This is a genomic window from Kitasatospora sp. NPDC028961, assembly GCF_055564815.1.
Map to the genome: position 1 here is coordinate 186,525 of NZ_JBVHVO010000008.1, position 57,284 is coordinate 243,808.

Sequence of the window (57,284 nt, forward strand, 5' to 3'; positions counted from 1 at the left end):
TTCCCTCCTGCAGGCGGGGCGAGCGGAGGTACGCATCGTGTCGGACGAGGGTCAGCTGGTCGGCGGGCGGTACCGGCTGGTCGAACACATCGGGGCCGGCGGCATGGGCACGGTCTGGCGGGCCGAGGACGAGGTGCTCGGCCGGGACGTGGCGCTGAAGAAGCTGCACCCGCGCCACCACCTCGCCGACGACGAGCTGGCCACCCTGCTGGAACGGACCCGTCGCGAGGCGCGCAGCGCCGCCCGGATCAGCCAGCCCAACGTGGTCGTCGTGCACGATGTCGTCGACGACGACGGACTGCCCTGCGTGATCATGGAGTACGTCCCGTCCAGGACGCTGGGCGAGGTGGTGAAGGAGAGCGGACCGGTCCCGGTGCACGAGGCCGTGCGGATCGGCCGCGGCGTGGTCGCGGCGCTGCTGGCGGCGCACGCGGTCGGCGTGCTGCACCGCGACGTCAAACCCGGCAACGTGCTGCTCGGCTTCGACGGCCGCGTCGTCCTGTCGGACTTCGGCATCGCCACCACCTCCGGCAGCTCCACGCTGACCAGGACGGGCGAGCTGGTCGGCTCGATCGACTACCTCGCGCCGGAGCTGGTCAGGGGCGGCAGCCCGAGCCCCGCCTCCGACCTGTGGGCGCTGGGCGCCACGCTCTACCAGGCCGCCGAGGGCCGGCCGCCGTTCCGCCGGGAGACGGCCATCGAGACGGCGTACGCGGTCGTCACCGACCCGCTCGCACCGCCGGTCCGCGCCGGGGCGCTGACCCCGGTGATCGAAGGGCTGCTGCGCAAGGACCCGGCCGACCGGCCCTCCGCACGGGAGACGGAGCGGCTGCTCCGGGCGCTGTCGGCGGACACCGGGACGGTGCCCGCGGAGCTCGCCGGGCCCGCTCCGGCGGCGCCCGAGCGGCGGACCGGCACCACGGTGGAGTCCGTCGTCCACGAGGATGCCCCGAACGGCCGCCCCGGGGCCGCGGCGGACACCGCCCCCCGACGCGGCCGGCGTCGCACCGCCGGCTGGCTCGCCGCCGGTGTGCTGGTGGTCGCCGCGGGCGCGGTGGCCGTCCCGGCCCTGGACACCTGGAGCGCCGGGAGGACCCGCGCCGCGGCCGACGGCACGGCCGGGTCGAGCCCCTCGGCCGCACCGTCGGCCGCGCCCGCCCCCGAGGGCTACGTCCTGGTCCGGGAGAAGGGGATCGGCGTCTCCTTCCCCGTCCCCGACGGCTGGACCCGCAAGTCCCTCCCGGACGACGACGAGGCCGCGGGGATCAACTACGTCGACCCGGCCGGGCTGGTCAGCCTGCGGATCAACATGATCACCAGCGGGAACGCCGACCCCGTCCGACACCTCCAGGACGACGAGGCCGCCTCCGTGGCCGCGGGGAGGCTGCCCGGCTACCAGCAGCTGCAGCTGCGGAGCACCACGTACCAGGGCCTGCCCGCGGCGCTGTGGGACTTCACCTTCAAGGGCAGGGCCCGCGACTTCCGCGCCTGCTCGCTGGCCTTCGACGACCACGGGGTCGGGCGCATGGTCTACCTCTCCGCCCCGAGCGCCGACTGGGCCCGCAACAAGTCGGTCTTCGAGCAGGTGACCGCGGGGCTGCGCTTGCTCGACGGGTGACCCGCGGGTCGGTCCGGCCTAACCCTCCGCGATCGAGATGCCCTCCTCCGAGCTGGTGATCGTGTACGTGGCGCCGTCGAACACCAGACCGGAGAGTGTCCCGCAGAACCCGCGCGCGACCGAGGCGTCACGGATCAGCGGGACGCCGTTGTCCGGGGCGAAGCCGAACAGGTCGGTGATGACGACCTCGGCGAACTTCCCGGCGCCGACGAGGTTGAAGGTCATCACGTCACCGGCGTTCACGGCGGTCAGCACGGACCCGCCGGGCCGGCCGTCCACCACCGCGTCGAGCTCCACCAGCTGGCCGGCCTGACCGATCGGCCCCTGGTCGGTGATGCCGGCGTACCGGACGAGCTGGCCGAGGAACCCGGCGTACTCGCCGAAGCGGGCGAAGGTCTGCGCGGTCAGCGCGGGCCAGGACGCGAAGGCGCCGTCGCTACCGTGGTCGGGGCGTGCGACGGGCGCCTGCCGGTCGTCCGGGGACAGTGCCCGCAGCCAGGAGGCCGCCAGCAGTTCGTCGTTGACGAAGTCCATCATCTCGGCCATCTGCGGTGCGGTGAGGTGGTCGGCCAGCAGGTTCCCGGCGATCGCGAAGTCGACGACCGTCCGCACCGGGACGGTGGTGCCGTCGGCGTGACGGCAGTTCCACACGCCCTCGCCCGGCCGGTAGAGCGCCAGGACGTGCGGCAGCAGGGTGTCGGCCCAGGACCGCAGCCGCGAGGCGCAGCCGCTGTTCCCGGCGTACTCCTGCAAGGTGGCGGCCTCGTGCATCAACCAGACGTTCGCCGCGTTGAAGGAGGCGACCTGTCCGACGTAGTCGGGCAGGACTTCGAGCAGGTTGTCGTTGAGGCCGTAGTCGGCCAGGTGCTGGCCGGCGGGCACCAGCGTCTGCCAGTGGATGGCTGAGTCGGTGAGGTGCCGGAGCACGGTCTTCGAACCGACCGTGGTCCGGAGGTGGCCCAGGTCGCCGCTGTACCGGAGGTAGGTGGCGACGGTGCTGAAGACGGTCAGGTCGTTGGCGGAGTACCAGGGCCCGACCGTGCCGCCCCCGACCAGCTCCACCGCGTAGCAGGCGTGGATGTCGCGGCCGAGCCAGTCCGTGGTCTGGGCGCGCATCACCGCCGGGTCGAGCAGGGTGAGCAGCACCGCCGCGTAGGAGGTGTCCCAGAAGTACGTGACGGTGTTCGAGTACTCGGGCGCGCCGGTGACGTACACCCGGTGGTAGCCGCCGAACCCGCCGGTGCGGCCCAGCCGGGCGCTGAACTCCGGTCCGAGGTTGGTGCGTTCGCAGGCCAGGGTCGACAGCACGCTCATGTAGTACAGCCGGGCGACGGCGCGGCCGGTGTCCGTGGGCTCGGGCGTCAGCACCGGGAGCGAGCCGGAGAAGTGCCGGTTGCCCGGTGTGAACGCCTGGCTCCACCGCTTCGTCCAGCCGGTCGCGGCGGCCGTGAAGACCGTGGGGAAGTTCCGCAGGACGGCGCGTGCGGCCTCGACGACCCGCCGGCCCTCGGACGCGACGACCAGCGGCCGGCCCGTCGAGGTCTCGCCGACCGCCATCACCACCTGGACGGTCCTGGTGGCGCCGGGGTCGAGCGTGAGGATCCAGGTGGCGGCGCCGGCCGCGCCGGAGGCGGTGAACGCGGCGCCGGAGTCGGCGGCGAAGGCGGTGACGGCCGCGCTGCGGCGGTCCCGGACCAGGACGACGGTGCCGTGGTTCCCCGGGATCCGCGCGGCGAAGTCGGTGTCGGCGGGCCGGGGCGCGTCCCAGACCCAGCCGGCGGTCGCCTTGCGGATCCGCGGGTCCAGGCTCAGCGACAGCGTGGTGGTCAGCGGCTCCGGGGTCGGGTTGGCCACCGTGATCCGCAGCAGCAGCTGGTTGGCCTCGAAGGCCAGCCGGGTGGTGCTCCGGATCGCCAGGCCGGAGGCGGTGGTGGCCTTGCGGCGGACCTGGTAGGCCGACCAGCGCGAGGCCTCCGTGGTCACGGCCGTGCCGTCCGCGGTCAGGGTGAGGCAGCTGCCGGCCTGCACGTAGGGGGCCAGCGTGAAGTTGGTGACGGCGGTGACGTTCCCGTCGACGTTGACGCCGCCCCAGAAGTTGCTGAGCGCCGGGAGGTGCCGGAGGTCCGACAGCGGGATCCAGTCGCTGGAGAGCGAGTCGAGGGAAGGGATCGTGGCGGGAGCGGCGGCCGCGGCCGACGGGAGGTTGCCGAGTCGGGACACGGATTGCTCCTTTCCTTGGCCTTCACCGCGACGAGGGAGAGGCTCCGACCGACGAAGGGGAGGGCGGATGTTCGGGTGGGCCGGGCCCCGCGGCTCGCTGGACGCGAACGCGCGGGGCCCGGGGCGGTCTCGTGGTGGGCGTCGGATCCCGTGGTGGACGTCAGGTGCCGGGGGTGACCGCCAGACGCAGGGTGACGATCTGGAAGGGGCGCAGGGTCACGCCGATCCCGTACCGGCCCGACGGGGCGACGGGCGAGGGGTCGGACTCGGGGAGCGGGCGCTCCAGCAGGTCGGTGACGGTGACCCGGTCGAAGGGGAGGTCGGTGGCCAGCACGGCCCGGGCGCGGGCGCCGTGGGCCTCGTAGACGCGGACGACGAGGTCGCCGGAGCGGTCGTCGGCCAGCTTGACCGCCTCGATGACGACGGCCGGGTTGTCGGTGGTGAGCAGGGGTGCGACCGGGCCGGCGCCGGTGACGGTGCGTTCGGGCAGGTTGAGCGCGTAGCCCTCGCGGACGGCGTCGGCGATGTCCGCGCCGAGGGCGAGGCCGTAGTGGAACCGGTGGCTCCCCTGGTCGGAGTCCGGGTCGGGGAAGCGGGGGGCGCGGACCAGGGTGAGGCGGACGGTGGTGGTGGTCCCGCCGTCGGCGCGGACGTCACGGGTGACCTCGTGGCCGTAGGTCGAGTCGTTGACCAGCGCCGCGCCCCAGTCGCGTTCGCCGACGTGCAGGTAGCGGTGGGCGCAGACCTCGAACTTGGCCGCGTCCCAGCCGGTGTTGGTGTGGGTGGGCCGCTGGACGTGGCCGAAGGGGATCTCGGCGCTGGAGTGGTCGGCCCGCAGGTCCAGCGGGAAGGCGGCCTTGAGGAGCTTCTCCTTCTCGTGCCAGTCGATCACCGTCCCCACGTCGAGCCGCCGGGAGCCCTCCGCCAGCGAGAGCAACTGCTCGATCCTCGAGGCGCCGAAGGTCCGCACCACCCGGACGCCGCCGGGCTCGGCGGTCACCGACTCGGCGTCGGTGAGGTCGAGGACGGTGTTGCGGTAGAACTCGTCGATGTCCCAGGCGTCGTACTCGTTGGGGAAGTCCTGGTGCAGCTGGAGCAGGTTGGCCACCGTGCCGGGCGCGAGGGCCTCGCGGCCGGCCGTGAGGTCGACCGCCGAGGTGACCAGGCCGCGCCGGTCGATCCCGATCCGGACCAGGCCGTTGTCGAGGACGAAGCCGTCGTCGGAGCCGACCGGACGGACCGGGCCGGCGGCCGCGGGGCGGACGACCGCGCCCAGGGCGGGGACGCCGCCGCGGGTGTGCGGGGCGGCGTTGAAGACGACGCGCTGCTCGCCGGCGCCGGCCAGGGCCCGCTGGGCGGCGGCCACGATCCCGCCCAGCTCGGCGGTGACGGCGGCGTAGGTCTGCTCCGCCTCCCGGTGCACCCAGCCGATCGAGGACCCGGGCAGGATGTCGTGGAACTGGTGCAGCAGCACGGTCTTCCACAGCCGGTCGAGCGCCTCGTACGGATAGGCGTGACCGGTGCGGACGGCGGCGGCGGCCGACCACAGCTCGGCCTCGCGCAGCAGGTGCTCGCTGCGCCGGTTGCCCTGCTTGGTGCGCAACTGGCTGGTGAGCGTGCCGCGGTGGAACTCCAGGTACAGCTCCCCCAGCCAGACCGGCGCGTCCGGGTACTCCGCGTGCGCCCGCTCGAAGAAGGCCGCGGGGCTCTCCATGACCACCTGCGCCGAGCCCTCCAGGTCGGCGAGGCGCTCGGCCCGGGCCAGCATCTCCCGGGTGGGGCCGCCGCCCCCGTCGCCGTAGCCGAACGGCAGCAGGGAGCTGTTGGCCGGACCCTTGTCCTGGAAGTTGGCCACGGCGTGGCCGAGTTCGGCGCCGGTCAGCTCGGCGTTGTAGGTGTCCACCGGGGGGAAGTGGCTGAAGATCCGGCTGCCGTCGATGCCCTCCCACCAGAAGGTGTGGTGCGGGAACCTGTTGGTGGTGTTCCAGGAGATCTTCTGGGTGAGGAACCAGCGCACGCCCGCGAGCTTCATCAGCTGCGGCATGGCCGCGTTGTAGCCGAAGGTGTCGGGCAGCCACATCTCCTCGGTCTCGATGCCGAACTCGTCCAGGTAGAAGCGCTTGGCGTGCACCAGCTGCCGGGCGAGGGCCTCACCGCCGGTGATGTTGGTGTCCGGCTCCACCCAGAGGCTGCCCATCGGGATGAACTGCCCGGTGGCGACCTTCTCCCGGACGCGCTCGTAGATCTCCGGCCGGTGCTCCTTCAGCCAGGCCAGCTGCTGGGCCTGGGACATCCCGAACCGGAAGCCGGGGTGGTCGTCCATCAGCTGGACGACGTTGGAGACGGTCCTGGACACCTTGCGCACGGTCTCGCGCAGCGGCCAGAGCCAGGCGGTGTCGATGTGGGCGTGCCCGATGGCGGACATCCGGTGGGCGCTGGGCGCCGCGGGGGCGGCGAGTGCGGGGCGGAGCAGGGCGCGGGCGGCGGCGGCGCTGCCCGCGACGTCCTGGAGGTCGACGACGTCCAGGGCCCGCTCGATGACGCCGAGCAGCTGCCAGCGGCGCGGGTCCTCCTCGGGCAGCGCGCGCATCAGGCCGCCGAGGACGTCGAGGTCCTGGACGAGCTCCCACACCTGCCGGTCGAAGACCGCGAGGTCCGCCCGGAACACCCGGTACAGCGGGTCGGGGGACGAGGCGCCGTCCAGCCAGCCGGGGCGGCCGCCGTCCTCGGTCGGGAGGTGGTCGTCGCACAGGACGGGGTTGGCCGCGGCCTCGATGTAGTAGGTGAACTCCTCGCCGCCAGAGGCGGATTCGGCGACCGGCACCCAGGCGTTGCGGGGGTTGAGCGCCTTCACCACGGTGCCGTCGGCCCGGTGGACCAGGCCCTCGGCCGAGAAGCCGGGCCCGGTCTTGTTGAAGCCGATGTCGAGGACGGCCTCGATCCGCTGCCCGGCCCACTCCGCGGGGACCCGGCCGGTGATCCTGAACCAGCTGGTCGTCCAGACCGGACCCCAGCGGTGGCCGGTCGTGATCGGCCGGTAGGGGGCGGCCAGGGCCTCGGCCAGGGGCACGGGTTCGCCGGGGGCGTCCCAGATCTCGACCTGGAGCGGGACGGAGCGGCCGTGGACGGCCGGCCGGATGCGCTCCTTCAGCACCCGGTCGAGCCGCTGCTCGGTGAGGCGTCGCTTGCTGTGCATGGTGGTGTTCTCTCTCGGGGCTAGGTGATGCCGGTGGCTTCAGTCCTCGGTCGGGCCGAGTCGGGGGCGGTCCCGCAGTTCCACGCTCCCGGTGGCCGAGGCGTGCAGTTCGAGGACGGTGATCTCGTTGCGGCCGGCCCGCAGCACCGGCGCCGGGACGTACAGGGCGCGCTGGGGCCCGCGGGACCAGTACCGCCCGAGGGGGAAGCCGTTGATCCAGGCGAGGCCCTTGGTCCAGCCGTCGAGAGCGAGGTAGGCGTCGGCGGGCCGCCCGATCTCGACCCAGCCCCGGTGGAAGGCCGGTCCGACCAGGGGCGCCGTGGCGTCGGTGGGGGTGAAGGCGATGCCCTCCAGGCCGTCGAGCGGCAGCGCGCGGCTGCTCCAGGCGGCCGGCTCCGTGCCGTTGAGGCTGACCTCCCCCAGCAGTCCCTTGCGGTCGTGGATGCCGGGCCCGTAGTTGACCCGGCCCTGGTTCTCCACCAGCACCGCCAGCCGGGCGCCGGGCCTCGGCGCGGTGAAGGCGAGGGCGTGCTCGTGGTGCTCGCGTTCGAGGACGCCGACCGGCTGGCCGTCCACGAAGACCTGGGCACGGTCGCGGACCAGGCCGACCCGCAGCACGGTCGGGCCCGCCGCCGGGAGGGCCGTCTCGTAGAGGACGAAGCCGAACGGCTCGCCGAGCTCCTCCATGCTCCGCGGCCGGTCGGCCGTGACGGCCTCGCCGAGCAGGTGGGCCTGGTCCAGCAGGGCCGCGCTCTCGATCAGGCCGACCCGTACCGGGGCGAGCTTCGTGCCCGGCGCCGGCACCGGCTCGTCCGGGACGGCCGCGTACTTGGCGATGACCGCGCGGAAGGCCTCGTACTTGGGGGTCGGGTCGCCCGCCTCGTCGAGCAGCGCGTCGTAGTCGTAGGAGGTGACGGTCGGCCGGTAGTGGCCCTTGTCGTTGGCGCCGTTGGTGAAGCCGAAGTTGGTGCCGCCTTGCAGCAGGTAGATGTTGACGGAGGCTCCGGTGGCGAGCAGCCGGTCCAGGTCGGCGGCCGCGTCGGCGGGTTCGCGGGTGACGTGCCGCGCGCCCCAGCGGTCGAACCAGCCGATCCAGAACTCGGAGCACATCAGCGGCCCGGTCGGCTGCCGCCGGCGCAGCTCCGCGAGAGCGGCCTCGACCCGGCTGCCGAAGTTGGCGGTGCGCAGGACGCCGTCCAGGCCGCCGCGTTCGAGGTCGCCGGGCTGGTCGCAGGTGAACAGCGGGACGTCCACGCCGTGCGTGCGCAGCAGGTGGGCCAGGTCGGCGAGGTAGCCCGGGTCACTGCCGTAGGCGCCGAACTCGTTCTCCAGCTGGACGGCGACGACCGGCCCGCCGGCGGTGGCCAGGTACGGCTTGACGGCGGCCATCAAGGCCGCGAGGTACCCGTCGACGGCCCCCAGGTAGCGGGGGTCGCGGCTGCGCAGTGCGATGCCGTCCTCGGCGAGGAGCCAGGAGGGCAGGCCGCCGCCCTCCCATTCGGCGCAGATGTACGGGCCGGGCCGCAGCAGGACGTACAGCCCCTCGGCGGCGGCGAGTTCGAGGAAGCGGGGCAGGTCGAGACCCGCGTCCCAGCGGAACTCGCCGGCCCGCGGGGCGTGCAGGTTCCACGGCACGTAGGTCTCGACCGTGTTGAGCCCCATCAGCCGTGCCTTGCGGAGCCGGTCGGCCCACTGCTCCGGGTGGACGCGGAAGTAGTGCAGTCCACCGGAGATGATCCGGAACGGTCGGTCGTCGAGACGGAAGCCGTCGTCGGCGATCTCCAGGTGCGGCATGGCTGGGGGGCTCCTAGCGGTCGGTGCGGGGTGGGGTGGTCAGCCCTTGAGGCCGCTGGTGGCGATGCCCTCGACGATGTACCGCTGGGCGATCAGGAACATGGCCACCAGGGGGGCGATGGTCACCACGGCGCCGGCGAACAGGCCGGGCAGGTTGACGGTCTGCGAGGTGAGGAAGGTCGACAGCGCGATCTGGGCCGTCCACGAGGACGGGTCCTGTCCGATGACCAGCGGCCAGAGGAAGGAGTTCCAGCTGTCGATGAAGGCCAGCGCGCCGAGCGAGGCGAGCATCGCGCCGGAGCTGGGCAGGGCGATCCGGCGGTAGAGGCCGAACCAGCCGAGCCCGTCCAGCCTCCCGGCCTCCTCGATCTCACCGGGGAACTGCAGGTAGAAGTTGCGGAACAACAGCACCGCGAAGGGGTTGAACAGTCCGGGTGCGATGACGCCCCAGAGCGTGTTGACGCCGCCCATCGAGCCGACCACGACGAAGGTCGGCACGAAGGTCACCGAGCCGGGAATCATCAGCGTCGCCACCACCAGGGCCAGCAGGACCCCGCGGCCGGGCACCGGGATCCGCGCGAAGGCGTAGCCCGCGGCCGAGGCCAGGACCGTCGAGAGCGGCGCGGTGATCCCGGCGATCAGCAGGGAGTTGGTGAGTGCCTGGCCCATGTGCACGCTCGGGTCGGCGAAGAGCGCGGTGAAGTTCTCCCAGTGCATCGACGCCGGCCACCACGTCCACTCCGGTGACGTCAGACCCCTGCTGTCCATCAGCGCGTTGCGCAGCATCAGGTAGAACGGGGCCAGGAAGGCCAGGGTCAGCAGGCCCACCAGCAGGCCGCGGGTGCCGGCGCGCAGGGCGCCGGTGAGGGTTCGGGTCTTCGTCATGCCACTCACTCCGCCTTGCCGAAGCCGGTGAACCGGCCCTGGATCAGGGTCACACCCACGATCAGCGCGGTGAGCACGAACGCTCCGGCCGATCCGAGCCCGTAGTTCTGCGAGCCCATCGCGGTGTTGTAGAGATAGACCAGCGGGGTCTGCACGGGGGCCGTCCCGAGCCCGCTGAGCCCGCTGCTGAACAGGTTGTAGAACTCGTCGAACGCCTGGAACGCGGCGATGAACTGCAGCATCAGGACGGCGACCGAGGTGTTGCGCAGCATCGGCAGGGTGATCCTGCGCAGCAGTCGCAGGCCGGTGGCGCCGTCGAGTTCGGCGGCCTCGTAGATCTCCCGGGGGATGCCCTGGAGGCCGGCCAGGAACAGCACCATGTAGAAGCCGACCTGGAGCCAGAGGCGGACGGTCACCAGGGCGACCCAGTACAGCGGGGGCGAGGTGGTCTGCAGCCAGGGGACGGTGTCCATCCCGAACCAGGCGCCGATCATGTTGGCGATGCCGGCCGGCAGCCCGTTGAACAGGCACATCTTCCAGAGCAGCGAGGCGGCGACGTAGGAGACCGCGGCCGGGATCAGGAACGCCGTCCGGACGAGCGCCCGGCCGCGCCGGATCCGGTGCACCAGCAGGGCCAGCCCGAGCGAGGCGGCGAAGGTGATCGGCACGATGAACGCGGTGAACAGCAGGATCTGGACCAGCGAGCCGCGGAACGTCTCGTCGGAGAGCAGCGCCCGGTAGTTGTCCAGCCCGACCCAGTGGCCGAGTCCGATGGTGCCGTGGGCGTCGCTGAGGCTGAGCAGGAAGCTCCAGCCGATCGCGACGTACTTGAACACTCCGAGGCCGATCAGCATCGGCGCGGTGAGCAGGGCGAACGCTCCCCAGGCCCGGCGGTCCGCGCGCGGACGGCGGTGGGCGGGGGCGGAGCCCCGCGGCTCGGCCGCGGGGCGCGCTGTCTGCTCGGAGCGAGCGACGGTGTGGGAGGGGGCGTTCATCAGGACCGCTGCTTGTCCACCGCGGCCTGGGCCTGCTTCGCCGCGTCGGCCAGGAGCTGGGCGGGGTCGCCCTCGCCGGAAGCGATCTTCGTGGCGGCCGCGGCGAACGGGGTGCTGACCGAGGCGTCCCAGGTGTTCGGGTTGTGCCGGCCGTACTTGGCGGCGAGCTCGACGGTCTCCTTGGCGGGGCCCTGGGAGAGCTTGTCCGCCGTCGCGGCCACCGAGTTGCGCGGCGGGACGTGGAAGCCGTAGCTCTCCGACCAGTCCTTCTGGAGGTCGGTCTGCTCGACCCAGAGCCACTGGACGAACTTCTTCGCCGCGTCCACGTTCCGGCCCTTGGCGTTGACGCAGCTGGTCCAGCCACCGACGCGGACCACCGGGGAGCCGCCCGGCTTGAACGCGGGCCAGGGCATGACGCCGAAGTCGTCGCCGAGCGCGGTCTTGACGGCGGGCATCGCCCAGAGGCCGCACCACTGCATCGGGACGACGCCCTGGGTGAGCGCGGACGGGTCCCACCAGTCGGTGGTGAAGCCGAGCAGCAGGGACTGGTCGTCGTGCAGCCGCTTCAGAGCGGTCACCGCCTCGACGGCCTGCGGCGAGGCGAAGGCGACCTTGCCGTCGGTGACCAGGTCACCGCCGTTGGAGAACACCGTCAGGGCCGGCATGTCGCCGACGCCGTCGTTGCCGACGAACAGGCCCTTGCCGCTCTTCGTGGTGAGCGCCTTGGCCGCGGCCACCAGCGCGTCGAAGCTGTTCGGCACCGCGATGCCGGCCTTGGCCAGCGCGCTCTTGCGGTAGAAGAGCATCATCACGTCGTCGACCATCTTGACGCCGTACAGCTTGCCGTCGACGGCCACCGTGTCGAGGTCGCCCTCGTTGAAGTCCGACTTGGCACTGCCGTACAGGTCGTCCAGGGCCGCGATCTGCCCGCGCCGGGCCAGGCCCTCGTTGAAGTCGCCGATCTCGAAGACGTCCGGGGCGCCGTCGGTGAGCAGCGTCGCGTTGAGCTTGCTGCCGTAGTCCCCCGGGACCCAGGTGACCTTGACCGCGATGTCGGGGTTGGCCTTGGTGAACTCCGTCGCGTAGCGGGTGAGGGCCTGCTGGGTGCCGGCCTCGCCGTAGGCGTGGGACCAGACGTTCAGCGTGGTCTTCGCGCCGCCGGAGCCGGACCCGCCGGTCGGGCTGGTGCTGCAGCCGACGGCCAGGCCGGCGACGAAGAGCAGCGAGCCGCCGAGAAATCCGCGTCGGCCGAGCTGTGGTCTGTGCTCGCTCATGTCGCATCCTCAAGGGTGGGGGTGGTCAGGTGTGGGTGGGTGCGCCCGGCCGGCGTCGGACGTCCGGTGCCGGCGGACCGTGCGGGGTGCCGGTCGGGGCCGGTGCTGTTCCGCGGGTGGTGCGAGGCGGTGCGGCCCGACCGTGGGACGGGACCGACGGGGTGGTGCGTGTCCGGGCGAGGAGCGCCTGAAGGCCGCCGACGACGGGCCGGATCCGGTTGCCGCGCCGACGGTGGCCGGTGCGGGGTTCTCGGTGCCGCTGCTCCGCCGAGCCGGTGCTCGGCTGGGGCAGGAGTGGTGGCAACGTTGTCGATGATGGCGCTCAGGCTGGTCGCCTTCGCCACATCCTCGGTCGGCGACACACCACGCCGACCTGGGACGACACCGTAGCGGACGTCGTAGCGGTGGTCGACGTTCGCCGAGGTCACGATTCGGGAGACCCGGGGGTGGTTGGTCCCCGAACTCGGACCTGGTGTCAAGCAGTTCATTGACCGGGCCAGCCGGTAGCGTGGCCTGGACAACGATGTCGGCAGACGTGGGAACCAGCGACTGCGAGCGAATCGGAAACACGAATGCAATGTAGCCGGAAATAAATAACTTCGTCCAGTATTGATTTCGAGGGCGGCGGACCCTACTGTCGGGACACTTCCGTGCCGGACCCCAGCCACGCGCGCCGCCCCGACCGCCGCCCGGCCCAGGCCTCCGACACCCCTACACTCGCTCCGGGAATCCATCCGTGCTGCTCCCCCCCGTGTCGTTCGACACCGCCCGCGGTCTCGCCACCCTCCGCACTCCCCGCACCGTCTACGCCCTGCGCATCGGCGCCGACGGCAGCCCCCGCCACCTCCACTGGGGACCGGCGCTCGACCCCGGCGCGCTCCCCGAGCGCACCTCCCCCGCCGACAGCAGCTTCGAGGCCGAGGCCGCCCCCGACGAACTGGCCGTGGAGACCGGCGCCCGGTTCGGACCGGCCGGCCTCCGGGTCCGCTTCGCGGACGGCACCCGCGGCGCCCAGTGGGACTTCCGGGGCCACCGCGCCGAGGGCGGCGAACTGCGGCTCCTGCTCGCCGACCGCCGCTACCCGCTGACCGCCGAACTCTGCTACCGGGTGCGCCCCGACACCGACGTCGTCGAACGCTGGACCGAACTCACCCACACCGGCAGCCCCGACGGCGAGGCCGGACCGATCACCGTCGACCGCCTCGACTCGGCCTCCTGGACGCTCCCGCCGCTGCCCGACTACCGGCTCAGCCACCTGGCCGGCGGCTGGAACAGCGAGTTCCAGCTGCACCGCGACCGCCTGCCGGTCGCCGAGACCGTCCTCACCAGCCGCCGCGGCATCACCAGCCACCACGCGAGCCCCTGGCTCGCTCTCGACGACGGCAGCGCCACCGAGGAGCACGGCGAGGTCTGGAGCACCGCCCTGGCCTGGAGCGGCAGTTGGCGCGTCACCGTGCACCGCGACCCGGTCGGCCGGACCACCTGGACCGGCGGCTTCGGCCACGAGGGCCTCAGCTGGACCCTCACCCCCGGTGAGACCCTGCGCAGCCCGGTCTTCGCCGGGCTCTACAGCCCCGACGGCTTCGGCGGCGCCAGCCGCGCCTGGCACGACTACGTCCGCGCGCACGTGCTCCCGGAGCCGGACCGCGACCGGCCGGTCGTCTACAACTCCTGGGAGGCCACCGCCTTCGCCGTCGACCTGCCGAGCCAGGCCCGGCTGGCCGGGCTCGCCGCCGGGCTCGGCGCCGAGCTGTTCGTCCTCGACGACGGCTGGTTCGGCGCGCGCGACAGCGAGCGGGCCGGCCTCGGCGACTGGACGCCCCGGCCCGCGGCCTTCCCCGACGGCCTGCGCCCGCTCGCCGACGAGGTCCACCGGCTCGGCATGGCCTTCGGCCTCTGGGTCGAACCGGAAATGGTCAACGCCGACAGCGACCTCTACCGCGCCCACCCGGACTGGGTGGTCCACACTCCCACCCGGGACGTCACCGAGCTGCGCAACCAGCTGATGCTGAACTTCGCCCGGCCCGAGGTCGAGGCCTGGGCCCACCGGACCCTGGACGGGCTGATCCGCGACCACGCCATCGACTGGCTGAAGTGGGACGCCAACCGGGTCGTCACCGAAGCGGGCTGGCCCGGCCATCCGGACCCGGACCGGCTCTGGATCGACCACACCCGCGCCGTCCACCGGATCATGGACCGGCTGCGCGCCGACCACCCCGGGCTGCGGATCGAGGCCTGCGCCGGCGGCGGCGGCCGGGTCGACCTCGGTGTCCTCGCCCGCACCGACCAGGCCTGGACCTCCGACAACACCGACCCGGTCGACCGGCTCCCGATCCAGCACGGCTTCAGCCAGCTCTTCCCCGCCCAGACCATGGCCGCCTGGGTCACCGACAGCCCCTACGGCACCACCGGCCGCGCCACCCCGCTGCGGTTCCGCTTCCACGTCGCCATGGCCGGCGCGCTCGGGCTCGGCGGCGACCTCATCGACTGGACGGCGGAGGAACTCCGGGAGGCCGCCGAGCTGGTCGCCCGCTACAAGGAGATCCGGCCGCTGGTCCAGCACGGCCGCCAGCACCGCCTCACCGCCGCCGGCGGTGTGACGGCCGTGCACTACGCCTCGGCGGACGGCGACGACCACGCCGTCCTCGTCTGGCGCCCCACCACCCGCTTCGGCCACGCACCCGCCCCGCTGCGGCTGCCCGCCCTCGACAGCGGCGCCGGGTACGTCGACCTCGACACCCGTCAGGTCCACCCCGGGGCGGTACTGGCGCACCGCGGCATCGACCTGCGGCTCCCCACCGGCGACTACGCCAGCCAGCTGATCCGGCTCCGCCGCGCCCTCCGCTGACCGCCTACCACCACCGAGGGAGTCCCCGGCCATGAACACCCGCCGCGTCCTGGTCGTCGGCATCGACGGCGTCCGCCTCGACCTGCTTCCGCTGCTGCGCACCCCCCACCTCGACCGCGTCGCCGAACAGGGCTTCCTCGCCCCGGTCGAGATCGACGACACCACCCCCACCATGTCCGGTCCCTGCTGGAGCACCATCCTGACCGGAGTCGGCGTCACCAAGCATGGCGTCTGGGGCAACAACTTCGACGGCAACCGCCTCCGGGTCTTCCCGGACTTCACCACCCGCCTCGCCACCGAGCGCGGCCGCCGCACCCTCGCCATCGGCGGCTGGACCCCGCTGTTCCTGGCCCAGGACGGCGGCCCGCTCTTCCTCTCCCCGAGCCGGCTGTCCTACATCGCCGCGCGCGAGGACACCCCGGCGGGGTGGGAGGAGTGCGACGAGCGGGTCGCCACCGAGGCTTCCCGGCTCCTCACCGACGAGGCCGACCTCGACGCCTGCTTCGTCTACCTCGGCTCCCCCGACGAGACGGCCCACTTCCTGGGCTGCGGCCCGGAGTACCGGCGCGCCGTCGAGGCCGCCGACGAGCGGCTCGGACGGCTGCTGACGGCCCTGCGCGACCGCCCCGGCCACGCCGGGGAGGAATGGACGGTCATCGTCGTCACCGACCACGGCCACCGCGACGAGGGCGGCCACGGCGGCCGGAGCACGAACGAGCGCACCGCCTGGATCGCCGCCCGCGGACCGGACATTCCCGCCGGCGCGGCGCCCGGCCCGCTCCGGCACGTGGACGTCGCCGCCCACGTCTACCACGCCCTGGAGATCCCGCTCGACGACCACTGGACCCTCGACGGGCAGCCGTTCACCGGCCGTGGGGAACCCGCGGTACAGCCGTCGGCGCGGAGCGCCTGATCAGGGCGGCCGGCTACGGATCGGGCGTTCGGGTGGGTCCGGGCCCGGAGCCGATCGCGCAGCGGCCTGCTGATGAACACTCTGCGGCCCGCCTCCGGTCGACCTGCCGTCTTTGGTCCGCGAGGTCCGCCATCGGTTCGCCGCGGTGACGCAGGTCAGCCCGTGAGGGCGCAGGTCCGCCCGTGAGGGCGCGGTGAATAATCGCTGTCGGATCATCGGAGCAGGGTGATAGAAACTCGGGGTGATCATGACACTCGAGTTCCCCGTTCTGCTGCGCCTGATCGACGACCGATCGACCGCCTTCCGCGCCGCGATCGCCTCCGCGCCCAGCCTCGACGCACAGGTACCGACCTGCCCCGAGTGGACGCTGTTCGATCTGGCCCAGCACATCGGCGAGGGGCGCCGCGACTGGGCCGCCACCGTCGCCGCGGGGCCCGCTCCGGCCAAGTCCGCGGCGCAGGGCGCCCCGGCCGCGCCCCGGGAGCGCGAGGCCCTGCTGGCCTGGCTGGCGGAGTCCACGGAGCAGCTGGTCGACGCGTTGCGGAAGGCCGGCCCGGATCGCGGTTGCTGGTCGTGGTGGGAGACGCTGCAGTCGCCGCACACCACCGGTGCCGTGGCCCGCCACCAGCTCCAGCAGATGGCGGTGCACACGTACGACGCCGAGATCACCGTCGGTGCCCCGCGGCCGCTGCCGGTCGAGGTGGCGCTCGACGGTGTCGAGGAGTTCCTGTCCACCTGCGTCGCCACGGCGAGTGCCTGGCCCCACAAGCCCGCCGCCATCGACTTCCACGCCTCCGAGGGTCGCTCCTGGCGCCTCTCGCTCTCCGCCGACGGCGCGCGGACCGTCCGCCTCGCCGAGCCCGGCACCCAGTCGGCCACCGCGGCCGGCCAGGACCCGGACGCGGCTCCCGCCTCCCTCTCGATCCGGGGCACGGCCAACGAGCTGGTCCTCATCCTGCACAACCGCATCCCGATCGACTCCCTGGAGCTCGACGGCGACCGAGGCGTCTTCGAGCAGCTCGCCGCCTGGGACCCGAGCGAGTAGGACGTGACGGCGCGCCACCTCGTACGCCCCGGGGCCTGCCTCCCGCCAACGGCTGCCACCACACCGTGGCGGCCTCGGGGTCACGAGGGGGGCAGACCGCGACGGCTGCGAAGCGCGTCGAATCCGCGACACCCGAGCGGCCCGGGACGTTCCCCGAACGTGCCGGGCCGCTCCGTGCTGCGCGGGTCCGGAGGCCCCGGACGAACACAGCGAAGGACCGGTCACCTGGCCATGCGGTGGGGCGCGGACCAGATGACCGGCGGCCGTACCGCGGCCTCACCCTCAGAAGTGCGGTACGGCGCCCGCCCAGCGGCATGCGGACGGTTGGGGCATCCGCCGGACGGAGTTCAGGGACCCTCGGGGGAACGGGGCCCGGGCGAGCAGGGGGCGACTCGCCCGGGCCCCGGGTGGGGCCACGGCCCATGGGGGAAAGCCGCGGCCCCGGCTCAGGAGCCGCGGTCCGCCGTGCGGAGGGACCGGGCCACCGCCGGGTCGGAGGGCTTGTGGGGGGTGGGGCAGGGCCCGGTCGGTCACGGGCCTGCCGACCGGCCCCTGCCCCACCCGAGTGCTCCACCGGCGGACCGGCCGTCCCACCGACTCCCGGTGTTCCCGACGCCTTCGACCCGCCGCCTATAGACAACGTTGTCTAGATAAGGGGAATCAACTCATGCCCCGAAGCCACTGTCAAGGCCCTCGCGCGGAGTGCAGGCCACCGCCGACCGGCCGGCGGCCGGGGGCGAGTGACGGATCAGCCCCGCACAGCCCCCACCGCGCAGCCATTCCTCCAGCTCAACACGGTCCTTCCGGCCCATGACACCATCCTCCCCGCATCGACCCGTGACCCGGCCGCGTCTCGCATCGTGGCGCCGGAGTTCCCGGACCGCGAGGCTCGCCGCGAGGCACGAAGCCCCGGCCATCCGCAGCCCCGACCCCGAAATCGAGGGCCGGTATCTGGAGTCCATTGCCAACGTTGTCTATCGTTGTCCGCAACCGGCGGCCCTCCCTCCCCCACCGGGCCGCCCGCGCCAGAAAAGGACGGTCACCCGCATGCCGACCACTCATCACCCGGCGGATTCCGCCTCGCGGCCGACGATGAAGGACGTCGCGGTCGGCGCAGGCGTCTCGCTCAAGACCGTCTCCCGGGTCGTCAACGGCGAGCCCGGCGTGGGCGATTCGACGGCCGCCCGGGTCCGCCGGGTCATCACGGAGCTGGGATTCAGACGCAACGACGGCGCCCGGCTGCTGCGCCAGGGGGCCCGGACCGGAAGCATCGGCCTCATCCTGGAGGACGTCTCGGACCCGTTCTACTCGCTGCTGAGCCGAGCGGTCGAGGAGGTCGCGCGCAACCACGGGTCACTGCTGCTCACCGGCTCCTCGGCGGCCGCTCCCCGCCGGGAGCGCGAACTCACCACCGACTTCTGCGCACGCCGGGTGGACGGGCTGCTGATCGTCCCCACGATCGCCGACCACGCCTACCTGAGGCCCGAGATCGCCGCCGGCACGGCCGTCGTGAGCGTCGACCGGCCGACCCCCGGGGTCGCCGTCGACACCGTCCTGGCGGACAACCTCGGCGGTGCGGCGGACGGCGCGGCCCACCTGATCCGGCACGGCCACCGCCGCATCGGCTACCTCGGCGACCTCCCCGGCATCTACACGGCGGCCGAACGCCTGGCAGGCTACCGGCGGGCGATGGCGGAGGCCCGCTGCGAGGTGCACCGCTCCTGGATCGCCATGGCCCATCCGGATCCGGTGGGCATCCGACACGCGCTGACCCGGATGCTGTCCGGGCCCGAGCCGGTCACCGCGCTGCTGTGCGGCAACAACCGGATCACCGTGGCGGCGGTCCGCGAGCTGGCCGCTCTGGCCGCCCGGCCGGCCCTGGTCGGCTTCGACGACTTCGAGCTCGCCGACCTGCTGCCCACGCCGGTCACGGTGGTCGCCCAGGACCCGGTGCTGATGGGCCGCACCGCGGCCGACCTGCTCTTCCAGCGCCTGCGCGGCCGGACCGGCGAGGCCCGGACGGTCCGGCTGCCCACCACCCTCCTCCCCCGTGGCTCCGGCGAGATCCCGCCGTCCACGGCTGGCGCCGCGCGGCCGTAGGCCGAAGGGCGGCCACGGTGCGGTGGCCCGCTCTGCGAGGCCCCCTGGCTGCGGGCCGCCGACCTGTGACATCGTTGTCCAGGCATCCGGCGGGCGTGGCCGCGCCCCGGACGCCCGGGCCCGTACACCGGCGCCCGGCCCGCTCCTCGACCTCGGCCGTGAGGCGCCCCCCGCCATGACCACTCGACGCCGCGGCGCCCCGCAGCGGCGCAGGACCGCCCGCCCCGCCCTGCTCGCCGTCGCCACGGCCCTGGGCACCGTCCTCGCCACCACCGACCCGGGACCGTTGGCCGTCGGCCGACCCGCGGCCCACCCCGCCACCGCCCCCGCCTCCCCGGTGAACCCGTACCTCCGCACCACCGGAGCGGTGCACGGCCTCCCCGGCCGCACCCATCGGCGCCATGCGGCGCAGCCCCGACACCGGCGCCCGCCCCAGCCCCACTGCACACCGCCGTCAGGACGTCACGCGCACCCGGAGCGGACGCCCCACCCGCTCGGCCGGCGCTGGTTCCGGCACCCCCGGTGACGCGACGGTCCCGCCCGTCGCGGGACCGGGCGGGGCCGGGTCCTGTCCGCCGCCTTCCCGCCGGCGGCCCGAGGGGCGGGCGGCGCGGCGGCGAAGGAGCGGGCGAAGGAGGGGCGCGGCGCCCCGCCTGCGGGCGGATCCAGGAGCGGCCGGTCCGATCAAGGACCCGTAGCATCGGTACCAGGCGTGCTGGGCGTCCCCGCGCGGGACAGCCGGCCGAGGGACGCACCGGGCCGGCCCGGCACGGCAGCGCAGGAGGCTGACCATCGTGGTGAAGGTCCCGGACCGCAGGTTCCCCGGCAAGGACGGGGACTTCCCGTTCGTCGGGCGCCGGCGTGAGTTCGACCTCCTGCTGGCCGCCCTCCGGCACCCCCCGGCGGTCGTCCTGGTCGAGGGCGAGGCCGGGATCGGCAAGTCCCGCCTGGTGCACGAGGCGGCGCTGGTACTGGCCGGGCAGGGCGGCCGGATCCTCACCGGCTCCTGCTACCCGCTGCGCGAACCGTTCCCCTACGGCCCGGTGGTGGACGCGCTGCGCAAGGCCGGCGGCCTGCTCCCCAGCACGGGCGCCCCGCCGACGGCCGGCGCCCTCGCCCCGCTGCTCCCGGACCTCGCCCACCGCCTGCCGCCCCCGCCCGACCCGGTCGAGGACCCGCACGCCGAGCGCCACCGGCTGGTCCAGGCCGTACGCTCCTTCCTCGGCGTGCTCGGCCCGGTCGTGCTGGTCGTGGAGGACGTCCACTGGGTCGACGAGGCCACCCGGGACCTGCTGCTGCTGCTCGCCCGCGACCTGCCGGAGAACCTCGCCATGGTGCTCACCTACCGGGGTGAGGACCTGCCGCCCGGACAAGCCGTCCTCGGCTCCGCCTACCGCCACCCGCCGGGCGTGACCGGCACCACCATCCACCTCGGCGCCCTCGCCGAGGACGACATCCAGGAACTGGCCACCGCGACCGTCGGCCACCACGCGACCCGGGCCCTCGGCCGGGCCCTCTACCAGCGCAGCGAGGGCCTGCCACTGGTCGCCGAGGAGGACCTGCTCACCCTGCTGGAGCAGGGCCGGCAGCAGGGCTACGACGACGCGGTGGAGCGGCTCCAGCGGGCGGACGCGCCGCACGGCCTGCGGGAGGCCGTCACCGAGCGCCTCGCCACGCTGTCCCCGGCCGGCGCGGCCGTCGTCGGCGCCGCCGCGGTGCTCGCCGTCCCGGCCACCGAGGCGCTGCTCACCGCGGTCGCCGGGCTCGATCCCGAGGAGGGGGCCGGGGGGATCACCGAGGCGCTGGCGGCCTCCGTCCTGCGCGAGACCGGATCCGGCCGCTACGCCTTCCGGCACGTGCTGGCCCAGCAGGTCGCCTACCGGCACGTGCCCGGACCTCGCCGCACCCGGCTGCACCGGCGGGCGATCGAGGAGCTCCAGACGCAGCGGCCGGTTCCGCTGGTCCAGGTCGCCCACCACACGCTCGCCCTCGGCGACCGGGAGGAGTGGCTGCGCCGGGCCGAGGAGGCCGCCGACCAGGCGATCGCGGTGGGCGACACCGGTACCGCGGCGACCCTCCTGCGGCAGATCCTCGAACAGCCGATCCTCGACGACCTGCGGTCCCGGGCCGCCCTGGCGCTGGCCCGCATCGCGGCGCTCGGCGTGGACTACACGGCGACCGCCGCGATGCTGCGCCGCATCCTGTCCGACCCCCGGCTGCCCGAGGACACCCGCGGCGAGGTCCGGCTCGGCCTCGGCCTGCTCCTGGTCACCCACGCCGGTGACCGGGCGGGTTTCCGCGAGATCGAGCGGGCCGCCGAAGAGCTGGCCGGCCGCCCGGAGCGGGCGGCCCGGGCGATGATCGCGCTCGCCATGAACGAATGGGACGGCGCGGTCGAGCAGTCCGAGCACTGGATGGACCGCGCCGAAGCCGCCGTCCGCGACAGCCCCAACGAGGGCATGCGGGCGGCCGTCCAGGCCTCCCGGATCACCCTGATGGCCCGGGAGGGGGACCCGGCGGTCTGGCAGCTGCTGGAGCGGCTGCCCTGGGACTCGGAGAACCAGGACGTGGTGCGGCAGACCGCCCGGGCCGTGCACAACGCCGGCACCTTCACCTCCGAGCTCGGCCACGACGCCCGGGCCCGGCAGCTCCTGGCCGGGAACCTGGACCGCGCCGACCGGTCGGGCATCGCGTACCTGGGGGTGTACGGACGCTCCGTCCTGCTCGGCCTGGACTACTTCGGCGGCCGCTGGGACGGCCTGGAGGAGCGGCTGGCCGCGCTCGCCGACGAGTACCCCGACATCATCCTGGTCAGCGTCGAACGCACCCTGCTCCTCGGCGGACTGGCCGCGGCCCGGGGGCAGAGCAGCCAGGCGCTCGAACACTTCGCGGTCGCGGCGGAGTTCGGCGAGACCCACTCGGAGGTGAGCGTGGCGCTGCGGGCGGCCGCCGGGCAGGTCAACCTCCGGCTCGCCCTGGGCCGGGTCGAGGAGGCCGTGGCCACGGCGGCCCCGGCGGTCGCGCTGCTGCGCGAGACCCGGGCCTGGCCGCGGAACGCCGGCATGCTGCCGACCGCGGTCGAGACCGCCCTCGCCGTCGGCGACCGGGCCGGTGCCGAACGGCTGGTGGACGAGGCCGACCGCGGGCTGCGCGGGCGCGAGACCCCCGCCGGGGACGCCGAACTCCACCTCGCCCGCGGCCTGCTGCTGCGCGACGACGCGCCGGAGGCGGCGGCCGAGTGGTTCGCGCGGGCCCACCGGGCGTGGCAGGAGATCGGCCGCCCCTACGAGGCCGCCCGCGCCGGAGAGCGGCTGGGACGGCTGGAGGCGGCGCAGCGACCGGACGCCGCGCCGCCGCACCTCGTCGAGGCGCTGGAGACCTACACCCGGCTCGGCGCCACCGCCGACGCCGCACGGTGCCGGCACCTGCTGGGCGGGTTCGGGGCGGGGCGGCCGGACTCGCCGGGGCGCCGCGGGTACGGCGACCGGCTCTCCCCGCGCGAGCGGGAGGTCGCCGAGCTGCTCGCCCGGGGGGCGACCAACCAGGACATCGCCGCCGCCCTCTTCCTCTCGCCCCGGACCGTCGAACAGCACGTGGCCCGGGTACTGCGGAAGCTCGGCACCACGCGCAAGGCCGTGGGCGAGGCGCTCCTCGGCCTGGCGGACGGCTCCTGACCTCGGCACCGCGGCCACCGGGGACTACGTATACCTAATCCGGGGAGCCCTGATTGTCCCCCCGACCCGGCGCGGGCAAGGTCGTAGGTACCCGTTCATGCACCACCTACGGGACGCCCCAGGAGCTGTCATGGCCTATTCCTCCGCTCTTCCCGGGACCATCGAGCAGGACCGGTCCCCCGCTCCCTCGCCCAGCACCGGGCGCGTGTGGGCCTTCGCCCTGCGTGACGCCCCGGCGTCACCGGCCGCCGTCCCGGCCCTGCGGCACTTCGCCCGCGACGCGGCCGACCGGTGGCACGTCCCCGCCGAGGCCGTCGACCGGTTGACGCTGGTCGTCTCCGAGCTGGTCACGAACGCCGTGGTGCACAGCGACAGCCCGGACGTCTCGGTCTCCGTCGAGTTCGACGGCACGGCCCTGACCATCGAGGTCAAGGACTCCGGAACGTGGCGGTGCCGCTGGTCCGCACCGAACACCGCGGACGAGGCCCCCGCCGACGGCCGCGGCCTGGAGGTGGTACGGCACTGCACCGCCTGGTGGCTGGCCTTCCCCTCCCCGACCGGCACCCGCGTGGTCGCCCGCCTGACCATCGACCCCTCGGCGGGGTGAACAGCGGTCGGCGGTCCCGGGCTCCGGCACCGCCGACCGTCAGGGGCGGCACAGGTGCGAGCCTGCGCCCGGTCGTCACGTGTAGGGATCGCGGAGCGGCCTCGGCTCGCGGACTCCACGGGTGACCGCCTCGGGAAGCTCTGGACCCGCGGTGTAGTAACGGCCCTGGGCCTCGCCCTTCGCACCGAGCCAGCCGACCCGGACAAGCTCTCGAATGTCACGCTGCGCCTGCTGCTCACTCAGCTCGGCGTCGGCCTGGTAGGTGGCCCGGCGCAGGCGGTTGCCCATGGCGGCGGGGTAGAGAGCGTAGAGCATCCGATCGGGCCACCCGTGCTGGGCGATGGCTTCGTCGAGGGCCGTCCAGACCTCACGGGTGGTGTTCACCTGACGCTCGACGCTCTGGGCCTGCTGGTGGTGCGCGCGCAGGCAGAACCGCACCCAGGGGAGAGTGTCCCGCTCAGGGGACCAGACAGGGCCCCCCACCTCGGCGAGGACGTCGTAGTAGCGGTAGGTGTTGCGGGCCCGGCCGAGCCATTCCTCGATGCTGGAGAACTCCGGCGCCATGATGCCCTCGTGGGCCAGGACCAGAGTGTGCAGGGCCCGTGACATCCGCCCGTTGCCGTCGGACCACGGGTGGATCGCGACCAGGTTCAGGTGCGCCATCGACGCCCGTACCAGCCCCGGCGCGTCCAGGTCACCCTCATTCAGCCAGCCCACGAGCTCTCCGGTCAGAGCCGGCACCCGGTCGGCGTCCGGCGCGGTGTACGCGGCGATCGTCGGGTCCTCGGCCGAGGTGACGTACACGGCGCCGGTGCGCCACCAACCCGGCCGCTTGAGCAGGTGGTGACCCTGCATCATGAAGTGCAGCGCGCTCAACAGCCCCTTGCTGTACGCGAAGTCCTCACCGGCCTCGGAGAGGCGCTGGATGTAGGTCATCGCCTGCCGATAGCCCTCGATCTCGGCGGTCACGGTCCCGCTCGCGTCGATGGGCGCCTCGCCGACCATGATGTCCTCGACATCCGACACGCTCGCGGCGTAGCCCTCGATCGTGTTCGACCCCGCGATGGCCCGCGCGGTCAGATTTCGCCGGAGCTGCCCCTCCCACCGCCGGGACGCGCGCAGGTGGAGCCGCAGCCGATCGCGCATCTCGTCGATCTCCGACAGAACCCGCAGGTCGGCCGCTTCCAGCACAGGCAGGGCGAAGAGCATGGGGCCATGACACCATCAAGGCATCAATGCCTCAAGACGAGTCGGCCGGTCGCGCGATTCTGCACAGTGGGCGACCGGGGGCGGGCGGGCTGTCCGGGGTGGGGGTCGGGACGGGGCCGGGAAGGGGGTTTCGCCGCTGGTCAGCGGCCGGCCAGCCGCCCGTGGGTCTCGCGGGGGTGGCGCCCGGATACCGTTGGGCGAACCCGAAGTTGCCTGGACATGAAGGATCAGGCTGTTGGTCCATGAGGGTAGTTGGGACTATTCCAAACAGGGGTCGGGCGCGATAACCTACGGGCCAGTAACCGAACTCCGGTGAACCTGCCGCCCGCGTGACTCCCTCCGCGCCCTGGCCATCATCCAGAGCGCCGATCCGGCATGCCGTCAGGCGCCGGACGGGAGTGGGCGGCACCCGCACGAGGCCTGAGCCCGTACCCGGGAATCGGCCCGCACCACTCCTGCACCGCTCCCTTCACCGTCTATCGAAGGCGACACCCCACATGTCCGTACGTACGTTGGCGCTGCCCACCATCGCGGCGTCCACCCTGCTGGTCTTCTGCGGCTGCGCACTGCCCGCCGCAGCGTCCGCCGCCCCCGTGCCCACTCCGGCCGCGGCCGCGCCGGTCTCCTCCACTCCGGTACAGGGCACGGTGATTGACGCTCCGGCAGGTACCGGCGACACCAAGGCCACGATCGCCACCCCGAACGACTCCGGCGCCGCCGCACCGGCCCCCACCCCCGCCCTGACGCTCAGCTCCTACGACGCCTCGACCGGCAAGGCCGTCCTCGCCACGCCCGCCGGGAAGCCCGCGGACGCGGCGAAGGCCGCCGCCGACATCCGGCCGGGCCAGCTGATCGACAGCCCGCCGACCGCCGGCGCACCGCACGGCGCGCTGGTCGCCGTCACCGGTGTTCAGCAGTCGTCTGACAACGTTGTGACCGTCACCACCCGCCCGGCCACCCTGCCGGAACTGCTGGGCAAGACGGACGTCAACCTGAAGGCCTCGGTCAGCCCGGCGTCGATCTCGGTGCAGCCCCTGGTCAAGGACCTCAAGGTGGCCTACAACGTCACCGGCATCACCGGCGGCAACGGCTCGGTCTCGGGCGGCCTCGGCCTGAGCGCCGACACCACCGTCCCGCTCTCCGACGGCTCCTCCGCCACCCTGGCCGGCTCGGTGGAGCTCAACCCCACCGTGGACTTCAACTACCAGGGCGGGTGGGGCATCCTCGCCCCGCAGACGGCCCGGGTCGGCTTCAAGCTCGGCGCTCACGCCGACTGGCGCGTCGGCGCCAAGCTCAAGGCCACCGGCTCCCCGATCAAGATCCCGATCGCCACGCTGAAGGCCAGCCCCGTGGTGTGGGTCGGCGTGCTGCCCGTGGTGGTCAACCTCAACTTCACCGTGTCCGCCGTCATCAGCGCCGACGGCACCGTCACGGTCGACTCCGAGCAGCGCTACGACGGCAGTTGGGGCGTGCACTCCGACTACGTCAACGGCCGGGGCTGGACCACCACCACCGATCCCAGCACCTCCACCGTCACACCCGTCAAGCTCAACCTGGTCGGCAACGCCTCGGTGAAGAGCGGTCTGGAGGCCCAGGCCTCGGTCGCCCTGTACGACGCCGTCGGCGTCCGGGCCTCCGTCCAGCCCTACCTGCGCACCGTCGTGAAGGGGTCCGTGGTCCTCGACGGCAGCGCCGAGGCCCCCGTGATCAAGGGCTCGGCGAAGCTCTACGGCGGGCTCGACGTCAAGGGTGAGCTCTTCGCCCGGATCGCCATCCTCGGCACCACCCTGGCCGAGCGGGACCTGCCCTTCCTGAACTACCACAAGGAGTGGCCGATCCAGAACTGGCAGACCGGTGCCGGTGCGGCACCGCTGGACGGCGCCACCGCCAGCTGACGTCACCTCAGAAAAGGCCTGCGGCCCCCGGGTTCCGAGGAACCCCGGGGCCGTTCGGCCGCCTCTGGGATCAGGCACCGGCGCCCGCCCCGGCGCCCGCCACCGCGGCCTCCCGGTGGTCGGCGAGGTCCCCCGCCGTGGGCGGGTTGGCACCGGCGCGGGCGCAGGTGAACGCGGAGACCAGCGCCGCCTCGTCCAGCAGCTCGGCGAGGACACCGGTGCCCAGCCCGCGCAGCCGGTCCGCGGCGGCGGCCCCGAGCAGCCCGCGCCGGCGCAGGCCGTCGAGCAGCCCGGAGGTGAAGGCGTCACCGGCACCGACGGTGTCCACGACCTCGACCGGCACCGCCGGGCGCTCCACGGCGCCCGCGCGGGACACCCCGTACGAGCCCGCCGGCCCCCGGGTGACCACGACCAGGGCCGGCCCCAGGGCGAGCCAGTAGCGCGCCACCTCGGCGGCGTCGCGTCCGGGGTGGAGCCAGCGGAGGTCCTCGTCGCTGACCTTGACCACGTCGGCCATGGCGACCAGGTCCTCGACCGCCGTCCGCGCGTCCTCGGGGCTGCCCATCAGGGCCGGCCGGACGTTGGGGTCGTACGACACCGTGCAGCGCCCCCGGGCCTGCGCCACGAGCCGCCGGACGACGGACGCCCCGGGCTCCAGGGTGGCCGCGATGGAGCCGGTGTGCAGACACTCCGTCCGGACCGGCAGGTCGTCCGCGCTCAGCCCGGATGGGAGCCGCCAGGCGAGGGTGAATTCGTAGCTCGCCGCTCCGGTGCCGTCCGGGCGCGCGATCGCGACACTGGTCGGGTGGTCGTCCTCGGGGGTCCCGAGGAGCGCGACCCCGCTGCCGGCGAGGTGGCCGACCAGCATCGCGCCGTAGGCGTCGCGGCCGTGCCGGGTGAGCAGCGAGACGGGGTTGCCCAGCCGGCCCAGGCCCACCGCGACGTTGCCGGGGCTGCCACCGGGACAGGCGGTGGTACCGCCGGGGGTTTCGACCAGGTCCATGATGATCTCGCCGACGACGGTGATCATGTTCGTTCCTCTCAGGAGTGGCGGAGGCGGCGGGGCGGCCGCCCGGCGCGCGTCAGGCCCGGCGGCGCAGGGCCTCGGCCATCGCCGGCGCCACCGGCAGACCGGGGATCAGGGTCGCCTGCACCGCGTGGTAGGCGTCGGCCTTGCCCGGCCACACGGTGGCGGCCGGTTCGTTGCGGACGTTCAGCTCGTGGTGCCAGCTGCCGCCGTCCCGGTCGAGGAAGACCTCCTCGGCGTGCTGCCACCAGGTGCGGTAGCACTCGTCGTACCGGGGGTTCCCGGTGACCCGGTGCAGGACCGCCGCCGCGGCGACCGCCTCGGCGAGCACCCAGTGCATGCGGGCCCGGACGACCGGCTTGCCGTCCCAGTCGACGGTGTAGACGAACCCGGGCTCGCCGTCCACCTGCCAGCCGTCGCGGACGGCGGCGGCGAAGAGGGCCTCGGCCGCCTCCAGCAGCCAGCCGGGCGGATCGGTCAGGCTCGCGCGCAGGCCGAGCAGCAGCCGCGCCCACTCGAACCAGTGACCGACCGTCGCGCCGAAGGGGCGGAACGGGTCGTCCGGGCGGTCCTCGTTGTACTCGTACAGCGGGGACCAGTCGGTGTCGAAGTGCTCGACCAGGCGCCAGCCGGCCGCACGGGCGTGCTCGTCGATCACATGGCCGGCGATCCGCAGGGCGCGCTCGTGCCAGATCCCCTGGCCGGTGACGTCGCCCGCCGCGAGGAACGCCTCGACCGCGTGCATGTTGCTGTTGGCGCCGCGGTAGGCCTCGCAGTACTCCCACGGCAGGTCCCAGGTCTCCACCAGCCGGCCCGCGGCCTCGTCCCAGAAGCGGTGCTCCACGACGTCGAGCGCGCGCTGCAGCAGCGCCGCGGCCCCGGGGCGCCCGGCGGCCGTCGCACTGGCGGCGGCCAGCACCACGAAGGCGTGCGCGTAGGCGGCCTTGTCACCGGTGAGCGGGTCGCCCGCGTGGTCGATGCCGGTGTACCAGCCGCCGTTCCGGTCGTCGTGCAGCGGACCGGCCAGGGCGGCCAGGCCGTGGTCGACCAGCTCCGCCGACCCGGCGTCGCCCAGGAGGTGGGCGAGGGCGAAGACGTGGGTCATCCGGCAGGTGATCCAGGTGTGGACCGGGCCGCGCTCGTCGACCGATCCCCGGTCGTCGAGCCATCCGAAGCCGCCGGCGTCCAGGACGGAGCCGGCGGCGAACCACAGCAGCCGCTCCCGCTCGGCGGCGAGCCACTCCGGGTCGCCGGGCCCGGCGGGAGAGGGGGGCGCGGTGGGTGCCGACAGCGGCGTGAAAACCGGCTCAGTTGACATCGTTCTCCTCGAAGAGCACAGCCGTGAACTGGGGCATCGTTCACCCCCGGGTACCATCCTGGCCAACTGATGACAACGATGTCAATCGACGGCGGAATTGATCGGAGAGAGAGGAGAGGAGAGAGGAGACCGTCGACACCGCCTCAGGTGCGGGTCCGGCCGCCGGACCCGCGCCCGGGCACCGCGCGAGGGCGTCAGCGGGGCAGCTCTCCCGAGCCGCGCTGGATCAGACGGGTCGGGATCTGGAGCCGCTGGGGCTGCGCCTGCTCGCCGTCCATCCGCCGGAAGAGCAGGTCGGCCGCCATCCGCCCCATCGCGGTCGGGTCCTGCGCGACCACCGTCACCGGCACGGGGAGCATGTCGGCGAGTTCGAAGTCGTCGAAGCCGACCAGCGCCGGGTGCGTCCCGCGGGTGGCCAGGTCGCGCAGGACGGCGACGGTCGCCCGGTTGTTGCCGCACATCAGCGCGGTCACCGGCTCGGGGCCGGCCAGCATCCGGTCGAGGGCGAAGCGGATGCCCAGCGGGTCGGGCCGGCCCATCGCCACCCAGTGCTCCCCCGTCCCGCACCCCGCGTCCGCCATCGCCTCGCGGTAGCCGGCCAGCCGCTCGGCGGCGGTGTAGATGCCGGGGGCGTCACCGAGGTAGCCGATCCGGCGGTGCCCCTGGCGGATCAGGTGACCGACCCCGTCCGCCACACCACCCCGGTTGTCGGCCAGGACGGTGTCCACCGACAGTCCCGCGGCGGGGCGGTCGACGCAGACCACCGCCGTACCCGCGGCGAGCTCGCCGGCCAGGTAGCCGTGGTCGGCCGAGGTCGGCACGAGGATCAGCCCGTCGACCCGGCGCTCGCAGAACTCCAGGGCCAGCTCCTCCTCCCGAACCGGGTCCTCGACGGAGGAGGCGGTCAGCAGCAGCGAGTCGTGCGCGCGGGCGATCTCCTCGACCGCCCGGCCGAGCTGTGCGTAGAACGGGTCGGCGAGGTCCTCCAGGATCAGGCCGATGCACCGCGTCCGGCTGCCCTGTCGCAGCATCCGGGCACCGTCGTGACGGCGGAAGCGGAGCTGCTCGATCGCCGCGCGGACCTTGGCCTCGGTCTCCTTGCTCACGCCCGGCTCACCGTTCACCACGCGTGACACCGTCTTCAGCGCCACGCCCGCGACGGCCGCCACGTCCTTCATGGTCGGTCGCCCGGAGGGTTCCGGCCTGACGCGCTCCGCTCCGACTGGCATGACGAGACCGCCTCTTCCTGGACCTGGGTGCTACCAGCTGGATAGTAAGTCCACCAGGGTAGATAACCTTGCCGAAGGGTGGGCAACCGGGTCTGTCCCGCCCCTCCGGATCCGGCCACGGCCTGGGGCGCGGGCCCTCGGCGACGGCGGAGAGGTCGGGAAACGGTAGGACCTCCGTCCCCCGGAAGTCTCCGGGCCGGGGGGCACGGAGGTTCCGGGGGACGGAGGTCCCGAGCGTCGATGAAGCCGATCGGCCCCGAGGCGGGGCCGACGGGCGGGTCACTTCAGCGGGCGGCAGAGCAGCGCGTCGGGGACGCCGTGCTCGTTCCAGCGCCAGGTCATCGCGACGCCGGCGATGTACTCGTCGTCCTTGCACTGGCCCTTGTAGTAGCCGGCCGCCCAGTCGCTCTGCACCGACCCGCCGGTGGTGGGCCGGTTGTCCCCGTGGTCGAACCAGATGGTGCGGCCGCCGGTCGGCAGCGGCTTGGCGGAGGGGCGGCAGAGCAGGGCGACGATCGAGCCGTAGACGCTGTAGCCGGCGGCAAAGGTGTTGTCCGGGCACTGGATCTTGTTGTAGCCGTAAGCCCAATCGCCTTCGGTGACGTACTTCTCGCTGTTGACGGCGGTCCAGTCGCCGGTGCCGGCGGCGGGCTGGTTGGCGTCGGTGCACAGACCGGTGCTGTTGCTGCGCCCGAAAGCGATCAGGCGCTCGCTGTCCGGGCAGACGGCCTTGTCATTGCCGGGCGACCAGTCGGACTTGGCGCGCATGGTGATCGAGAGGTTCTGGTCACCGCCCGAGAGGCTGAGCATGTTCCAGTGGTTGACCTGGTCGACCTGGCCGGTCCTGCCCTGCGCGTTGACGATCTTGTTCCAGTCGTCGACCCGCCAGTCGCCGCCGTCCTGGAGGCCGTAGCGCTTGCCCTTGGCGTCGTAGGAGATCAGCGCCCAGTTGTCGTTCACCTTGCCGTTCGCGTCGGCCCAGCCAACCAGCGGCCACATGGCGAAGTCGGTGTCGTTGTTCACCAGGATGTCGGTGAACCGGTCGAACCAGTCCTTCTCCTTGGCGTTGTCGGACCCGCGGCCGGCGGCGCCGAACTCGCTGATCCACACCGGAGCGGTGAAGTGCTGACCCTCCTGCGTGACGAACAGCGCCTGGTCGTGGACGGTCTTGACGAGGTCCGCGGGGCTGAGGTCCTGGTAGCGGGGGTCGTTGGTCTCGCCGTTCTGCCAGCCGCCGGTCGCTCCGGTGTGGTTGGGGCCGGTGTAGCCGTAGAAGTGCGCGGCGTACACGAGCTTGTTCGACTGGATCAGGCTGTTGGACATTGTGCGCACCGGGGTGAGCATCGGGCGGCCGTGGCTGAACATGCCCTGGGGGATGCCCTGCCAGTTGATGCCCTCCATGACGATCAGCATGTCCGGATCGGCTTCGAGGATCTTGTTCCCGGCGTCCTCGAACGCCTTGTACAGGTCCTTGTCGTTGCCCCAGCCCCAGTTGGGGTCGTCCCAGGTGTCGCGGCGGACCTCGTTGCGCAGGTCCGCGCCGACCACCCGCTTGTTCGCCTTGTAGCGCTTCGCCAGGAACACCCAGTCGTCGATCCACTGCTGGGTGGACTGGCCGCTGTTCCACCGCTCGTTGCCGTCGAGGCCACAGCAGAAGCGGTAGGTGGTGGTGTGGTTGTTGAGGATGACGGCGAAGCCGTCCGCGGTGAGCGCGGCCACCACGGCGTCGTAGACCTCCAGCGGGGTCTTGCCCTTGAGCTGCGGGTTGGCCGTCACGGCGGAGTCCGGCACCGCGGTCTTGTCGTGGATCATCGCGTTGGCGAACGGCAGCCGGACGCTGTTGATGCCCAGGCCGTGGAAGTCGGACATCAGCTGGGCCATCGGCACCCGGTCCAGCCCGAGCGGGATGTTGTGCGACACCTGGCGTGCCTGGTTGTTCGCCGGGTCGTTGACGTCGCCGGAACCCTCCCAGGTGCCCTGGGCGCCGGCCCAGTTGGCCGCCTTCAGCTTGAACCGGTCGCCCTTGGCGTCGACGATGTAGCGGCCCTGGGTGCTCAGCGGGCCGGTCCACGACGCGGCGAGCTGCTTACCGGTCAGCACGGGCGCCGTGACGGAGGAGGCCGTGGCGGCGGTGGCCGGCACGGCAGCGGGCACGCCCGCGAGGACGAGGACCGCCGCGGCGATCGCAGCCGGCAGAAGACGGTTGACGGATCGCCTGACGGCCGGAGTCGTACTACTGGACCTCATGGTGCTTTCCCTCCAGGGGTGGGGGACGGTGGCGTCCCGGTGGGGAGTGGTGCGACCGTGGATCGGTGCGGTCCGACCGTAGGGCGGTCCGGTGTCCCGGGGGCGGCTCAGCCCTTGAGGACGCTGGTGGCGCGTACCGCCGAGGGGCGAGTGGAAAGGACGGTCCGCCCGCGGTGAGGTCTGCCGGCCCCACCGCGGGCGGACCGGCGGGTCACTTCAGCGGGCGGCAGAGCAGGACGTTGGGGACGTCGCCCGTGTGCGCGTACCACGCGTTGCCGATGCCGGCGAGGTACTCGTCGTCCTTGCACTGGCCCTTGTAGTTGCCGGGCGCCCAGTCGCTCTTCGCCGAGCCGCCGGTGGCGGGACGGTTGTCGCCCCGGTCGAACCAGACGGTGCGGTTGGTGGTGGACAGCTCCCCGGCGGCGGGTGCGCAGAGCACGGCCTTGATGGGCCCGTTGGCGCTGTAGCCGACGACGAAGCTGTTGTCCGGGCACTGCAGCTTCCGCTGGCCCGACGCCCAGTCGCCGTGCTTGACGTAGCGCTCGTCGGTGACGGTGATCCACTTGCCGTCGGCCTTGACGGGCTGACCCGCGTCGGTGCAGAGGCTGCGGTTGGAGCTGCGGGCCAAGCCGATCAGCCGCTCGGTGTCGGGGCAGTTGCCCTTGCGGTTGCCGAAGCTCCAGTCCGCCTGGGCACGCATGGTGGCGGAGAGGTCCTGGCTGCGGTCGAGTATGTTCCAGTGGTCGACCTTGTCGACCTGGCCGGTCCTGCCCTGCGCGTTGGCGATCTTGTTCCAGTCGTCGACCCGCCAGTCGCCGCCGTCCTGGAGGCCGTAGCGCTTGCCCTTGGCGTCGTAGGAGATCAGCGCCCAGTTGTCGTTCACCTTGCCGTTGGCGTCGGCCCAGCCGACCAGCGGCCACATGGCGAAGTCGGTGTCGTTGTTCACCAGGATGTCGGTGAACCGGTCGAACCAGGTCTTCTCCTTGGCGTTGTCGGACCCGCGGCCGGCGGCGCCGAACTCGCTGATCCACACCGGAGCGGTGTAGTGGTACCCGGCCTCGGTGACGAACAGCGCCTGGTCGTGGACGGTCTTGATGAGGTCCGCGGGGCTGAGGTCCTGGTAGCGGGGGTCGTTGGTCTCGCCGTTCTGCCAGCCGCCGCTCGCTCCGGTGTGGTTGGGGCCGGTGTAGCCGTAGAAGTGCGCGGAGTAGACCAGCTTGCCCGACTGGACCAGGGTGTTGGAGAGGTTGCGGACGGGGGTGAGCATCGGGCGGCCGTGGCCGAACATGCCCTGGGGGATGCCCTGCCAGTTGATGCCCTCCATGATGATCAGCATGTCCGGGTCGGCATCGAGGATCTTGTTGCCGGCCTCCTGGAAGGCGGCGTACAGGTCGTGGTCGTCGCCCCAGCCCCAGTTGACGTCGTCGTTCCAGTCCCGGCGGACCTCGTTGCGCAGGTCCGCGCCGACCACCCGCTTGTTCGCCTTGTAACGCTTCGCGAGGAACACCCAGTCGTCGACCCACTGCTTGGTGGACTGGCCGCTGTTCCACCGCTCATTGCCGTCCAGTGCGCAGCAGAAGCGGTAGGTGGTGGTGTGGTTGTTGAGGATGACGGCGAAGCCGTCGGCGGTGAGCGCGGCCACCACGGCGTCGTAGACCTCCAGTGGGGTCTTGCCCTTGAGCTGCGGGTTGGCCGTCACGGCGGAGTCCGGCACCGGGGTGGTGTCATGGATCATCGCGTTGGCGAACGGCAGCCGGATGCTGTTGATGCCCAGGCCGTGGAAGTCGGACATCAGCTGGGCCATCGGCACCCGGTCCAGCCCGAGCGGGATGTTGTGCGACACCTGGCGTGCCTGGTTGTTCGCCGGGTCGTTGACGTCGCCGGAACCCTCCCAGGTGCCCTGGGCGCCGGCCCAGTTGGCCGCCTTCAGCTTGAACCGGTCGCCCTTGGCGTCGACGATGTAGCGGCCCTGGGTGCTCAGCGGGCCGGTCCACGACGCGGCGAGCTGCTTACCGGTCAGCACGGGCGCCGTGACGGAGGAGGCCGTGGCGGCGGTGGCCGGCACGGCAGCGGGCACTCCCGCGAGGACGAGGGCCGCCGCGGCGATGGCGGCGGGCAGGAAGCGGTTGACGGACCGTCTGATCGACGGGGCCTCGGTGGTGGATCTCATGATGCTTTCCCTCCAGGGGTGGGGGACGGGTGTCCCCGGTGGGGGTGGTGCGGCGGTGCGGCCGGACCGTAGGGCGGTCCGGTGACCCAGGGGCGGCTGCGGGTCGTGATGGGGAGTACGGCTCGTCGTCCGACGTGGCCGGTTTTCGCCGTGGGCGGCCGGCGGTGCGACGGGCGCCGGCGGCTCGGTGCGGGTGCTCGGTGCGGGTGCTCGGGCCCCCGGCGGGTCGGGAGCGGGGTGGGGACGCCCCTCAGGGGAAGAGCGCCTGGATGCCCACGACGGCGCCGCCGCGGGCCCATTCGTCCCAGGGGAGGGGACGCAGGGTCAGCGGGCACTTCGCGGCCGCCTTGAAGCAGTGCGCGGTGTAGGCCTCCTTGATGTGGGTGCCGAAGAGGTCGTAGGTGTCGAGCCCTTCGCCGGTGACGACGACGCGCTCGGGCCCGACGAGGCTCACCAGGGTGGCGATGCCGGTCCCGATGGCCCGGCCGGCCCGGACGAAGGCTCCCCGCGCGGCCCGGTCCCCGTCGCGGGCGAGCTGCACGGCGCCGGCGAAGTCCAGCTCCGGGTCGTCGACGGCGCGTCGGACGGTCCGGAGGATGGCATCGCTGGAGGCGATGGCCTCGACGCAGCCGACCGCGCCGCAGTGGCAGCGCGGGCCGGCCGGATCGACGCCGATGTGCCCCATCTCGCCGGCGACCCCGTAGGCCCCGGTGACCAGCTCGCCGTTGACGACGATGCCGGACCCGATCCCCGCTCCGATGGTGACCAGGGCGAAGTTCTCGGTGCCGATGCCCTCGCCGAACCAGTGCTCGGCGACGGTCAACGCCTTGACATCGTTGTCCACCGTGACCCGCAAACCGGTCGCGGCCGCCACCGTCTCGGCGAGCGACACATCGTGCCAGCCCGGGAGGACGGAATAGCGGACGCGACCCAGGCGGCGGTCGACGTCCCCGGAGACCGCGATCCCCAGGTGCCGGGTACGTTCCCTGAACTCGGGTTTGGTGTCAAGGAGTTCGGCGACCAGATCGACCAGCAGCGCACAGACGGCCGCAGGGCCGCGGTCGACCCCGAGCGGACGGCTGACGGTGTCGGCGCACCTCCGTGCCCGGAGGTCGCAGACCGTGGCGTGGAGCGCATCGGCGCTGATCTTCACACCGACGAAGAACTCACGACCGGCGGTGACGGCCAGCGGGTTGACCGGACGACCGGCCCCCGGCGCCGTGCGCTCCGGGGGGAGTTCGTGCAGGTAGCCGTCGATGAGGAGCGGCCTGGCGGCCTTGGTGACGGCGGTGGACGACAGGCCGGTACGGCGGGCCAGCTCGACCCTGCTGAGCGGGCTCTCGGCCAGCAGCATGGCGAGGACGGCGGTCTCGGCAGGCGCGGAGACCAGCGGCTGCGAGTGATTCGGAAACACGGCGGCAACGTACTCGCAATTAAATAACTTTGTCCAGTATTGATTTTCGGCCACTCGCGCCCTACGCTCTGGCCACCTTCTCCCCCCGGGACCCGCCCGTTCCCGCCCCGGGGGCGGGGCGCCGCACCACGCCCCGCCCTTCGGCCGGTGACGTGCCGCCCGGGTCCGCGCGACTTTCGGCGTACGGAGATCAACCTGCCGGACATGGACGGCAGGGCGGGTTTCCCATCGGTCTTCCCATCGGCCGTCCCGCCGGCCTTCCGGTCGGCCTTCCGGTCGGCCGGGCACAGCGGGTCGCGCCGCCGGGCGCGGCCGCCGCGGGCCGGCCGGGGTCAGCTCCGGACGCGGCTGACCCGCCCCTCGTCCCAGACCGGTTCGTCGGCCTCGACCACCCGGCCGTCCGCCCGGAAGACCAGGAAGCGGCTGAACACCCGGGCGAACCAGCGGTCGTGGGTGACCGCCACCACCGTCCCGGTGAACGCCGCCAGGGCCTCCTCCAGCGCCTCGGCCGAGATGAGGTCGAGGTTGTCGGTCGGCTCGTCCAGCAGCAGCAGCGTCGCCCCGGCCAGCTCCAGCAGCAGGATCTGGAACCGCGCCTGCTGGCCGCCCGACAGGGTCTCGAAGTTCTGCCGGCCCGCGCCCGCCAGCCCGTACCGGCTCAGGGCCGACATCGCGCGCTCCAGGTCCAGCCCGGGGCGGTCGCCCTCGCCGGCGCCCAGGATCTCGGCCGGCGTCCGGCCGGCCCACTCCGGGTGCCGGTGCGTCTGGGCGAACAGCCCGGGCCGCACCCGTGCGCCCAGCCGGCACTCGCCGGTGTGCGCCACCGTACCGGCCGCCTCCCGGCCGGCCTCGTCCAGCAGGCGCAGGAAGTGGCTCTTCCCGGACCCGTTCGACCCGAGCACGCAGACCCGGTCCCCGAAGAACACCTCCAGGTCGAACGGCCGCATCAGGCCGCTGAGTTCGAGCCCCTGGCAGGTGATCGCCCGGATGCCCGTCCGGCCGCCGCGCAGGTCCGGCGCGACCCGCTGGCGGCGCGGCGGCGCGGGCGGCGGCCCGGCCTCCTCGAACTTCGCCAGCCTGGTCTGCGCAGCGTGGTAGCGCGAGGCCATCTCGTCGCTGATCGAAGACTGCTGACGCAGCGTCCGGACCAGCTCCTTGAGCTGCTCGTGCTTCTCGCTCCAGCGCTGCCGCACCTCGGCCGCGCGCTGCCAGCGGGCCTCCCGGGCCTCGGCCCAGGTGGCGAACCCGCCACCGTGCGTCCAGGCCGTGCCGCCCTCCAGGGTGACCACCTGGCCGGCGGTGCGGCTCAGCACCTCCCGGTCGTGGGTGATCAGCAGCACGCCCTGCCGGGTCTGGGCGAGCTGCTCCTCCAGCCAGCGCTTGCCGGGCACGTCGAGGTAGTTGTCCGGCTCGTCCAGCAGCAGCAGCTCGGCCGGGCCCCGGAGCAGCGCCTCCAGGACGAGCCGCTTCTGCTCGCCGCCGGACAGCGTCGCCACCTCGCGGTACTGGGCCACCTGGAAGGGCGTGCCGAGCGCGGCGACCGTCACGGTGTCCCAGAGCACCTCGTAGTCGTAGCCCCCGGCCTCGCCCCAGTCCACCAGCGCCTGCGCGTAGCGGAGTTGGGTGGGCTCGTCGTCGGCCTCCATCATCGCGAGCTCGGCCGCGTCGAGGGCGGCCGCCGAGGCCCGCAGCGGCGGTGGCGCGACGGTGAGCAGGAGGTCCCGGACCGTCCGGTCGTCGCGCAGGCTGCCGATGAACTGCGGCATCACCGCGACCGCGCCCTGGCTGCGGAACGACCCCCGCTGCGCGGGGAGTTCTCCCGCGAGAATGCGCAGCAGGGTGGTCTTGCCCGCGCCGTTGTCGCCGATGAGCGCGACGGTTTCGCCCGCCGGTACACGGAACGAGACGTCGTGGAAGAGCTCGCGACCGTCGGCGAGAACATGCCCGAGACTGGCGGCTTCGAGGTAGCCCATGCGCGGATTGTAGCGGCCGGACACTCGGTGGGCGATCCATTTTCGGCGACGCCTGCGGAGCGGGCTCGTCCGCCCTGGTGGATCATCAACTCCCGTTCATCGGATCATCGTTAGTCGCTCGATCGCGTAATTCACTCGCAAGTCGGAATGCCGGATAAAGGCCTTGTGCCATTCCGTGATCTGCGGAACGGTTGTACCCGAAGGACGCGGAACCGCAGGGCGGGCGTGATCTCCCTCCGGCGTTCCCCGTGTTCGTCCGCGCCGCCGCGCTCCTTCCGATTCCGACCCTGTCGGCCCTGCCAGGAAGGCGAGAGATATCCCATGCCGTCCGATCTCGCTTCGCACTCCGACCACCACAGCTCGCGGTCCGGTCCGGCCACCGTCGCACTCGTCGGCGCGGAATTCGGCTGGGGCAGCTCGGGGAAGCTCAGTGCCGTGCTCTCCGCCCTGCGGGACCGGCCCACCCCTCCCCTGCGGTTCGTCGGGCTGGCCTCGGGGCTGGGCCGCCCGCTGCTCGCCGAGCACGCGGTGGACGCCTGGCACGACCTGCCCGCCGATCCCGGGCGACTGGCCCCGGCCGTCGAGGAGTTCGTGCGGTCCCAGGGGGTGCGGGCCGCCGTGGTCGTGCTGGACGGCGCCGCCGCGACGGCCCTGCTGGCGGCCGGGGTGCCCACGGTGTTCGTCGACAGCCTGCCCTTCCTCTGGTCCGAGGGCGACCGGGCCGCGCTGCCGCTGGACGCCACGGTGTACTGCGCGCAGAAGAGCGTCGAGCTGCCGCCCGAGTGCCTGGACGTGCTGGCCGACGCCCGGGCGCTGCGCTGGGTCGAGGCGGTCATCGCCGGGCCCCGCGGCCCGGATCCGGCGACCGGCCACCGCCGCACCGGCCCCCGCCGTCCGTACCGGAGGGCGCTGGTCAGCCTGGGCGGGCTGCGCGCGCCGACGCTCGGCGATCCGGAGCACTACCCGCGCCTGGTCGTCCCCGCCGCCCTGGAGGCCCTCGCCGCCCACGGGGTCGAGGAGGTGCACATCGCCGGCAACCTGCCCGCCGAGCTGGCGGGCCGGCTGGTCGACGAGTCGGTCGCCCCGCCCCGGACGACCACCGGCCCGCTCGGCCACGGCGCCTTCCTGGAACGGCTGGCCGACAGTGACGTCCTGCTGACCTCGCCCGGGCTGACCACCCTCCTGGAGGCGGGCGGCCTGCGCGTCCCCACCGTCTGCCTGCCGCCGCAGAACCTCAGCCAGATCTTCAACGGCCGCTACCACGGCCAGGCGCTCGGGGCCCCGCTGCGGGTGCTCTGGCCCAAGGACGTGCTCGTCGAGGCGGAGGCGCTGGCGCTGCGCTCCGAGGGCGAGGACCACGCGCTGGAGCTGATCTACGACTCGATCGGGCGGGCCGCGCTCGGCGACGACCGCCCGGCCGTCCGCCACGCCCTGCGCGACGGCGTCCTGGAGGCGCTGCGCCGGTCCACCGCGGTCCACGACTGGGGCGCGCTCACCACCGCGGTCGGCACCGGCGGAGCGGTCCAGGTGGCCGACGCCCTGCTCGGCGTCCTGGCCGCACCGGACCGGCCCGTCTGACCGCCCGCCCCGGGCGCACCGCCCGTCACCCGCCCCACCCGTCCCGTGAGTCGTCTGGAAGGTCCCCCCTCCGTGCGTGCACGTGATCGCTACCTCTTCATCCGGATCCTGGAAGCCTGCAACGCCGACTGCTTCATGTGCGAGTTCGCACTCTCCCGCGACACCTTCCGCTTCTCCCGCGAGGACTTCGACGACCTGCTGCCCAAGGCCCGGGCGGCCGGCGTGGGCTACGTCCGGTTCACCGGTGGCGAGCCGCTGATGCACCCGCACGTGGTGGAGCTGGTCCGCTCGGGAGCGGCCGCCGGGATGAGGATGTCCCTCATCACCAACGGGTCGCTGCTGCCCCGGATGGCCGCCCCGCTGGCCGCGGCCGGCCTGGCGCAGGTGATCGTCAGCCTGGACGGTTCCTCGGGCGCCACCCACGACGTCTACCGGCGCTCGCCCGGGATGTTCGACAGCGGGCTCGCCGGTCTGCGCGCCGCCGCGGAACTCGGCGTGCTGCCCCGGGTCAACACCGTCGTCGGACCGCACAACTACACCGAGATGCCCGCACTGCAGGAGGTCCTGACCGGGGCGGGGGTGCGCCAGTGGGAGCTGTCCGCGCTCAAGCTCGACCGCAGCATCACCTACCCCGACGCCGACCACGTCCGCAGCGTCTGCGATCCGATCTACGACGCCGATCCGGCCGCGCTGCTCGTCCCGATGGGCAAGCGCTTCTACGGCGACACCCCGCAGGAGCAGGAGCGGTACTTCGCCGACTCCGTCACCCCGCGCGCGGCCGAACCGCTCTGCCACGTCGCGGACGACGTCATCTACGTCGACGGCAAGTACGGGCGGATGTACGCGTGCAGCTGCATCCCGCACCGGGAGGGCGACGACGGGCCGGGTGGCGCCCCGCTGCGGGAGCAGGGGGTGATCCAGCTGGACACCCCGGTCTTCCGGGCCCACGCCGAGTGGTTCCGCGAACGCGGTCCCGCGGTGTGCAACGGGTGCTCCACCACCGCCGCCGGATACAGCGACGACGTGGCGCGACTGGGGGCGGTGGGCCCGTGGCACTACTGAGCTCCGGTCGGCAGGCTCCGGCCGCACCCGACCGACCGGCACCCCTGGGCCCCGGCACCGACCCGGCCACGCCCACCGGGCGCGCGCCCGCCGGCTCGGGGTCGGCGGCGGCCCACGGCGCGCCGCACGGCCCCCGCGTGCTGCTGAGCGCCCGACCGGACCAGCTGGACTCGACGCTCGCCCTGCGGCGGGTGGCCGCCCACCTCGGCGACCTCCGTCCGGTCGGCGCCGCGGACGTCGATCCGCCGCCGGTCGCCGCACTGGTCTGCGACGACGTGGCGAGGACGGAGTACATGCTGGGCCTGGGCGTGCCGGTGGTGCACCTGATCTCGGGCCACCCGGTCGGCGGCCCGCCGACCGAGCACCTGCCGGCCGGCACTCCGGCGGCCGACAACCCGGCGGTCGACGCGCCGCCGGAGCGCGCCCTGGGGCGGGTCCACCGGCCCGGGTGGCTGCCGGAGGCCGGGCCCGCCGCCCGGGGCGTCCGGCCCACCGGAGTGCTCGCGCCGCAGCGCACCGGCCGGAGCCGGTCCCGCTCGGGCACCCTGCTGCTGCTCTCGCTCTGGCGCGTACCCGCCGCCGAGGCGGAGGCCTTCGCCGGGGCCGCGCTGCCCGCCCTGGTGGCGGCCGCGCTGCACCGCACCGGGAGCTGCACCGTGGTCGCCGACACCGGGCTCGACCTGCTGCGATCCGCACTGGGCGGCCTCACCGGGCGCCCGGGCCTGCGGCTGGGCCGGGCCGCCGAGACCGACCCGGACGCGCTGCACGCCGAGGCCGCCGTGTTCCTGGCCTCCCCGGTGCTCGGGGCGCTCGCCCTCGCCCAGGCGCGGCGGGCACCGCTGGCCCTGCTACCGGCGCTCGGACCCGCCCAGGGCGCTCTGGCCGAGCAGCTCGCCGGCGTCCTGCCGCTGCCCTCGGCCGAGGATCCCGCGGATCCGGGCCTGTGGGCGCAGTCCGGCGCCGGCGGCGCACCCGCCGCAGGCCCGTGGCACCTGCTCGACCCGGCCCTGGACGACCTGCGCGGCGCCCAGCGGGTCGCCCGCACGCTGCGCCAACTCGCGCTGGCTCCGCTGTGAGCCGCCGCCCGCCCCGATCCGCGCCCCGGACCCCATCCGGGCCCCGGCCCCGTCCTGATCCCCACACCCCGTCAGCCCGCCGGTCCGGCCCCACCCGTCCCGGCCACCTCCACAGCCCCACCCTCAGCACCCTCAGCACCACCCTCACACCCGTCGACCGCGTCGTACTGGAGCCGCCATGTCCGACACCCTTCGCGAACCCACGGCTGTCACCCGCCCCGAACTGATCCGTCCCAGGGTCCCGGAGAGCGACTGGGACGACTGGCGCTGGCACATGCGTCGGCGCATCACCACCCTCGACAAGGCCCGTCAGTGGATCAACCCGAGCCCCGACGAGGAGAAGGCCATCGCCGGGGTGGCGGGCAAGTACCGCTGGAGCGTCACCCCGTACTACGCCTCGCTGATGGACCCGGACGATCCCAGCTGCCCGGTCCGGCAGCAGGCGGTGCCCGCCCTCGGCGAGCTGATGGAGTTCCCCGGCGCCGAGGTGGACCCGGTCGGTGACACCTTCTACCGCAAGACCAACCGGGTGGTGCACAAGTACCCGGACCGGGTGATCATGCTGATCACCGAGGCGTGCCCGGTCTACTGCCGCCACTGCACCCGCAAGTTCCACACGACCGACGTCGACGGCACCTACTTCCGCGACGACGAGGGCGGTTCCTACGACGAGGACCTCCGCTACATCGCCGACCACCCCGAGATCCGGGACGTCCTGCTGACCGGCGGCGACCCGCTCTCCTACCAGGACGGCAAGCTGGAGGAGATCATCGCCGGTCTGCGGGCGATCCCCAGCGTGGAGATCATCCGGATCGGCAGCCGGTTCCCCGTGCTGCTGCCCCAGCGGATCACCGACGACCTCTGCTCGATGCTCGCCAAGTACCACCCGGTCTGGCTGAACACCCACTTCAACCACCCGAAGGAGATCACCCCGGAGGCCGCGGCGGCCGTCGACCGCCTGCTGCGGCACGGGATCCCGGTCGGGAACCAGACGGTGCTGCTGCGCGGGATCAACGACGACATCGCCACCATGCGCACGCTGATGACCGAGCTGCTGCGGATCCGGGTCCGGCCGTACTACCTGTACCACTGCGACAACGTCACCGGGGTCTCGCACTTCATGACGTCCGTCGAGAAGGGCTGGGAGATCATGGCCGGCCTGCAGGGCCACATCACCGGGTTCGGCGTCCCCCAGTACGTCCTCACCACGAAGATCGGCAAGATCCCCATCCCGCCGCCCTCCTACACCCAGATCCCCGAAGGCCTGCTGCTCCGCAACCACCGAGGCCAGGAGATGGTCGTCGACGGTTCCGCGCAGCCGATCACGGAGTCGGACACCGCATGAGCTCACTCGACAAGCGGCTCGGGCAGCGCTTCCTGCCCTACGGCGCGAACTACCTCGACTGGTCCGACATGTCGGAGCTGCGGAAGGTGATCGAGCACCAGGTCCTCTTCCGCTACCAGACCGAGAACGAGAGCATGGCCTCCCGGCTGGAGCGGACGGTGGCCGAGCGGCTGGGCGCGGGCCACGCGCTGGCCGTCCACAACTGCACCGAGGCGCTGCGGCTCGCACTGATCTCCACCCGCCCCGCCGTCGGGGATCTCGTGTACATCCCCGCGGTCACCTTCGTCGCGGTGGCCGGCGCGGTGCTGTCCTGCGGCCTGATCCCGGTGCTCGTCGACGCCGACGACTCGCTCTCGATGGACCCGACGCTGGTGCCGCCCGACGCGCAGCGGGTGATCGTCGCCCACATGGAGGGCACCGTCGCCCCGCTGCCGGCCGGGGTGCCGTACCTCGTCGAGGACTGCGCGCAGTCGCTCGGCGCCCGCTTCCCCGACGGCCGGCAGGTCGGCACGGCGGGATACGCCGGGACGTTCAGCTTCCACCACAACAAGGTCCTCACCTCGGGCGAGGGCGGCCTGCTCGTCACCAACGACGAGGGCGCCTGGTCGACCATGCGCTGCTACCACGACCACGGCTCGGCCCGGGTGCCGGGCCACTACCCGACGTGGAACCAGGACGCCCACTTCGGTGAGAACTTCGTGACCAGCGAGCAGGTCGCGGCCGTCCAGTGCCAGCAGTTCCGGCACCTCGACGAGCTGCTCGCGGGGCTGGAGCGGATGTACGCCATCGCGATGGGCGAGCTGCCCGACCGACCCGACCTGGAGGTCCGGCCGCGGGCCGCCGGCGACGTCAAGGTCAGTCTGCGGTTCCGCTGCGAGAGCCGGGAGTTGCGGGACGCGGCGGTGGCGGCGCTCAGCGCCGCCGGCATCGCCAACTGGACGCTCGGGAAGTACCTGCTGCCCGACCACCCGGTGCTCACCGGCCGCCGTTCGCTCTACCGCGACGGCTTCCCGTGGAACCACGCCCCCGACGCCCCCCTGGCCCTCAGCCACGACGGCTTCGCCCGGACCAGGGACGTCCTGGACCGCACGCTGTGCGTACCGCTCTCCCCGGAACTGCCCGAGGAGGAGCAGGCCCTCGCGGCCAAGGCCGTCCGCCAGGTGCTGGAGTCGGTGTGAACGACACCGAGGTGCTGCTGATGGTGGACGACCGGCCGTCCTCCTTCACCCGCTACGCCGCCCGGGAACTGGCCGACCGGCTGGTCCTGCTGCGGTTCGCCGAGACGCGCCAGGACCTCTCGGAGGACTACCTCCTCGAAACCGCGCACCTGCCGGCCTTCTGGGTGCGCGAGGGCGCGGCGCCGGCCCAGGAGGCGCAGCGGTACCGGCAGTGGGCGGCGGGGCTGCCGGTACCGCCCACCCGGTTCTGCAACCCGTCGGAGCCCCGGCAGGCGGTGGCCCAGCGGTTCGCGGCGCTCGCCGGCCTGCCGCACCTGACGGAGCAGCAGGTGACCCTGGTCCGGGACAAGGCCGTCATGAAGGAGCGCTTCCGGCAACTCGGGCTGCGGACGGCGGAGTTCGCCCGGGTACGGTCGGTCGCCGAGATCGGGCGGTTCGCCGAGCGGCACGGCTGGCCGGTGGTGCTCAAGCCGGTGGACTCGTTCGCCTGCGTGGACACCTACCGGCTGGCCGGGCCGGGGGACCTCGCCGGGATCGACCTCGGCGCCCGGCGCTGGATGGTGGAGGAGCACCTCGGCGGCACCGAGTGGGAGGTGTGCGCGATCGTGCTCGGCGGCGAGGTGCTGGACGCCTGGCCGAGCGCGATGCCCTGCCGCCCGCTGGACATCGTCGACGGCGCGATGAACGCCAACATCAGCGTCGGCACCGGCGACGGGCCGGCGGTCGACGTGCGGGCGCTGGTCCAGCGCGTCATCACCGGGATGGGCATCGACCACGGGTACGCCCACATGGAGTTCTTCCTGATCGACGGCGAGGTGTACGCGGGCGAGATCGGTGTCCGGTTGGCGGGCTGCGAGATCCCCGCCAACCACGGGCACGCGTACGGCTTCGACGTGTTCGGCGCGACGCTGGCGGTCTACCTCGGCCGCCGGCCGGAGCTCGACTACCGCGAGCGCCGCTGCGCGGGCGACCTGCTGCTGCCCCTGCCCGGGTCCGGGACGATCCGCCGGATCACCTCCCGGGAGGAGCTCCTGGGCCTGCCCGGGGTGGTCGACGCCGTCCTCAAGGTCGGTGCCGGTGACCGGGTGGCGGCCCGCCGGGCCTCGCACAACGCCTCGGGGTACGCCCATGTCGTGGGAGGGTCGGTTTCGGAGGTGGAGACCCGGATGCGCGAGGTGCTCGACCGGTTCACCATCGAGGTGGTACCGGCCCGGGAGGCCGATGCCGTCCCCACCTGACCCCGCCGGGCCGGCCGCCCGCGCAGCGGCCCGGCGCCCGACTCCGCCGCCCCGTACGGTTGTTGAACGGAGACCGACCGCGTGACCTTCCCCTCCGGCGGCCTGCCCCGTCGCTTCCTCGACCTGCTCACCCGACCCCTGGTGGCCGGGCCGGCCTGGTGGAGCGTGGTCTCCAGGCTGCCGGTCTACCTGATGTCGCTGGCCCTCGTCCTGACGGTCCGTGAGCAGGGCGGCGGCTACGCCCAGGCCGGCCTGGTGGCCGCGCTGTACACGCTGGGGATGGCGCTCGGCAGTCCGCTGATCGCCCGCCACCTCGACCGGCGCGGGCGGGCGGCGGTGCTGACCGCGACCGCCCTCGCCTACCCGGCGGCGCTCACCGTGCTCGTGTGGTTCACCCACCCCGGTGGCTGGGCCCAGCCCGCCGCGGCGGTCGTCGCCGGGGCGGTGCTGCCGCCGGCGAACGCCTGCATGCGCTCGCTCTGGGCGCGGCTGCCGCTGCGGGAAGAGGAACGCGAGACGGCCTACCTCTGGGAGGCCCTGCTGACCGAGGTGCTGGTGATCAGCGCGCCACTGATGCTGGCGGCGCTGATGCTGGTCGGCTCGGCGGGCCTGGCGCTCACCACGGTCGCCGTGATCGGCGGCCTCGGCACGCTGGGGCTCGCGCACACCCGGCTGCCGGTCGGTACCGAAGCCGCCGTCACCGAAGCCGCCGTCACCGAAGCCGCGGTCACCGGAGGCCGCGGCCCCGAAGCGGCCGGTACCGAAGGCCCCGGCGCCGCCGGCACCCGTGCCGACGGCGCCGGCACGGCCCACCATGACACCGGCCCGTCCCGGTCCCCGGCCGCCGACGGACCCGCCGACCGGAGTGACCCGCGCCGGCTGCTGGGCCCCCTGCGGGAGCCGGCGCTGCTGGCGCTGACCGCCGTGATGGCCCTGTCCGCGGTGCCCATCGGCCTGCTGACCCTGGCCATCCCGGCCTTCGTCGACCGGCACGGGGCTCCCGGCGGCGCCGGGGTGGTCTACGCGTGCTGGGGGGTCGGCAGCGCCGTGGGCGCCCTCTGGCTCGGCCGCTCGCAGTCCGAGGTGACGCCGCAGACGCGCTTCCCCCGGCTGCTGCTGGCCTACGCCCTCGGGACGGGTCTGACCCTGCTCGCCGGTTCCCAGCTCGGCCTCGCGCTGGCGCTGGCCGTGGGGAGCGCACCCATCGCGCTGGTCTCCGCCACCGAGATGACCCTGGTGAGCACAATCGCCGACGGCCGGTCCCTGGCCGAGGCGTTCACCTGGGCCTCGCTCGCCACCGTCCTCGGTGACGCGCTGGGCCAGCAGGCCGGCGGGCTGCTGATGGACCCGCTCGGGCCGCGCGCGGTGTTCGCCGTGGCGACCGGCACCGCCCTGGCGGCCGCCGCACTGGCCTTCGCCTGCCGGGGGTTGCTGACCCGGCGGGCGGCGCCGATGGTGGAGTGCGCGGTATGACCGCCGGACCCGCCGGCCGCGGCCCGCCGGCCGCCCGCGCAGCGCCCCGCCGGCCCGTCGCACCCGCCGCCGTCCCATCCGTCCTTCCCACGACCCAGAGGTGGTCCACCATGAACGCCGCCCCCGCCGACCAACGGCCCGACCGACGGCCCGACCTGCCGTCCGGTCCGGCCGCCCTGTTCCGCACCGTCACCCGGCACCAGTTACCGCAGGCCGTACGGGAGTTCCTGGACTCCCCGCAGCTCCTGCCGGTGCCGGTGCCCACCGACGACCGGGCCGACCTGGCGCAGAGCGTCGAGCTCGCCGGCCGGCTGTACGGCGGCCGGCGGCAGCCGCACCCGCTCGACTTCGGGATCGTCCTCGGCGCGGCCGAGCTGCCCGAGGGGCTCGCCGAGCTGGCCCGCCCGCTCGCCCGGACATGGGTGGCCGAGGAGGAGTTGGCGGACGTCGCGTCGTTCCGGGCGCGGCACAGCGGTTCGCTGCTGCTCGTCGGCCGCTACGACCGGCTCACCCTCGACCCCGTCCGGGACCTGCTGCTGGACACCTACCGCGGCCGGCGGCACGGGCTGACGCTGCTGAGCGGCCGGGACGACGCCTCGGTCGGCTGGAACATCGCCAAGCAGTACGCCGAACCGGCCCTCGACGTCGACGCCCTGGGCCTGTTCACCGACACCGACCGGCCGCCCCGGCTTCCCGGGGTCCAGGTCTTCGACGACCGCGACTTCGAGCGCGAGGACATCCAGGCCCGGATCCTCGGCACCCGGTGGCGGCGGGTGGCCTTCCAGGGGCACGGCAAGGACGACAGCGTCAACCTCGGCGAGTTCACGATCTGCGGCCTCAACGGCACGGCCGCGGCCGTGCCCGGGCTGCTCGGCCCGCGCTGCGCCTACGGACTGCCCTGCTACAAGCCCGAGGACAAGCTCGTCCCGCTCAACCGGGTGGAGGCCGTGGAGCTGGTGCTCAGCGCGTGCAACAGCGGCCCGCTCGCGGACCTCGCGCTGTACGACCCCAAGTACCAGCTGCTGCTGAACGCGCTCGACGGCCCGGCCCGCACGGTGGTCTCGGCCGTGTCGGTGCACGACTCCGACCGGCCGGAGAACGTCGCCTGGATGCACGGCGCCCTGGTCGGCGCGGACTCCGTCGACACCCTCAACGCCAGCCTGGCCGGGTCGCACCCGTACCCGGCGTTCATGCGCTTCGGGCTGCCGGCGGCGCCGGAGGACACCCCGCCGCCGCCCGCCCCGGCGGACCACCGCCCCGACCCGCTGCTGCTCACCGTGGGCGCCCGGCTCACCGCCTACCTCGGCTCGGAGCTGCTGCCGCACAACCACCCGCTGCGGCCCCGGCTGACCAGGCTCGCCCGGAAGGTCGACCTCTGGGTGGCGCGGCCGACCCATCTCGCCGACCAGTCGCCCGAGCAGATCCACGACTCGCTGACGGCCGACCTGCAGTCCCTCGACCACGTGATCACCGAACAGGTCGCGGCCAACCCCGAGCACGAACTGATGAACTACCCCGCGCACTTCGGCGACCGCAGCAGCCTGGACCCGCAGGTGCGCGAGGTCACCTGCCACTGCGGCCGCCCCGCCCAGGAGTTCACCCGGCGCGGCCTGCTCCCGCACATCCTGGACACCACCTGCGCCGTCTGCATGCGCTGCGGCGACGTCACCTTCCGGCTCCCGGACTCCCCCGCGCTGCTCGCCCACGCCCCCGACGAGGTCGAGCAGGGCGGGGTGCTGGAGATCCGGGCCGTGGTCACCGCGGCCCGGAGCGGCCCCGTCCGCCTCGGCCTCTTCGTCCCGAGCTACCTGCGCGAGGACACCACGGTCGAGCCGGTCACCACCCGGCTCCGGCTGACCGGCGGCCGGCCCGAGGAGGTGGGGTTCCGTGTGCGGTTCGCCGCCGACACCGCCCCGCAGGCCTACTACTTCACGGTGTTCGCCGTGCAGGACCTCGCCGTCTCGACGGCCCGGCGCCACTTCGGGGTCGTCCCCCGCAGCGCCTGACCCACCGCACAACCCAAGGAGAACCATGGAGAGCCAGACCAAGCCGGCGATCGAACTGATCGAGCAGAACGGCGAGGTGACCCTCAGCATCGGCGGCGAGCAGGCCATGCAGGCCTGGGAGCGGGACCTGATGTGGGCCAGCGCGGACATGCTCTGCGAGTACGGCCAGGACTTCTACGAGGTGGGGCTGGGCCTCGGCCTGTCCGCGCTGCGGATCGCGGGCAACCCGGCGACCCGCCGGCACACCGTGCTGGAGCTCTTCGACGAGGTCGAGGACCTCTTCCGGGCCCGCCACCCCGAGCTGCCCGGCAACCTCGCCATCGAGCGCGGCAACTTCTTCCAGCGGATCTTCGAGCTGCCGTCCGAGAGCATCGACGGGATGTTCTTCGACCCGGCCCTCGACATGGACGTCTGGACCGACGCCGAGCTGTGGGCCAGGACCATGCCCGAGGTCGTCCGGGTGCTGCGCCCCGGCGGAGTGTTCATCCCCTTCTTCAGCACCAAGCCGGAGCTGCGCTGGCAGTACCTGCCGCACTTCCGCTCGATCCGGGTCGAGCGGCACCCCTTCGTCGCCTACGACACCACCGAGTACACCCACGGCGGCACCAGCGGTGACGCCTTCATCCAGTGCTTCCTCAAGGACTGACCGGTCCACCGCTCCCCCTCGGCCGGTCCGGCCCGTGACCGCCCCGCCGGCCGACCCCCACCCACCCCGCGCACCGGCGCTGTTCCGGAGGTACCTCCCCCCATGAGCATCACCCTGACCAACGGCTCCCGCCCCGACCTGGGCATCCGGTCGGTGTTCCTCGCCGGCCCGTTCATCCAGCTCCTGGACCCGGAGACCGGAGAGATGTCCGCCGAGTCGCGGGCCCCGTTCGACATCCTGATCAAGCACTTCGAGTCGCAGGGACTCGCCGTGCACAACGCCCACCGCCGCGAGGCCTGGGGGGCGGAGCTGATGCGGCCGGAGCAGTGCACGAAGCTCGACCAGGACGAGATCCGCAAGGCCGACGTGTTCGTCGCCCTGCCCGGCCACCCGGCCTCGCCGGGCACCCACATCGAGATCGGCTGGGCCAGCGCCTTCGACAAGCCGATCGTGCTGCTGCTGGAGCGCGACCGGGAGTACACCTTCCTGGTCCAGGGCCTGCACACGGTGGCCTCGGTGGAGTACGTGGTTCACACGGACCTCGCCGCCGGCCTGGCGGCCGTCGACCGGGCGGTCGACCTGGCGGTACTGCGGCAGCGGGAGGGCAGCGGCGCCCGGTGACCGTCCTCCGACCGACCCCCGGTCCCGTCCCGTCCCGCACCCCGGGCCGGGACGGGACCCGTCCGGCCGTGCCGCCGCACCGCCCGGCCGGACGGCCGCCGTCCGCCGGCGCCCCGGGCCCGTCCGTGGGGCCGTCCCCAGACCGGTCCCCGGCCCCGTCCCTGGGCCACGGCTCCCGGGCGGCCCCCGCGGACTGCCCACCGGGCCGTCCGCCGGGCCGTCCGCCGGGCCGTCCGCCGGCCCGGCTGCTGGCCGCGCTGCTCGCCTGCCTGGCGCTGGTCGCCACCGCGACGGGCTTCGCCCCGCCCGGCCGGGAGCGGTCCGCCGAACCGGCCGGCACACCGGCGTCGGCCGCCTACACCGTCGCGCTGACCGGGGACTCCTCGGGCGCCCGCTGGACCGGCCACGAGCGGGTGAGCTTCACCAATGTCTCGGCGCAGCCCCTCCCCGAGGTCTACCTGCGGCTGTGGGGCAACGCCCACGGGGGCTGCCCGGCGCCGGCCGTCACCGTGACGCGCCTGGTCGGGGGCGCCGCGGCCACCCTGTCGGCCGACTGCACGGTGCTGCGGGTCGCCCTGCCGGCCCCGCTGCGCCCCGGGGGGCGCCACAGCATCGGCTTCGACCTCGACCTCAGGGCACCGGAACTCGCGGACAAGGCCGGGCGGTTCGGGCGGCACGGGGCGTACAGCCACTTCGGCAACGCCCTGCCGGTGCTCGCCGTGCGGGACGCCGACGGCTGGCACCTCGACCCGTTCACCGACACCGGGGAGTCCTTCTACGCGCTGGCCGCCGACTTCACCGTGGTGCTCGACCACCCGGCGGCCCTAGGGGTCCCGGCCTCCGGAAGCTCGGCCGACGGCCCGGGCGCCGCCGGACGGACCGTGACCACGGCGACGGCCCGGCAGGTGCGTGACTTCGCCTGGTCCGCGGGCCCGTTCGAGAGGAGTTCCGCGGTCTCGGCCGGCGGGGTCAGGGTCACCGTGCACGCGGTGGCCGGAGTCGGTGCGGCGGACGCCCGGACCATGCTCGACCTCGCCGTGTCCGCGCTGGACACGCACGCCCGCGCCTTCGGCGGCTACCCGTACGCGGAGCTGGACGTCGTGCTGGACGACGACCTCTGGTTCAGCGGCATGGAGTACCCGGGCTTCGTCCTGGACCGGGTGAAGACGACCGCCCTCGTCCACGAGATCGCGCACCAGTGGTGGTACGGCATCGTGGGCGACGACCAGTACCACCAGCCCTGGCTGGACGAGTCCTTCGCCGAGTACGCCACCGACCTCGCCCTCGGCCGGGACGGCGCGGACTGCTGGAGCCGCGTCGCCTGGTCCGCCCCCGAGGAGCGGATCACCAACGGCATGGCCTACTGGGACGAGCACCCCGACCGGTACGGGGTGGTGGTCTACGACTACGGCGCCTGCGCGCTGCACGACCTGCGGCGGCTGATCGGCGCGGACGCGATGGCCCGCCTGCTCCGCGGCTACACCCGCGCGCACTGGTACGGCGTGAGCGGCACCCCCGCGTTCCTGGCCGCCGCCGGGGCCGCCGCCGCGGAGGACCTGGCCCCGTTCTGGGCGGCGCACCGGATCGGCGCCTGAGCGGCCCCGGCACTCCGGAGCCGCTCAGGCAAAAGCCCGGAGCCGCTCGGCAGAAGCCCGGAGCCGCTCGGCAGAAGCCCGGGATCACGCCCGGGCTCCTGCCCGGCCACGGTCAGGAGACCAGGCTCTGCTCCTCCAGCTCCGTCAGCGTCACGGTGCACAGGCCGCCGCGCTCTGCCTTCACGTTCGTCACCTTGAGCTGGGTGCCCGGCAACAGGATGAACTCCTCCTCGCCGGTGAACGCGGAGTAGCGCTGGATGCCCGCGGCCCGGACGGGGAGCACCTCGAACAGCGTCCGCCTGCCCCGGCTGCCGAGGAACCCCTTCGCCACGCCGAGCTCCGAGGTGCAGGAGGAGACGCCCCACCAGGTGACGGTCCGTCCGAGCGGGTACTGGGCGCGCAGGTCCAGCGAGACCCCGCGCCAGAGCGGCTCGGTGCGGGCCGGGAGCTGCGACACCGCCGAGAACAGCAGCCGCAGGTACGGGAGGTACGGCACGACCCGGCTCCGGTCCGGTGCGCGCAGGATGGCGTTGATCTCCCGGTAGAACGCGGACTCGCAGGTGTAGAGGTAGAGCGCCGAGATGGCCTCGGCGGAGAGCCCGCCGGCCGCCGCCTCCTCCGCCCGCCTGCGGCCGAAGGCGTGCGACCGCTCGACGTGCCGGTCCAGACCGGACAGCAGCGCGGCCACGGGGGCGACGGCCTCGCGGAAGTCCATCAGCGGAGTGTCGAACACCCCGGTGATCGCGGGAAGGACGAGCCCCTCGTCCTTGACGCTCGCGAGCCGCTCCAGGTAGAGCTGGTGCAGCTCCATCGTGGAGGTGATGAACGCGCCCATGCGTTCGGCGAGATCGCCGCCCTCCCCGCCGCCCTGCGCCGCGCCCTCGTTCCACCCCTTGGCCGGCAGCCAGTCGATCCCCTCGGCGCCCAGCGAGGCGAGCGCCGCGTTCACCATGGCGAAGTGGTCGCCGTCGCAGAAGATGTCGCCCTGCGCGGCCGGGTTGGCGTGGTCGATGTGCCGGACCTCGACCCCGGGGTACTTCTGCTGGAGCCGGAGCACGACCTTCTTCAGGCTGCGGGCGTGCGCGCCCCACCACGCGAAGACGACGCCCCGGTCCTCCTCGTCCTCGGCGTCCTGCTTGGCCCGGAGGATCTCCTCCACGATCCGCTCGGCGACCGGGCGCCAGAACGCGGTGTGCCGGTCGGTCGCCGTCGACCCGTCGCTGCTCGCGGTGAGCGCCGCGTTCAGCAGCAGCACGCCCTGGGTGAGCATCGCCTGGAACCACTCCGGAGGCTGCACGGTGTCCTGTTCCTTCAGCAGCCCGCGTATGTCGGCGATCGGCGTCTTCTTGGGGATGCCGTGCTTCCACATCGCCGCCGCCTTGATGATGCAGCGGATGCTGACCACCCGGCCGAACTGGCTGTCCTTCCAGTCGTGGAAGGTGTTGTCGAACATGGCGATGCCGGTGGCGCTCTCCGGCCGTGGGTAGGGGTTCTGGCCGAAGACGACGACCTTCCACTTGTGCGGCGCGTTGGGCTTGAGCGCCTGGAAGGTCAGCTCGCGGACGGGGACGACCTCCGGGCCGCGCCCCGGGCCGATGAACGCGGCCGCGTCCGGCTGGGCCTCGATGACCGGCTTCAGCAGCGGAAGCCACGGTTCTCCGCCGCCCTTGAAGAGCTCCGCGAGCGCCAGCGGGTCGCTCGGGTCGGTCGGGGCGGACGGCGCGGGGGCGTGGGCATCGCTCATGGTGGTGTGACTCCGTACAGCCGTGGTTCGGCGGACGTGACGGGGCGGCCGGACGGACCACCGCCGGGTGCCGGCGGTCGTTCGGTGAGGGCCCGTCACCTCTGCGGCGGACTCCACTGTTGTACCGGCCCGGTCCGACAGTCGGCCGGGCCGGCCGCGCCCGGCCCGGTTCCGCGCACCGCCGGTGCGGGACGGACCCGTTGTCGCCCTGTCAGTGGTCGGCGATAGCGTCGTCACCAGTTCGAGGAACCGTGTCCCGAAGGGGAGTGGAGCATGACCACCGATCGCCCGCAGACACCGCTCAGGGTCGTGTTGACCGACATCAACGCGCCGGTCGTGGAGGCCTGGCGAGCCGCGTTCGCCGACACTCCGGAGATCGAGATCCGCCAGGGGTCGATCCTCGACGAGGTCGTCGACGCCTGGGTCAGCCCGACCAACTCCCGCGGCCGGATGGACGGCGGGGTCGACGCGGCCGTCAAGCGGCACCTGGGCGCCGGCATCCAGTTGCGCGTGCAGCGGGCGATCCGGGACCGCTTCGCCGGGGCGCTGCCGGTCGGGAGCGCGGTGTGCGTGCCCTCCGGCGCCACCAACCCGACGTTCCTGATCTCCGCTCCGACCATGCAGGAGTCCTCGCAGAACGTGAGCGCGACCCTGAACGTGGCCCTGGCCTGCGCCGCCGCGTTCCAGGCCGTCCACCGGCAGAACACGGCGGCGCCGGGCAGCATCCGCTCGGTCGCCCTGGTCGGCATGGGCGCCCGGACCGGCCGGGTACCGGCCCGGGTCTGCGCCAACCTGATGTGGACGGGTTACACCCTGTTCAACGACCACACCTTCGAGGACGACGACGACCTGCGCGCCACCATCACCGCACAGCTCCACGACCTGGAGAGCGCGCCCCCCGCGCAGCGGATACGCATCACCCCGCCCGCCCGCCGCACCGGCCGCCGCTGACGGGGGCGCCCGGCTCCCCTGCACCCTCCGTGACGACGAGCGCCCGGACCGGCCGCCGGGCCGGCCCGGTCCGCCCCGCCGCGCTCGCGGAGTCCGGCCGACCCCGGCAGGCTGGAAGGGGGGACCGAATGGCGTCGCACCGTTCAGGAGGAGCCATGGACGCGGCCGAGCTGACCGGGACCTACACCTACCGGAGCTTCCTGGAGCTGCCGGACCCGGTCCAGGACTTCAACAGACTGCGGTTCGCGCAGTTGGAGCTGAGACTGACGGCCGCGCCGGACGGCACCGTCAGCGGCCTGCTGGTCTTCCCGGCGCCGCCGGGCACCGAGGCCGAGGCCATGGTCATGACCGGCCAGGTGTCGGGCTCCTCGCCGGTGGCCTTCACCCTCACCGGCAAGGGCCGGCCCGGCACCCCGATCTCGGACTTCCACTACGACTACGACGGCATCATCCTGCACCACTGGGACACGGGGGTGAACCAGCGGACCACCCTCGCCGGCACCGTCCTGCGCGCCGAGCCCCACGGCACCGGCGAGAACCTGGCCCCGGCCGGCCAGACCGCCGGCTTCCTCGCGGTCAAGCGCAACGCCTGACCCACCTCGGCCGGGTCCGGCAGGACCTGCCCCCACCACGGCCGGGCCGATCTGCCACCGGCCCCCGCAGTTCAAGTTCTTTTCATCCAACTCCCTCCGCCCACAGGACAACTGAATTACCGCCAGTCATGCTCATGCTCGCAGGAGCTGTCCAGGCGCAGGCCCTACTATCGGGGGCGACACACGACTGACGCCGCATCGGCGAGTCGTCCACCGTCACGCCTGCCCCACCAGCCACCCCTGCAAGGGAGCACCGTATGCCCCGGAGCCGGAAGCTCCATCGCCTCAGCAATCCCGACACCAGCGAGCGGCACGCCCAGCGGATGCTGTTCCGCCACCTCCGCGACGACACCAACGCGAACCGCGGCCGGATGGCCAAGCGGGTGCGCGAGCTCCAGCTCCTCCTGGCGATGGACCCGGTCGAGTTCGAGCAGCTGATAGCCCGGCTGATGGAGGCCATGGGCATGAAGGTCGAGCTCACCGCCCGCTCGCGGGACGGCGGGGTGGACGTGCGCGGGATCGACACGGATCCCTTCCGCGGCGGAAACGTGATCGTGCAGGTCAAGCGGTACCGGGACACCGTCACGCCGTCGGCCGTGCGGGACCTCTACGGCACGCTCCAGCACGACCGGGCCGCGACGAAGGGCGTCCTGGTCACCACCAGCCGGTTCGGCCCGAGCTCGCACCAGTTCGTGGCGGGCAAGCCCATCACCCTGATCAACGGCGCCGAACTGGTCGGCCTGCTCAAGCACCACGGTTTCCACGAGGTGTTCGCGGCCGCGCACCACGGCTGCGCCGATGACGGTGCCGGTGACCAGGGCGGCGACGGCCTGTCCGGGATCGAGCTGGCCACCGAGCCCGCCCGGCTCCTCCTGCACTGGACCGGCGAGGAGGAGTACGACATCGCCGCCCTGGTGTGCCAGGGGAACAGGGCGCTGTCGGACGAGCACCTGGTCTTCTACAACAACGCATCGACGCCGGACGGTTCGGTCCGGCTGGTGACCGGCTACGGCGACGCGAACGCCTGTCTGATGGTGGACTTCGACGCGCTCCCCGCCGACGCCGACCGGCTCGTCATCGTCGCCGCGGCCGACACCGCGAACCGTCCGAGCGCCACCATGGCCGGGTTCGCCGGACCGGCGCTGATCCTCGAAGCCGGCGCCGACCAGGCCCCGGCCGTCGTGCACCTGGCCGACGGCGCCGAGACCAACACCGCGATGCGCCTGGGCCGCTTCGACCGCGACACCGCCGGGAACTGGGACTTCACCCCCGCCCTCGCCGGCTACCAGGGAGGACTGCACCAGGCCGTCGTCGCCTACGGCCTGGAGGTCGAGGACGCGTAGCCCCCGCCCCCGCCCCCGGCGTCACGCCGACAGGTGGGCCTGGGCCACCAGAGCCGCGACCAGGCCCGCCGTGGCCAGCAGGAGGAGGGCCGCCGTCCAGGGGCGGCGGGCCCAGGCGGCCACGGCCGCCAGGACGAGGACGGCGGCCGTCTCGTAGCCGATGAAGTCGCCGTCCCGCCGGTGCAGGCGGCGGATCGCCTCCTGCCCGGCCGGGCCGTCGTACGACCGGGCCCAGCCCTCCATACCGGAGTCGAAGAGCCGGGCGACCAGCGCCCCGGCGACGAGCAGCAGCAGGAGGAGGCCCAGGGCCACATCGGCCCCGGTGCCGGTGCGCGCGGGCCGCCGCAGGCGCCCGGGGCGGGAGGGGGTCTCGTCCATCCGGCGATTCTGCCAAGCCGCCCGGCCGGATTCCTGAGTACCCGTACTCATCTCCGGGCGCGGGCGGGATCATGGCCGGATCCGCCGGGCGGGGCTGCCGCGACGGACATCGTGTCCCTACGCTCAACCGTCATGCGTATACCCGCCCCCGCATTGAGGCGCGTGCGCCTCATCGCCGTCATCGCCCTGTTCCTCGGCCTGCTGGGCGTCGGCCACCCGGCCTCCGCCGCCGAGCCCCCGCCGTCGTTCACCCTGAGCGTGGACCACCCCGTCGTGACTCCCGGCCAGGTCGGCACGCTGACCGTGACCTTCACCAATCACCAGTCCAGTGACGTGCAGTTCCTCTACGTGACGACCTACGCCTCCGAACAGACCTCACCGACCCCGGCCGGCTCGCGTCCGGAGTTCGTCTCCTGCACCGGTGACGCCAGCGCGTGCGGGTTCGAGCAGACCCTGTCGTACTTCAACATGACCGCCCCCGTCGTGCCCATCGCCCCTGGCGAGAGCCGCAGCGTGCGGCTCGCCTACCGGTTCACCCCCGAGTCCGACTGCCACAGCCCCTCCGTCGTCGCCTTCGGCGTCCTCTACTTCTACTACGAGTACGCGCAGGGCACGCAGACCTACGAGGGCAGGCAGTGGATCGAGGCGGGCGGCAGCCCGACCATCGCCATGACCTGCCCGGCCGCCGCGTAGCACGGACGCGGGGGGGGGGGGGGGAAGGGGGGGGGGGGGGGGGGGGGGGGGGGGGGGGGGGGGGGGGGGGGGGGGGGGGGGGGGGGGGGGGGGGGGGGGGGGAGAGAAGGGGG

40 protein-coding genes are annotated in these 57,284 nt (G+C 73.4%); 24 read left to right on the plus strand and 16 right to left on the minus strand.

The genetic code is table 11. The features are described 5' to 3' along the window. The first annotated feature begins 37 nt into the window (after window positions 1–37). The gene (locus ACZ4UX_RS17695) at window positions 38–1,618 is read left to right on the plus strand and encodes a serine/threonine-protein kinase (protein ID WP_465707318.1); all 1,581 of its coding nucleotides are present in this window, start codon (window positions 38–40) and stop codon (window positions 1,616–1,618) included. A gap of 18 nt (window positions 1,619–1,636) precedes the next feature. On the opposite strand, the gene ACZ4UX_RS17700 is transcribed toward ACZ4UX_RS17695, so the two are convergent. From ACZ4UX_RS17700 to ACZ4UX_RS17725, 6 genes are all read right to left on the minus strand, one after another. Then, window positions 1,637–3,838, minus strand: a complete 2,202-nt coding sequence (locus ACZ4UX_RS17700) for a hypothetical protein (protein WP_465707319.1) — start codon at window positions 3,836–3,838, stop codon at window positions 1,637–1,639. 160 nt (window positions 3,839–3,998) lie between these two features. After that, complete coding sequence (locus tag ACZ4UX_RS17705; protein ID WP_465707320.1) at window positions 3,999–7,034, minus strand: alpha-mannosidase; 3,036 nt, start codon at window positions 7,032–7,034, stop codon at window positions 3,999–4,001. A gap of 39 nt (window positions 7,035–7,073) precedes the next feature. Beyond that, window positions 7,074–8,828: a glycoside hydrolase family 35 protein gene (locus ACZ4UX_RS17710; RefSeq protein ID WP_465707321.1), complete on the minus strand. Its 1,755-nt coding sequence runs from the start codon at window positions 8,826–8,828 to the stop codon at window positions 7,074–7,076. Between the two features lie 39 nt (window positions 8,829–8,867). Then, on the minus strand, window positions 8,868–9,713 hold the full coding sequence (locus ACZ4UX_RS17715) for a carbohydrate ABC transporter permease (RefSeq protein ID WP_465707322.1): 846 nt from the start codon (window positions 9,711–9,713) through the stop codon (window positions 8,868–8,870). 5 nt (window positions 9,714–9,718) lie between these two features. Further along, window positions 9,719–10,708, minus strand: a complete 990-nt coding sequence (locus tag ACZ4UX_RS17720; protein ID WP_465707323.1) for a carbohydrate ABC transporter permease — start codon at window positions 10,706–10,708, stop codon at window positions 9,719–9,721. After that, window positions 10,708–11,982: an ABC transporter substrate-binding protein gene (locus ACZ4UX_RS17725; protein WP_465707324.1), complete on the minus strand. Its 1,275-nt coding sequence runs from the start codon at window positions 11,980–11,982 to the stop codon at window positions 10,708–10,710. The genes ACZ4UX_RS17720 and ACZ4UX_RS17725 overlap by 1 nt, the downstream gene beginning before the upstream one ends. 736 nt (window positions 11,983–12,718) lie before the next feature. Here ACZ4UX_RS17725 and ACZ4UX_RS17730 point away from each other — a divergent pair. The 7 genes from ACZ4UX_RS17730 to ACZ4UX_RS17760 all read left to right on the plus strand — a co-directional run bounded on the left by ACZ4UX_RS17730 (window position 12,719) and on the right by ACZ4UX_RS17760 (window position 23,169). Further along, the gene (locus ACZ4UX_RS17730; RefSeq protein WP_465707325.1) at window positions 12,719–14,830 is read left to right on the plus strand and encodes an alpha-galactosidase; all 2,112 of its coding nucleotides are present in this window, start codon (window positions 12,719–12,721) and stop codon (window positions 14,828–14,830) included. 31 nt (window positions 14,831–14,861) lie between these two features. After that, window positions 14,862–15,743 (plus strand): alkaline phosphatase family protein, encoded by an 882-nt coding sequence (locus tag ACZ4UX_RS17735; protein ID WP_465707326.1) that lies wholly within the window; start codon window positions 14,862–14,864, stop codon window positions 15,741–15,743. A 241-nt stretch (window positions 15,744–15,984) separates the two neighbouring features. Continuing rightward, window positions 15,985–16,788 carry a maleylpyruvate isomerase N-terminal domain-containing protein gene (locus ACZ4UX_RS17740; RefSeq protein ID WP_465707327.1) on the plus strand — a complete coding sequence of 268 codons (804 nt, stop codon included), beginning with the start codon at window positions 15,985–15,987 and terminating at the stop codon, window positions 16,786–16,788. A gap of 1,047 nt (window positions 16,789–17,835) precedes the next feature. Continuing rightward, window positions 17,836–18,888: a LacI family DNA-binding transcriptional regulator gene (locus ACZ4UX_RS17745; protein WP_465707328.1), complete on the plus strand. Its 1,053-nt coding sequence runs from the start codon at window positions 17,836–17,838 to the stop codon at window positions 18,886–18,888. Between the two features lie 175 nt (window positions 18,889–19,063). After that, window positions 19,064–19,414, plus strand: a complete 351-nt coding sequence (locus ACZ4UX_RS17750; RefSeq protein ID WP_465707329.1) for a hypothetical protein — start codon at window positions 19,064–19,066, stop codon at window positions 19,412–19,414. Between the two features lie 268 nt (window positions 19,415–19,682). Beyond that, complete coding sequence (locus ACZ4UX_RS17755) at window positions 19,683–22,562, plus strand: ATP-binding protein (RefSeq protein ID WP_465707330.1); 2,880 nt, start codon at window positions 19,683–19,685, stop codon at window positions 22,560–22,562. 130 nt (window positions 22,563–22,692) lie between these two features. Next, a complete protein-coding gene (locus ACZ4UX_RS17760) occupies window positions 22,693–23,169 on the plus strand; it encodes an ATP-binding protein (RefSeq protein WP_465707331.1) in 477 nt (158 codons plus the stop codon). Window positions 23,170–23,244: 75 nt separating this feature from the next. On the opposite strand, the gene ACZ4UX_RS17765 is transcribed toward ACZ4UX_RS17760, so the two are convergent. Further along, on the minus strand, window positions 23,245–24,378 hold the full coding sequence (locus ACZ4UX_RS17765; RefSeq protein ID WP_465707332.1) for a Fic family protein: 1,134 nt from the start codon (window positions 24,376–24,378) through the stop codon (window positions 23,245–23,247). Between the two features lie 497 nt (window positions 24,379–24,875). Here ACZ4UX_RS17765 and ACZ4UX_RS17770 point away from each other — a divergent pair, with 497 nt between their 5' ends. Continuing rightward, window positions 24,876–26,273, plus strand: a complete 1,398-nt coding sequence (locus tag ACZ4UX_RS17770; protein WP_465707333.1) for a hypothetical protein — start codon at window positions 24,876–24,878, stop codon at window positions 26,271–26,273. Window positions 26,274–26,343: 70 nt separating this feature from the next. Here ACZ4UX_RS17770 and ACZ4UX_RS17775 read toward each other — a convergent pair whose 3' ends face one another. From ACZ4UX_RS17775 to ACZ4UX_RS17805, 7 genes are all read right to left on the minus strand, one after another. After that, window positions 26,344–27,303: a carbohydrate kinase family protein gene (locus ACZ4UX_RS17775; RefSeq protein ID WP_465707334.1), complete on the minus strand. Its 960-nt coding sequence runs from the start codon at window positions 27,301–27,303 to the stop codon at window positions 26,344–26,346. Window positions 27,304–27,355: 52 nt separating this feature from the next. Further along, complete coding sequence (locus tag ACZ4UX_RS17780; RefSeq protein WP_465707335.1) at window positions 27,356–28,618, minus strand: AGE family epimerase/isomerase; 1,263 nt, start codon at window positions 28,616–28,618, stop codon at window positions 27,356–27,358. A 194-nt stretch (window positions 28,619–28,812) separates the two neighbouring features. Further along, window positions 28,813–29,847, minus strand: coding sequence for a LacI family DNA-binding transcriptional regulator (locus ACZ4UX_RS17785; RefSeq protein ID WP_465707336.1), 1,035 nt, complete (start codon window positions 29,845–29,847; stop codon window positions 28,813–28,815). Between the two features lie 279 nt (window positions 29,848–30,126). After that, window positions 30,127–32,094 carry a glycoside hydrolase family 5 protein gene (locus tag ACZ4UX_RS17790; protein WP_465707337.1) on the minus strand — a complete coding sequence of 656 codons (1,968 nt, stop codon included), beginning with the start codon at window positions 32,092–32,094 and terminating at the stop codon, window positions 30,127–30,129. A gap of 211 nt (window positions 32,095–32,305) precedes the next feature. Continuing rightward, a complete protein-coding gene (locus ACZ4UX_RS17795; protein ID WP_465707338.1) occupies window positions 32,306–34,264 on the minus strand; it encodes a glycoside hydrolase family 5 protein in 1,959 nt (652 codons plus the stop codon). A 250-nt stretch (window positions 34,265–34,514) separates the two neighbouring features. After that, window positions 34,515–35,678, minus strand: a complete 1,164-nt coding sequence (locus tag ACZ4UX_RS17800) for an ROK family protein (RefSeq protein WP_465707339.1) — start codon at window positions 35,676–35,678, stop codon at window positions 34,515–34,517. Between the two features lie 332 nt (window positions 35,679–36,010). Next, the gene (locus tag ACZ4UX_RS17805; RefSeq protein WP_465707340.1) at window positions 36,011–37,651 is read right to left on the minus strand and encodes an ATP-binding cassette domain-containing protein; all 1,641 of its coding nucleotides are present in this window, start codon (window positions 37,649–37,651) and stop codon (window positions 36,011–36,013) included. A gap of 321 nt (window positions 37,652–37,972) precedes the next feature. On the opposite strand from ACZ4UX_RS17805, the gene ACZ4UX_RS17810 reads away from it, so the two are divergent. From ACZ4UX_RS17810 to ACZ4UX_RS17860, 11 genes are all read left to right on the plus strand, one after another. Next, window positions 37,973–39,229, plus strand: coding sequence for a hydroxymethylcytosylglucuronate/cytosylglucuronate synthase (locus tag ACZ4UX_RS17810; protein ID WP_465707341.1), 1,257 nt, complete (start codon window positions 37,973–37,975; stop codon window positions 39,227–39,229). A gap of 72 nt (window positions 39,230–39,301) precedes the next feature. Then, on the plus strand, window positions 39,302–40,291 hold the full coding sequence (gene blsE, locus ACZ4UX_RS17815; protein WP_329486278.1) for a cytosylglucuronate decarboxylase: 990 nt from the start codon (window positions 39,302–39,304) through the stop codon (window positions 40,289–40,291). Next, window positions 40,279–41,367: a CGA synthase-related protein gene (blsF, locus tag ACZ4UX_RS17820; RefSeq protein WP_465707342.1), complete on the plus strand. Its 1,089-nt coding sequence runs from the start codon at window positions 40,279–40,281 to the stop codon at window positions 41,365–41,367. The genes blsE and blsF overlap by 13 nt, the downstream gene beginning before the upstream one ends. 178 nt (window positions 41,368–41,545) lie before the next feature. Next, on the plus strand, window positions 41,546–42,712 hold the full coding sequence (blsG, locus tag ACZ4UX_RS17825; protein ID WP_465707343.1) for an arginine 2,3-aminomutase: 1,167 nt from the start codon (window positions 41,546–41,548) through the stop codon (window positions 42,710–42,712). Continuing rightward, window positions 42,709–43,890, plus strand: coding sequence for a DegT/DnrJ/EryC1/StrS family aminotransferase (locus ACZ4UX_RS17830; RefSeq protein ID WP_465707344.1), 1,182 nt, complete (start codon window positions 42,709–42,711; stop codon window positions 43,888–43,890). The genes blsG and ACZ4UX_RS17830 overlap by 4 nt, the downstream gene beginning before the upstream one ends. Then, window positions 43,887–45,128, plus strand: coding sequence for an ATP-grasp domain-containing protein (locus ACZ4UX_RS17835; protein WP_465707345.1), 1,242 nt, complete (start codon window positions 43,887–43,889; stop codon window positions 45,126–45,128). The genes ACZ4UX_RS17830 and ACZ4UX_RS17835 overlap by 4 nt, the downstream gene beginning before the upstream one ends. A gap of 81 nt (window positions 45,129–45,209) precedes the next feature. Next, window positions 45,210–46,601: an MFS transporter gene (locus ACZ4UX_RS17840; protein ID WP_465707346.1), complete on the plus strand. Its 1,392-nt coding sequence runs from the start codon at window positions 45,210–45,212 to the stop codon at window positions 46,599–46,601. Between the two features lie 110 nt (window positions 46,602–46,711). Next, window positions 46,712–48,607, plus strand: coding sequence for a hypothetical protein (locus ACZ4UX_RS17845; protein ID WP_465707347.1), 1,896 nt, complete (start codon window positions 46,712–46,714; stop codon window positions 48,605–48,607). 25 nt (window positions 48,608–48,632) lie between these two features. Then, entirely contained in the window at window positions 48,633–49,253 is a 621-nt protein-coding gene (locus tag ACZ4UX_RS17850; protein ID WP_359803989.1) for a class I SAM-dependent methyltransferase, read from the plus strand. 102 nt (window positions 49,254–49,355) lie between these two features. Next, entirely contained in the window at window positions 49,356–49,874 is a 519-nt protein-coding gene (locus tag ACZ4UX_RS17855; RefSeq protein ID WP_329486286.1) for a nucleoside 2-deoxyribosyltransferase, read from the plus strand. Between the two features lie 125 nt (window positions 49,875–49,999). Then, window positions 50,000–51,469, plus strand: coding sequence for a M1 family metallopeptidase (locus tag ACZ4UX_RS17860; RefSeq protein ID WP_465707348.1), 1,470 nt, complete (start codon window positions 50,000–50,002; stop codon window positions 51,467–51,469). A 112-nt stretch (window positions 51,470–51,581) separates the two neighbouring features. Here the strand turns inward: ACZ4UX_RS17860 and ACZ4UX_RS17865 are convergent, their stop codons facing one another. Further along, window positions 51,582–53,213: an ADP-ribosyltransferase domain-containing protein gene (locus ACZ4UX_RS17865; RefSeq protein WP_465707349.1), complete on the minus strand. Its 1,632-nt coding sequence runs from the start codon at window positions 53,211–53,213 to the stop codon at window positions 51,582–51,584. A gap of 273 nt (window positions 53,214–53,486) precedes the next feature. Between ACZ4UX_RS17865 and ACZ4UX_RS17870 the strand changes: the two genes are divergently transcribed. From ACZ4UX_RS17870 to ACZ4UX_RS17880, 3 genes are all read left to right on the plus strand, one after another. Further along, a complete protein-coding gene (locus ACZ4UX_RS17870) occupies window positions 53,487–54,164 on the plus strand; it encodes a macro domain-containing protein (RefSeq protein ID WP_465707350.1) in 678 nt (225 codons plus the stop codon). 155 nt (window positions 54,165–54,319) lie between these two features. Beyond that, window positions 54,320–54,757 carry a hypothetical protein gene (locus ACZ4UX_RS17875; protein ID WP_329486290.1) on the plus strand — a complete coding sequence of 146 codons (438 nt, stop codon included), beginning with the start codon at window positions 54,320–54,322 and terminating at the stop codon, window positions 54,755–54,757. Between the two features lie 257 nt (window positions 54,758–55,014). Continuing rightward, window positions 55,015–56,100, plus strand: coding sequence for a restriction endonuclease (locus tag ACZ4UX_RS17880; protein WP_465707351.1), 1,086 nt, complete (start codon window positions 55,015–55,017; stop codon window positions 56,098–56,100). Between the two features lie 21 nt (window positions 56,101–56,121). Here ACZ4UX_RS17880 and ACZ4UX_RS17885 read toward each other — a convergent pair whose 3' ends face one another. Then, entirely contained in the window at window positions 56,122–56,478 is a 357-nt protein-coding gene (locus ACZ4UX_RS17885) for a DUF6234 family protein (protein ID WP_465707352.1), read from the minus strand. A gap of 132 nt (window positions 56,479–56,610) precedes the next feature. Between ACZ4UX_RS17885 and ACZ4UX_RS17890 the strand changes: the two genes are divergently transcribed. Then, complete coding sequence (locus ACZ4UX_RS17890) at window positions 56,611–57,171, plus strand: hypothetical protein (protein ID WP_465707353.1); 561 nt, start codon at window positions 56,611–56,613, stop codon at window positions 57,169–57,171. Window positions 57,172–57,284: the final 113 nt, after the last annotated feature.

Coding starts and splice junctions, on each gene's coding strand:
- ACZ4UX_RS17765 (WP_465707332.1), bottom strand. CDS start 24,378: ATGCTCTTCGCCCTGCCTGTGCTGGAAGCGGCCGACCTGCGGGTTCTG.
- ACZ4UX_RS17850 (WP_359803989.1), top strand. CDS start 48,633: ATGGAGAGCCAGACCAAGCCGGCGATCGAACTGATCGAGCAGAACGGC.
- ACZ4UX_RS17805 (WP_465707340.1), bottom strand. CDS start 37,651: ATGGGCTACCTCGAAGCCGCCAGTCTCGGGCATGTTCTCGCCGACGGT.
- blsG (WP_465707343.1), top strand. CDS start 41,546: ATGTCCGACACCCTTCGCGAACCCACGGCTGTCACCCGCCCCGAACTG.
- ACZ4UX_RS17770 (WP_465707333.1), top strand. CDS start 24,876: ATGTCCGTACGTACGTTGGCGCTGCCCACCATCGCGGCGTCCACCCTG.
- ACZ4UX_RS17725 (WP_465707324.1), bottom strand. CDS start 11,982: ATGAGCGAGCACAGACCACAGCTCGGCCGACGCGGATTTCTCGGCGGC.
- ACZ4UX_RS17745 (WP_465707328.1), top strand. CDS start 17,836: ATGCCGACCACTCATCACCCGGCGGATTCCGCCTCGCGGCCGACGATG.
- ACZ4UX_RS17845 (WP_465707347.1), top strand. CDS start 46,712: ATGAACGCCGCCCCCGCCGACCAACGGCCCGACCGACGGCCCGACCTG.
- ACZ4UX_RS17785 (WP_465707336.1), bottom strand. CDS start 29,847: ATGCCAGTCGGAGCGGAGCGCGTCAGGCCGGAACCCTCCGGGCGACCG.
- ACZ4UX_RS17855 (WP_329486286.1), top strand. CDS start 49,356: ATGAGCATCACCCTGACCAACGGCTCCCGCCCCGACCTGGGCATCCGG.
- ACZ4UX_RS17710 (WP_465707321.1), bottom strand. CDS start 8,828: ATGCCGCACCTGGAGATCGCCGACGACGGCTTCCGTCTCGACGACCGA.
- ACZ4UX_RS17795 (WP_465707338.1), bottom strand. CDS start 34,264: ATGAGATCCACCACCGAGGCCCCGTCGATCAGACGGTCCGTCAACCGC.
- ACZ4UX_RS17865 (WP_465707349.1), bottom strand. CDS start 53,213: ATGAGCGATGCCCACGCCCCCGCGCCGTCCGCCCCGACCGACCCGAGC.
- ACZ4UX_RS17875 (WP_329486290.1), top strand. CDS start 54,320: ATGGACGCGGCCGAGCTGACCGGGACCTACACCTACCGGAGCTTCCTG.
- ACZ4UX_RS17705 (WP_465707320.1), bottom strand. CDS start 7,034: ATGCACAGCAAGCGACGCCTCACCGAGCAGCGGCTCGACCGGGTGCTG.
- ACZ4UX_RS17830 (WP_465707344.1), top strand. CDS start 42,709: ATGAGCTCACTCGACAAGCGGCTCGGGCAGCGCTTCCTGCCCTACGGC.
- ACZ4UX_RS17750 (WP_465707329.1), top strand. CDS start 19,064: ATGACCACTCGACGCCGCGGCGCCCCGCAGCGGCGCAGGACCGCCCGC.
- ACZ4UX_RS17880 (WP_465707351.1), top strand. CDS start 55,015: ATGCCCCGGAGCCGGAAGCTCCATCGCCTCAGCAATCCCGACACCAGC.
- ACZ4UX_RS17775 (WP_465707334.1), bottom strand. CDS start 27,303: ATGATCACCGTCGTCGGCGAGATCATCATGGACCTGGTCGAAACCCCC.
- ACZ4UX_RS17735 (WP_465707326.1), top strand. CDS start 14,862: ATGAACACCCGCCGCGTCCTGGTCGTCGGCATCGACGGCGTCCGCCTC.
- ACZ4UX_RS17720 (WP_465707323.1), bottom strand. CDS start 10,708: ATGAACGCCCCCTCCCACACCGTCGCTCGCTCCGAGCAGACAGCGCGC.
- ACZ4UX_RS17780 (WP_465707335.1), bottom strand. CDS start 28,618: ATGTCAACTGAGCCGGTTTTCACGCCGCTGTCGGCACCCACCGCGCCC.
- ACZ4UX_RS17870 (WP_465707350.1), top strand. CDS start 53,487: ATGACCACCGATCGCCCGCAGACACCGCTCAGGGTCGTGTTGACCGAC.
- ACZ4UX_RS17810 (WP_465707341.1), top strand. CDS start 37,973: ATGCCGTCCGATCTCGCTTCGCACTCCGACCACCACAGCTCGCGGTCC.
- ACZ4UX_RS17715 (WP_465707322.1), bottom strand. CDS start 9,713: ATGACGAAGACCCGAACCCTCACCGGCGCCCTGCGCGCCGGCACCCGC.
- ACZ4UX_RS17890 (WP_465707353.1), top strand. CDS start 56,611: ATGCGTATACCCGCCCCCGCATTGAGGCGCGTGCGCCTCATCGCCGTC.
- ACZ4UX_RS17885 (WP_465707352.1), bottom strand. CDS start 56,478: ATGGACGAGACCCCCTCCCGCCCCGGGCGCCTGCGGCGGCCCGCGCGC.
- ACZ4UX_RS17760 (WP_465707331.1), top strand. CDS start 22,693: ATGGCCTATTCCTCCGCTCTTCCCGGGACCATCGAGCAGGACCGGTCC.
- ACZ4UX_RS17790 (WP_465707337.1), bottom strand. CDS start 32,094: ATGAGGTCCAGTAGTACGACTCCGGCCGTCAGGCGATCCGTCAACCGT.